This is a genomic window from Pseudomonas sp. NPDC077451 (assembly GCF_044543345.1).
GTDB lineage: Bacteria > Pseudomonadota > Gammaproteobacteria > Pseudomonadales > Pseudomonadaceae > Stutzerimonas.
In genome coordinates this window covers 227,027-281,568 of record NZ_JBITVX010000002.1, presented here as the reverse complement: position 1 = coordinate 281,568, position 54,542 = coordinate 227,027, and the positions used below count along the sequence as shown (strand labels likewise).

The 54,542-nt window shown below is 58.9% G+C and carries 61 protein-coding genes, 2 tRNA genes and 2 pseudogenes (1 of these 65 cut by a window edge); 26 read left to right on the top strand and 39 right to left on the bottom strand.

Translation table 11 applies throughout. The features are described from left to right. Positions 1 to 627 precede the first annotated feature (627 nt). Together ACIGHL_RS05095 and ACIGHL_RS05090 are read left to right on the top strand one after the other, a co-directional pair. The gene (locus ACIGHL_RS05095) at positions 628 to 1,542 is read left to right on the top strand and encodes a GGDEF domain-containing protein (protein WP_128119365.1); all 915 of its coding nucleotides are present in this window, start codon (positions 628 to 630) and stop codon (positions 1,540 to 1,542) included. Between the two features lie 4 nt (positions 1,543 to 1,546). Next, complete coding sequence (locus ACIGHL_RS05090) at positions 1,547 to 2,578, top strand: AraC family transcriptional regulator (RefSeq protein WP_128119366.1); 1,032 nt, start codon at positions 1,547 to 1,549, stop codon at positions 2,576 to 2,578. On the opposite strand, the gene ACIGHL_RS05085 is transcribed toward ACIGHL_RS05090, so the two are convergent. Further along, a complete protein-coding gene (locus tag ACIGHL_RS05085; RefSeq protein ID WP_128119367.1) occupies positions 2,564 to 2,785 on the bottom strand; it encodes a hypothetical protein in 222 nt (73 codons plus the stop codon). The genes ACIGHL_RS05090 and ACIGHL_RS05085 overlap by 15 nt on opposite strands. A 212-nt stretch (positions 2,786 to 2,997) precedes the next feature. On the opposite strand from ACIGHL_RS05085, the gene ACIGHL_RS05080 reads away from it, so the two are divergent. Beyond that, the gene (locus ACIGHL_RS05080) at positions 2,998 to 3,165 is read left to right on the top strand and encodes a hypothetical protein (protein WP_181689954.1); all 168 of its coding nucleotides are present in this window, start codon (positions 2,998 to 3,000) and stop codon (positions 3,163 to 3,165) included. Between the two features lie 49 nt (positions 3,166 to 3,214). Here ACIGHL_RS05080 and ACIGHL_RS05075 read toward each other — a convergent pair whose 3' ends face one another. The 4 genes from ACIGHL_RS05075 to ACIGHL_RS05060 form a co-directional block, all read right to left on the bottom strand. Then, positions 3,215 to 4,216: a 2-hydroxyacid dehydrogenase gene (locus tag ACIGHL_RS05075; RefSeq protein WP_128119368.1), complete on the bottom strand. Its 1,002-nt coding sequence runs from the start codon at positions 4,214 to 4,216 to the stop codon at positions 3,215 to 3,217. A 121-nt stretch (positions 4,217 to 4,337) separates the two neighbouring features. Then, positions 4,338 to 4,757, bottom strand: coding sequence for a hypothetical protein (locus ACIGHL_RS05070; RefSeq protein ID WP_128119369.1), 420 nt, complete (start codon positions 4,755 to 4,757; stop codon positions 4,338 to 4,340). Positions 4,758 to 4,766: 9 nt separating this feature from the next. Then, positions 4,767 to 6,269, bottom strand: coding sequence for a GMC oxidoreductase (locus ACIGHL_RS05065; protein WP_181689955.1), 1,503 nt, complete (start codon positions 6,267 to 6,269; stop codon positions 4,767 to 4,769). Positions 6,270 to 6,414: 145 nt separating this feature from the next. Further along, positions 6,415 to 7,062, bottom strand: coding sequence for a hypothetical protein (locus ACIGHL_RS05060; protein WP_128119370.1), 648 nt, complete (start codon positions 7,060 to 7,062; stop codon positions 6,415 to 6,417). A 170-nt stretch (positions 7,063 to 7,232) separates the two neighbouring features. Here ACIGHL_RS05060 and ACIGHL_RS05055 point away from each other — a divergent pair, with 170 nt between their 5' ends. Continuing rightward, a complete protein-coding gene (locus tag ACIGHL_RS05055; protein WP_128119371.1) occupies positions 7,233 to 7,493 on the top strand; it encodes a hypothetical protein in 261 nt (86 codons plus the stop codon). A 227-nt stretch (positions 7,494 to 7,720) separates the two neighbouring features. On the opposite strand, the gene ACIGHL_RS05050 is transcribed toward ACIGHL_RS05055, so the two are convergent. The 6 genes from ACIGHL_RS05050 to dapA form a co-directional block, all read right to left on the bottom strand. Then, positions 7,721 to 8,266 (bottom strand): Tll0287-like domain-containing protein, encoded by a 546-nt coding sequence (locus tag ACIGHL_RS05050; RefSeq protein ID WP_181689956.1) that lies wholly within the window; start codon positions 8,264 to 8,266, stop codon positions 7,721 to 7,723. Between the two features lie 241 nt (positions 8,267 to 8,507). Beyond that, positions 8,508 to 8,912 carry an OsmC family protein gene (locus tag ACIGHL_RS05045; RefSeq protein ID WP_216707282.1) on the bottom strand — a complete coding sequence of 135 codons (405 nt, stop codon included), beginning with the start codon at positions 8,910 to 8,912 and terminating at the stop codon, positions 8,508 to 8,510. Between the two features lie 421 nt (positions 8,913 to 9,333). Beyond that, positions 9,334 to 9,423, bottom strand: a tRNA-Ser gene (locus tag ACIGHL_RS05040). A gap of 122 nt (positions 9,424 to 9,545) precedes the next feature. Continuing rightward, positions 9,546 to 10,415, bottom strand: a complete 870-nt coding sequence (locus ACIGHL_RS05035; RefSeq protein ID WP_128119372.1) for a phosphoribosylaminoimidazolesuccinocarboxamide synthase — start codon at positions 10,413 to 10,415, stop codon at positions 9,546 to 9,548. Between the two features lie 135 nt (positions 10,416 to 10,550). After that, the gene (gene bamC / locus ACIGHL_RS05030) at positions 10,551 to 11,651 is read right to left on the bottom strand and encodes an NlpB/DapX family lipoprotein (protein ID WP_128119373.1); all 1,101 of its coding nucleotides are present in this window, start codon (positions 11,649 to 11,651) and stop codon (positions 10,551 to 10,553) included. A gap of 39 nt (positions 11,652 to 11,690) precedes the next feature. Next, a complete protein-coding gene (gene dapA / locus ACIGHL_RS05025) occupies positions 11,691 to 12,569 on the bottom strand; it encodes a 4-hydroxy-tetrahydrodipicolinate synthase (RefSeq protein ID WP_127838853.1) in 879 nt (292 codons plus the stop codon). A 217-nt stretch (positions 12,570 to 12,786) separates the two neighbouring features. Between dapA and ACIGHL_RS05020 the strand changes: the two genes are divergently transcribed. Together ACIGHL_RS05020 and ACIGHL_RS05015 are read left to right on the top strand one after the other, a co-directional pair. Further along, positions 12,787 to 13,347, top strand: coding sequence for a glycine cleavage system transcriptional repressor (locus tag ACIGHL_RS05020; RefSeq protein WP_045428702.1), 561 nt, complete (start codon positions 12,787 to 12,789; stop codon positions 13,345 to 13,347). 16 nt (positions 13,348 to 13,363) lie between these two features. Next, a complete protein-coding gene (locus ACIGHL_RS05015) occupies positions 13,364 to 13,837 on the top strand; it encodes a peroxiredoxin (RefSeq protein WP_128119374.1) in 474 nt (157 codons plus the stop codon). A gap of 125 nt (positions 13,838 to 13,962) precedes the next feature. On the opposite strand, the gene ACIGHL_RS05010 is transcribed toward ACIGHL_RS05015, so the two are convergent. Beyond that, positions 13,963 to 15,042 (bottom strand): AI-2E family transporter, encoded by a 1,080-nt coding sequence (locus tag ACIGHL_RS05010; RefSeq protein WP_064481970.1) that lies wholly within the window; start codon positions 15,040 to 15,042, stop codon positions 13,963 to 13,965. Positions 15,043 to 15,061: 19 nt separating this feature from the next. Continuing rightward, on the bottom strand, positions 15,062 to 15,313 hold the full coding sequence (locus ACIGHL_RS05005) for a sulfurtransferase TusA family protein (protein ID WP_128119375.1): 252 nt from the start codon (positions 15,311 to 15,313) through the stop codon (positions 15,062 to 15,064). Positions 15,314 to 15,419: 106 nt separating this feature from the next. On the opposite strand from ACIGHL_RS05005, the gene ACIGHL_RS05000 reads away from it, so the two are divergent. Then, the gene (locus ACIGHL_RS05000) at positions 15,420 to 16,850 is read left to right on the top strand and encodes a M48 family metalloprotease (protein ID WP_128119376.1); all 1,431 of its coding nucleotides are present in this window, start codon (positions 15,420 to 15,422) and stop codon (positions 16,848 to 16,850) included. A gap of 61 nt (positions 16,851 to 16,911) precedes the next feature. Here the strand turns inward: ACIGHL_RS05000 and nadA are convergent, their stop codons facing one another. The 17 genes from nadA to aspS form a co-directional block, all read right to left on the bottom strand. Then, on the bottom strand, positions 16,912 to 17,970 hold the full coding sequence (gene nadA / locus ACIGHL_RS04995; RefSeq protein WP_128119377.1) for a quinolinate synthase NadA: 1,059 nt from the start codon (positions 17,968 to 17,970) through the stop codon (positions 16,912 to 16,914). A 239-nt stretch (positions 17,971 to 18,209) separates the two neighbouring features. Next, complete coding sequence (gene scpC, locus ACIGHL_RS04990; RefSeq protein ID WP_128119378.1) at positions 18,210 to 19,706, bottom strand: succinyl-CoA:acetate CoA-transferase ScpC; 1,497 nt, start codon at positions 19,704 to 19,706, stop codon at positions 18,210 to 18,212. 195 nt (positions 19,707 to 19,901) lie between these two features. Further along, positions 19,902 to 19,977 (bottom strand) — tRNA-Lys (locus ACIGHL_RS04985). Positions 19,978 to 20,029: 52 nt separating this feature from the next. After that, complete coding sequence (gene queC / locus ACIGHL_RS04980) at positions 20,030 to 20,704, bottom strand: 7-cyano-7-deazaguanine synthase QueC (protein ID WP_128119379.1); 675 nt, start codon at positions 20,702 to 20,704, stop codon at positions 20,030 to 20,032. Between the two features lie 32 nt (positions 20,705 to 20,736). Beyond that, the gene (gene queE / locus ACIGHL_RS04975) at positions 20,737 to 21,384 is read right to left on the bottom strand and encodes a 7-carboxy-7-deazaguanine synthase QueE (protein WP_128119380.1); all 648 of its coding nucleotides are present in this window, start codon (positions 21,382 to 21,384) and stop codon (positions 20,737 to 20,739) included. Positions 21,385 to 21,499: 115 nt separating this feature from the next. Continuing rightward, a complete protein-coding gene (gene ybgF / locus ACIGHL_RS04970) occupies positions 21,500 to 22,327 on the bottom strand; it encodes a tol-pal system protein YbgF (RefSeq protein WP_128119381.1) in 828 nt (275 codons plus the stop codon). A gap of 6 nt (positions 22,328 to 22,333) precedes the next feature. Next, a complete protein-coding gene (gene pal, locus ACIGHL_RS04965) occupies positions 22,334 to 22,837 on the bottom strand; it encodes a peptidoglycan-associated lipoprotein Pal (protein ID WP_045428720.1) in 504 nt (167 codons plus the stop codon). Between the two features lie 49 nt (positions 22,838 to 22,886). Next, positions 22,887 to 24,164 (bottom strand): Tol-Pal system beta propeller repeat protein TolB, encoded by a 1,278-nt coding sequence (gene tolB / locus ACIGHL_RS04960; protein ID WP_241509044.1) that lies wholly within the window; start codon positions 24,162 to 24,164, stop codon positions 22,887 to 22,889. A gap of 20 nt (positions 24,165 to 24,184) precedes the next feature. Then, a complete protein-coding gene (gene tolA / locus ACIGHL_RS04955; RefSeq protein WP_128119383.1) occupies positions 24,185 to 25,189 on the bottom strand; it encodes a cell envelope integrity protein TolA in 1,005 nt (334 codons plus the stop codon). Beyond that, positions 25,189 to 25,641 (bottom strand): protein TolR, encoded by a 453-nt coding sequence (tolR, locus tag ACIGHL_RS04950; RefSeq protein ID WP_045428725.1) that lies wholly within the window; start codon positions 25,639 to 25,641, stop codon positions 25,189 to 25,191. Before tolR ends, tolA begins: the two co-directional genes overlap by 1 nt. 12 nt (positions 25,642 to 25,653) lie before the next feature. Then, positions 25,654 to 26,346 (bottom strand): protein TolQ, encoded by a 693-nt coding sequence (gene tolQ / locus ACIGHL_RS04945; RefSeq protein WP_045428727.1) that lies wholly within the window; start codon positions 26,344 to 26,346, stop codon positions 25,654 to 25,656. A 2-nt stretch (positions 26,347 to 26,348) separates the two neighbouring features. Further along, a complete protein-coding gene (ybgC, locus tag ACIGHL_RS04940) occupies positions 26,349 to 26,792 on the bottom strand; it encodes a tol-pal system-associated acyl-CoA thioesterase (RefSeq protein ID WP_045428729.1) in 444 nt (147 codons plus the stop codon). Between the two features lie 51 nt (positions 26,793 to 26,843). Continuing rightward, positions 26,844 to 27,896, bottom strand: a complete 1,053-nt coding sequence (gene ruvB / locus ACIGHL_RS04935; RefSeq protein WP_128119384.1) for a Holliday junction branch migration DNA helicase RuvB — start codon at positions 27,894 to 27,896, stop codon at positions 26,844 to 26,846. A 156-nt stretch (positions 27,897 to 28,052) separates the two neighbouring features. Beyond that, positions 28,053 to 28,658: a Holliday junction branch migration protein RuvA gene (ruvA, locus tag ACIGHL_RS04930; protein ID WP_046161930.1), complete on the bottom strand. Its 606-nt coding sequence runs from the start codon at positions 28,656 to 28,658 to the stop codon at positions 28,053 to 28,055. Between the two features lie 78 nt (positions 28,659 to 28,736). After that, entirely contained in the window at positions 28,737 to 29,261 is a 525-nt protein-coding gene (gene ruvC, locus ACIGHL_RS04925; protein WP_216706879.1) for a crossover junction endodeoxyribonuclease RuvC, read from the bottom strand. A 148-nt stretch (positions 29,262 to 29,409) separates the two neighbouring features. Further along, positions 29,410 to 30,156, bottom strand: a complete 747-nt coding sequence (locus tag ACIGHL_RS04920; protein ID WP_128119385.1) for a YebC/PmpR family DNA-binding transcriptional regulator — start codon at positions 30,154 to 30,156, stop codon at positions 29,410 to 29,412. 75 nt (positions 30,157 to 30,231) lie between these two features. Continuing rightward, a complete protein-coding gene (gene aspS, locus ACIGHL_RS04915; protein ID WP_128119386.1) occupies positions 30,232 to 32,007 on the bottom strand; it encodes an aspartate--tRNA ligase in 1,776 nt (591 codons plus the stop codon). A gap of 371 nt (positions 32,008 to 32,378) precedes the next feature. On the opposite strand from aspS, the gene ACIGHL_RS04910 reads away from it, so the two are divergent. From ACIGHL_RS04910 to ACIGHL_RS04900, 3 genes and pseudogenes are all read left to right on the top strand, one after another. Next, positions 32,379 to 32,849 carry a Dps family protein gene (locus ACIGHL_RS04910; protein ID WP_019342527.1) on the top strand — a complete coding sequence of 157 codons (471 nt, stop codon included), beginning with the start codon at positions 32,379 to 32,381 and terminating at the stop codon, positions 32,847 to 32,849. Positions 32,850 to 33,134: 285 nt separating this feature from the next. Further along, positions 33,135 to 33,410, top strand: a pseudogene (locus ACIGHL_RS04905) (cold shock domain-containing protein membrane protein); the annotation flags it as partial. A 150-nt stretch (positions 33,411 to 33,560) separates the two neighbouring features. Next, positions 33,561 to 33,779, top strand: a pseudogene (locus tag ACIGHL_RS04900) (cold-shock protein); the annotation flags it as partial. Between the two features lie 52 nt (positions 33,780 to 33,831). Here ACIGHL_RS04900 and ACIGHL_RS04895 read toward each other — a convergent pair. Together ACIGHL_RS04895 and ACIGHL_RS04890 are read right to left on the bottom strand one after the other, a co-directional pair. After that, positions 33,832 to 34,038, bottom strand: a complete 207-nt coding sequence (locus ACIGHL_RS04895; RefSeq protein WP_128119388.1) for a SlyX family protein — start codon at positions 34,036 to 34,038, stop codon at positions 33,832 to 33,834. Then, a complete protein-coding gene (locus ACIGHL_RS04890) occupies positions 34,038 to 34,466 on the bottom strand; it encodes an HIT family protein (RefSeq protein WP_128119389.1) in 429 nt (142 codons plus the stop codon). The genes ACIGHL_RS04895 and ACIGHL_RS04890 overlap by 1 nt, the downstream gene beginning before the upstream one ends. Before the next feature lie 458 nt (positions 34,467 to 34,924). On the opposite strand from ACIGHL_RS04890, the gene ACIGHL_RS04885 reads away from it, so the two are divergent. The 4 genes from ACIGHL_RS04885 to ACIGHL_RS04870 all read left to right on the top strand — a co-directional run bounded on the left by ACIGHL_RS04885 (position 34,925) and on the right by ACIGHL_RS04870 (position 39,621). Further along, a complete protein-coding gene (locus tag ACIGHL_RS04885) occupies positions 34,925 to 36,205 on the top strand; it encodes an OprD family porin (RefSeq protein ID WP_128119569.1) in 1,281 nt (426 codons plus the stop codon). A 163-nt stretch (positions 36,206 to 36,368) separates the two neighbouring features. Then, positions 36,369 to 38,084 (top strand): proline--tRNA ligase, encoded by a 1,716-nt coding sequence (locus tag ACIGHL_RS04880; RefSeq protein ID WP_128119390.1) that lies wholly within the window; start codon positions 36,369 to 36,371, stop codon positions 38,082 to 38,084. A gap of 8 nt (positions 38,085 to 38,092) precedes the next feature. Further along, entirely contained in the window at positions 38,093 to 39,040 is a 948-nt protein-coding gene (locus ACIGHL_RS04875) for a hypothetical protein (protein ID WP_128119391.1), read from the top strand. A gap of 8 nt (positions 39,041 to 39,048) precedes the next feature. Continuing rightward, on the top strand, positions 39,049 to 39,621 hold the full coding sequence (locus tag ACIGHL_RS04870; RefSeq protein WP_128119392.1) for a lytic transglycosylase domain-containing protein: 573 nt from the start codon (positions 39,049 to 39,051) through the stop codon (positions 39,619 to 39,621). Between the two features lie 27 nt (positions 39,622 to 39,648). Here ACIGHL_RS04870 and ACIGHL_RS04865 read toward each other — a convergent pair whose 3' ends face one another. Continuing rightward, positions 39,649 to 40,110, bottom strand: a complete 462-nt coding sequence (locus ACIGHL_RS04865) for a TlpA family protein disulfide reductase (protein ID WP_128119393.1) — start codon at positions 40,108 to 40,110, stop codon at positions 39,649 to 39,651. Positions 40,111 to 40,145: 35 nt separating this feature from the next. After that, positions 40,146 to 41,366 (bottom strand): virulence factor BrkB family protein, encoded by a 1,221-nt coding sequence (locus ACIGHL_RS04860; RefSeq protein ID WP_128119394.1) that lies wholly within the window; start codon positions 41,364 to 41,366, stop codon positions 40,146 to 40,148. A 161-nt stretch (positions 41,367 to 41,527) separates the two neighbouring features. On the opposite strand from ACIGHL_RS04860, the gene arsC reads away from it, so the two are divergent. From arsC to ACIGHL_RS04845, 3 genes are read left to right on the top strand one after another with little or no spacing between them, the layout of a single operon-like run. Beyond that, positions 41,528 to 41,881 (top strand): arsenate reductase (glutaredoxin), encoded by a 354-nt coding sequence (gene arsC / locus ACIGHL_RS04855; RefSeq protein WP_128119395.1) that lies wholly within the window; start codon positions 41,528 to 41,530, stop codon positions 41,879 to 41,881. Then, positions 41,878 to 42,483: an NAD(P)H:quinone oxidoreductase gene (gene wrbA, locus ACIGHL_RS04850; RefSeq protein WP_064481954.1), complete on the top strand. Its 606-nt coding sequence runs from the start codon at positions 41,878 to 41,880 to the stop codon at positions 42,481 to 42,483. The genes arsC and wrbA overlap by 4 nt, the downstream gene beginning before the upstream one ends. Continuing rightward, positions 42,476 to 42,886, top strand: a complete 411-nt coding sequence (locus ACIGHL_RS04845) for a DUF2069 domain-containing protein (RefSeq protein WP_128119396.1) — start codon at positions 42,476 to 42,478, stop codon at positions 42,884 to 42,886. Before wrbA ends, ACIGHL_RS04845 begins: the two co-directional genes overlap by 8 nt. A 192-nt stretch (positions 42,887 to 43,078) precedes the next feature. On the opposite strand, the gene hda is transcribed toward ACIGHL_RS04845, so the two are convergent. From hda to ACIGHL_RS04830, 3 genes are all read right to left on the bottom strand, one after another. Beyond that, a complete protein-coding gene (gene hda / locus ACIGHL_RS04840) occupies positions 43,079 to 43,783 on the bottom strand; it encodes a DnaA regulatory inactivator Hda (protein WP_045428765.1) in 705 nt (234 codons plus the stop codon). Then, positions 43,780 to 44,868: an AI-2E family transporter gene (locus ACIGHL_RS04835; RefSeq protein ID WP_128119397.1), complete on the bottom strand. Its 1,089-nt coding sequence runs from the start codon at positions 44,866 to 44,868 to the stop codon at positions 43,780 to 43,782. Before ACIGHL_RS04835 ends, hda begins: the two co-directional genes overlap by 4 nt. A 124-nt stretch (positions 44,869 to 44,992) precedes the next feature. Beyond that, complete coding sequence (locus tag ACIGHL_RS04830) at positions 44,993 to 46,129, bottom strand: DUF2066 domain-containing protein (RefSeq protein ID WP_128119398.1); 1,137 nt, start codon at positions 46,127 to 46,129, stop codon at positions 44,993 to 44,995. A gap of 328 nt (positions 46,130 to 46,457) precedes the next feature. Between ACIGHL_RS04830 and purM the strand changes: the two genes are divergently transcribed. From purM to dapC, 5 genes are read left to right on the top strand one after another with little or no spacing between them, the layout of a single operon-like run. Next, the gene (gene purM / locus ACIGHL_RS04825) at positions 46,458 to 47,516 is read left to right on the top strand and encodes a phosphoribosylformylglycinamidine cyclo-ligase (protein WP_064481950.1); all 1,059 of its coding nucleotides are present in this window, start codon (positions 46,458 to 46,460) and stop codon (positions 47,514 to 47,516) included. Then, complete coding sequence (gene purN, locus ACIGHL_RS04820) at positions 47,516 to 48,166, top strand: phosphoribosylglycinamide formyltransferase (RefSeq protein WP_128119399.1); 651 nt, start codon at positions 47,516 to 47,518, stop codon at positions 48,164 to 48,166. Before purM ends, purN begins: the two co-directional genes overlap by 1 nt. 8 nt (positions 48,167 to 48,174) lie before the next feature. Then, on the top strand, positions 48,175 to 48,885 hold the full coding sequence (locus ACIGHL_RS04815; RefSeq protein ID WP_127838830.1) for a DUF3108 domain-containing protein: 711 nt from the start codon (positions 48,175 to 48,177) through the stop codon (positions 48,883 to 48,885). A gap of 57 nt (positions 48,886 to 48,942) precedes the next feature. After that, positions 48,943 to 49,608, top strand: a complete 666-nt coding sequence (locus ACIGHL_RS04810; protein WP_128119400.1) for a COG3650 family protein — start codon at positions 48,943 to 48,945, stop codon at positions 49,606 to 49,608. A 49-nt stretch (positions 49,609 to 49,657) separates the two neighbouring features. Next, the gene (dapC, locus tag ACIGHL_RS04805; protein WP_128119401.1) at positions 49,658 to 50,854 is read left to right on the top strand and encodes a succinyldiaminopimelate transaminase; all 1,197 of its coding nucleotides are present in this window, start codon (positions 49,658 to 49,660) and stop codon (positions 50,852 to 50,854) included. A 37-nt stretch (positions 50,855 to 50,891) separates the two neighbouring features. On the opposite strand, the gene ACIGHL_RS04800 is transcribed toward dapC, so the two are convergent. Then, a complete protein-coding gene (locus ACIGHL_RS04800) occupies positions 50,892 to 51,038 on the bottom strand; it encodes a hypothetical protein (RefSeq protein ID WP_164863199.1) in 147 nt (48 codons plus the stop codon). Between the two features lie 12 nt (positions 51,039 to 51,050). Continuing rightward, entirely contained in the window at positions 51,051 to 51,296 is a 246-nt protein-coding gene (locus ACIGHL_RS04795) for a hypothetical protein (protein ID WP_128119402.1), read from the bottom strand. A 186-nt stretch (positions 51,297 to 51,482) separates the two neighbouring features. On the opposite strand from ACIGHL_RS04795, the gene ACIGHL_RS04790 reads away from it, so the two are divergent. From ACIGHL_RS04790 to ACIGHL_RS04775, 4 genes are all read left to right on the top strand, one after another. Continuing rightward, on the top strand, positions 51,483 to 51,854 hold the full coding sequence (locus ACIGHL_RS04790) for an ArsC family reductase (protein WP_046161947.1): 372 nt from the start codon (positions 51,483 to 51,485) through the stop codon (positions 51,852 to 51,854). Positions 51,855 to 51,897: 43 nt separating this feature from the next. Further along, positions 51,898 to 52,932, top strand: coding sequence for a 2,3,4,5-tetrahydropyridine-2,6-dicarboxylate N-succinyltransferase (gene dapD / locus ACIGHL_RS04785; protein ID WP_128119403.1), 1,035 nt, complete (start codon positions 51,898 to 51,900; stop codon positions 52,930 to 52,932). A gap of 95 nt (positions 52,933 to 53,027) precedes the next feature. Then, entirely contained in the window at positions 53,028 to 54,233 is a 1,206-nt protein-coding gene (locus tag ACIGHL_RS04780; protein ID WP_128119404.1) for an aminotransferase class V-fold PLP-dependent enzyme, read from the top strand. After that, positions 54,230 to 54,542: the 5' portion of a SufE family protein gene (locus tag ACIGHL_RS04775; protein ID WP_128119405.1), read on the top strand. 101 nt of this gene lie beyond the right edge of the window; only the first 313 of its 414 coding nucleotides appear in the window; it begins with the start codon at positions 54,230 to 54,232; its stop codon lies beyond the right edge, outside the window. The genes ACIGHL_RS04780 and ACIGHL_RS04775 overlap by 4 nt, the downstream gene beginning before the upstream one ends.

The window sequence follows — 54,542 nt, the reverse complement described above, 5'->3', positions numbered from 1 at the left end:
GGTCTCGCTTCGCGAGACTTCCCTCATTCCATCGCTGCTCCGAGGGTTGCCGCGCAAGGGCCATCCATGGCCCTTCACGGCTCTCGCGGCATCCATGCCGCTCGCCCCTCTAAGCAGCGATTCCATTCAGCCTACTGGAAGGGGCGTTCGGTGGCGTCTGGTAGCTCGTTCTTCAGAAAACAAGCCAAGCGTGTTTGTTTGGCTGTTAAAACTTTCAGGCAACTCGGACCGACTCCCCTTCAGGAGGCCGAGCGTAGGCGCTGCGCAGGGGGACGCGAGGCATGGATGCCGAGCGAGGAGCGATGGGACATGGATGTCCCTTCGCGACGACCCCCGGAGCAGCGCCTAAGCGAGGGAAGTTTTGCGAAGCAAAACCCGGATGCAGGGGTGGCCTTCTTTTTGGTTACTTTTTCTTGGCCACACAAGAAAAAGTGACTCGCCTGGCAGGGCGAAACCAAGCTATCAACCAACTCGCCAATAAGCCTAACGCTGAACCTACGCAGCACCGCTTTTAAACCTATCCCTAAAAACCCCTGAGCCAATTCAACCCCCACCCCATTCATCCAACCGTCACATCCATCTGTTTCCGTGCCCTCACGCACTGGCGCGGCTCGCCACGGAGACCCGATGAAATCCCTGCTCAAGCTCCACACCCTCACCCTGCTCGGCCTCGCTTTCGTCGCCAATCTTGGTCTGCAGGTCTACCTGGCGACCGGCCAGATCAAAACCTGGGCGGAGATCAACTGGACGGACGTCGCTGGCGAAGGCGGCTCGGCCGTGCTGGCGCTCGCCTGGCTGATCATGCTGCTGCACAGCCGTCCAGCCGGTCGTGTGACACGGCTGCTCGCCCTGGGCCTGGCCTGCGTGTTCTTTTCCTGGTGGATGGACACGCTGGACGAGTTCATCCAGTTGCCGGAGCTGGCCGTCTGGGACAACTGGCTGGAGACCGCACCGATGCCCATCGGCTTGCTGCTGTTGACACTGGGCATCTATCACCTCAACCAGGAACAGCGTGCCATCAGCCAGCAGATGAGCAAGCGTGAGAAAGGATTCCGCGAGCACCGTCTGTTCGACAAGCTGACCCCATTGGGCGCCGCGGAATACTTGCGCCAGCAGGTGCAGCTGGCGCTCGGTCACGCCCAGGCGGAACAGCAGCCACTCTCGCTGGTGGTCGTGGACCTGGACGATTTCAACACAATCAATCAGCGCTACGGCCAGGCAGAGGGGGATGCGGTTTTGCAGGCCATGGCGCAGCTACTGCTGCTCAATCTGCGCCGTCAGGATCTACTCTGCCGCTTGGCCGGGGATCGCTTCGTGGCGGTGTTGCCAAACACGGGCGAGACCCAGGCCCGAATGATCGCAGAAGAACTGCAACAGGCCGTGGCCAGCCTGGCGCACAAAACAGCACAGCACGGCGAACGGGTGCACCTCCGTGCAAGCACAGGGACAGTGATGGCGTTCGACGAGGATGCTGAACAGCTGCTCAAACGCCTGAACTTGAACCTGGCCAAAACCAAGCAGCAGCTGCCGCGCTGCGCCTGAGGAAATGGCCATGCCCACTGGTTACGATTGCGATACGCGTTTCATCGCCGCTCATCACCAGCCGGCCGTGCTGATCGATCTGGCGCTGTCACGCGGGATCGACAACCACCAGCTACTGCGCGGTAGTGGGCTGTTCTATGAAGACGTCATCGGTGGCCAGGCGCGGATCAGCCCCCGGCAGTTCCTGACCCTGATCGGAAACGCGCAGCGCTTGCTTGAGGCTGACGACAGCAGCTTTCTGTTCGGCCAGCGCCTGTTACCGGGCCACTACGGCGAGGTCAGCCACGCGTTGACCCATGCCTGCACCTTGCAACAGGCGCTGGAACAGCTGCAGCAATTCCGCGCCCTGCTCAGTCCGCTACTGACGCCCCGGCTGCTCCTCGACGAGCGGAGGGCATACCTGTACTGGACCGACAACTGTGGTATCGGTAACCAGCAGCGGTTCCTCACCGAGGCCAGCCTGACCGCCGTGGTGGCGATGAGCAGACGGCTTTCCGGCGAGCGCCTGCCTTGGCGCTTCCACCTCGCCTACCCGCAGCCGCGGCATGTCGAGCAGTACTGGGTGCATTTGAGCGAGCAGCTGACCTTCGCCAGTCAGATGACCATGATGAGCCTGCCGCTGGAATATCTGCACAAGCCTTGGCCAGGCGCCTCGGCGACCGCCGGACAGGTCGCTCAGCAGGCGAGTTGCGCGCAGCTGGAGAGCCTTGGCTGGCCTGGCAGCTTTATCGATCAACTGTACGACCATCTCTACGCGAACATCCGAGAGCCGCTGAATCTGGAGCGTGTCGCCCAGTCCTTCGAGATGAGTCCCGCCTCGCTCAAGCGCAAACTGCACAAGCACGGCACCGGCTTTCAGGAGCAGCTGGATCAGGTACGCAAGCATGTAGCGCTGTACCTGTACCAAATGAAGGGCTACAGCAATGATGAAGTAGCGAGCTACCTGCGTTTCAACGACACCACCAATTTCCGCCGTTCGTTCAAACGCTGGACCGGGCTAGCGCCCAGTAGCCTGCGCCAGCTATTCCAGAGCTGACCCGGTCGGGCGTATCGCCGCGCCGTGCCCGTCGATGGGACTATCGGTCGGCTCGGAGTTGGGATGAGTAACTTTCGCTTGGGTTGGTTGTGCTTCCTTCGCATTGCGCTGAAGACTCGAAAGGGTCAACGCTCGACGCAGCAACAGCGCGGCGATACCGGCAACGGCGAGAAATGTGATTAGCACCGGTATGGCTTGTTCGTTCATGCGTCCTAGCTCACCCTAAGTAAAGCGTCGCGGCAGTAATAGCTTTTTGATACTACCGGCGTTAATGGGCGAATACCATCGCTGCATTAAGCGGTCGCAGCCAGGCTTTGCCCGCGCACGCTCCGACGAACGGTGGGACAAATCGGCTTCTCGCGAGTCGTAACTGGGTCGCTACGCCTAATAACTCAAGATGGCTGAGGGGGCTGACTTAGATGCATCGGGAATACACCAGGCAATACCATCAATTGCGTACCCACATCGAACGGATGCTCGACAGCGGCGCGGTGATTGCTGAACGAGCGCCACTGACGATCAGACGTGGAAATCAGGTTTATCAGGTGGCATGCGGGATGCTGATCAGCGAGCAGAGCCCACGCTGATCCGGCCAGGGTTCCGTCTGGCAATCCAGGCGCCAGCGAACCGTGATGGCTACACCAGCTTGTCGACGGTCACGCGATGCAGGGCACCGCTGCCCTGCTCGAAGGCGCTGATATTCGCCAGCGTGGTCTCGGCGATATTGGTCAGCGCTTCCGCAGTGAAGAATGCCTGATGCCCAGTTATCAACACGTTGGGAAAGGTCGTCAGACGCATGAACAAATCGTCGCTGATGACCTGCTGTGAAAGGTCTTGGAAGAAAAGGTTTTCTTCCTCCTCGTAAACATCCAGCCCCAGCCGACCGATCCTTCCGCTCTTGAGACCCTCGATGACTGCGCGCGTATCGACTACACGGCCTCGGCCGGTGTTGACCAACATTACGCCCTGTTTCATCTGAGCAATCGCGTCGGCATCGATCAGGTGGTTGGTTTCCGGGGTCAGCGGGCAGTGCAGCGAAATGATGTCCGCTTCGCCGAACAGTTTTTCTAACGGCACATAGCTGACGAATTCCTTCGCATCGGCGCTGGGAAAGGGATCGCTGGCCAGCACCCTACAACCGAAGCCATGCATGATGTCGGCGAAGATAAGGCCGATCTTACCGGTCCCAATCACGCCCACCGTCTTACCGTACAGGTCGAAACCGAGCAGGCCATCGAGGGAGAAATTTCCTTCACGCACGCGGTTATAGGCGCGATGGGTCATCCTGTTGAGCCCGAGCACCAGTGCCACCGCATGCTCTGCGACCGCGTGGGGCGAATACGCCGGCACTCGCGCCACCGTTATGCCCAGCCGCTCCGCCTCGGCGAGGTCGACGTTATTGAAACCGGCCGACCGCAGGGCAATGAGCTCCGTACCGCTGGAATGCAAGCGCTGCAGCACTTCGCGGTCGAGCTTGTCGTTAACGAAAGCACATATGCCGGCGAAACCCGCCGCTAACGGCGCGGTTTCCGCGGTCAGCCGGGCGTCCAGATAGACCAGTTGGTGCTGGTGCGCCTGGTTGGCCTGGTCAAGAAAGGTGCGATCGTAGGGCTTGGTACTGAAGACGGCGATGCGCATGAACAGGCCTCCGGATAAGACGGATTGAGGGGGCCACCCAGCCTGTCACTTGATCCATCGAATGACATTGCAAAGGCCATTGGCCGACGGGTTCAACGAGGCAGGCGGATACCGTATGACCTCACGCCAGCCCGTCGAACCGAGCGTAAGGGTTGCTGCAGGGCAACCGATAGCCAAGAAAGCTAATCTTGGGATTGGTCTTGTTCTGCTGCCGCAAAAAATCAGTCGAAACCATGAAATCCGTTAACAAACGGCGCTCGAAGTTGTCGACCCGAAGATCAGTGTAGGCTGTTCCCACACCGGTTTGCTGGCGGATCTTGTAGAGCCCCATCAATGCGGTCAGCTTCTCCGAGCCGTAGTGGTCAGCCATCGCATCGACGAATTTGCGCTGGTCGTCAGGATTCATCTGGAAGTTTCCCACCAGCCGTTGCAGCAGCTGCGGAATGAAGACCTGACGGTCCTCGTAGATCCAGGCGCCGGACCCGATTGCCACCAGACCCAGTGTGGCGGCGGACGAAACCAACAACGTACGACGTTTCATGGGCAATCCTTAGCTATAAAGCAGGTCGGCAGCACGGATGGACAAGGCGGCAGCCGTCAGGCTGGGATTCGCCGGCGAGCAGCTCGGGTAAGTCGCAGTACCGACGACAACAAGATTGCGCATTTTGTGATGCACCATGTGCCCATCGACGACCGAACCGTCATCTACCTGCCCCATGCGCAACGTGCCCTGCACGTGCGATTCCGTCAGACGCCATTCCCTGAAATTGATCGATTCCACCGGCAGCGGCGCGAGCAATTTTTCCAAGCTGTCGAGGCCGTACTGAACCCCCTTCATGCCGTAGTCGGACTCGCCGCGGTAGTCGATGATCGCCTGCCCGGTCTGCGGGTCGATGACGACCCGGTTCTCGACGTTGGGCAGGTCTTCGCTCACCAGCATCAACGGCAGCGTCTGGTTCCAGCGCCCGATTTCTGGACGTAGCCCGTAGGGCCAGCGATTTTCAAAGTAGACCAGGCACGCCGAGTGCTCCTTACGGAAGTCACCGTCGTATAGCGAATAGTTAAGGCCGGTGGTGATCGTGCTGCCATCGAAGTTGCCCAGCCCATCTAGATATACCTCGACGTTGGCCCCCACTTGCTCGTGCAGGCCCATACCGGTTTCGCCGAAGTTGATATCCGAACGCAGCAGGATCGCCGGGCTCTGAATGGCATTCGCGCCCAGCACGAACAGATCACCGAATACTTTGAACTCCTGCCCATCGGAGCGGATCGTGACGCCCTTAATGATGTTGCCTTGGTATTCGAGTGTGCGCACTTCGGTCTTCAGGCACACATCCACCTTGGGATGGCTGTACAGCTCGGCCAAGCCATTCTGCGCGGTGAACTTGGCGTTCATCGGGCAGAGGTTACAGGTGGCATTGGCACAGCAGACGCCTCGGGTGCCGGTCGCGACCCGAGCACGCCCGGTCGGCATGATGAAATGATGGTCGGGCATGGCCTCCTTCATCAACATGTCGATGGAGGAGCCTTTATGCGGAGGCTGGGGGAAGGGTTGGCTGCGAGGCAACACTCGGGTCATATCCGGGTCGCCTGCGATCGACATGATCTGCTCGGCCTGGCAATAGTAGGGTTCGAGCTCGGCATAGCTCAGCGGCCAATCGTTGCCGACACCGTAACGCGTCCGAATGGCGAAATCACTGGGGTGCAAACGAGGCGTCTGTGAATACCAGCAATTCATTCCACCGCCCAAGGCGATGGTGGTATTCCAAGGTTTCTCGCCGCGGTTGTCGTAGGTGGAGTCCGGCTTGATGGCAGAACTGCTTTGGGTCTGGATCTGCCAATCCCAGGGATGGAAATCACCCCACTCTAGGATCAATGCGCGTCCGGTGAGGTGTTTCAAGGCTTCGGTCAAAAAGAAGCTCGAACCAAAACCAGACCCGACTACAACCAACTCATAGTGTTCTTCGTTGATGTCCTTTGCGCTTACCCGGTTGATCTCCACGACCGATTCCCTTACTGCTGCAGCCTCGCCGAAACCAAGCTGTCCAATCATTTACACGTCAGCAATGTCCTGCTGCGCAGCGCATGTCACGGCTTGAACCCGGCGTATCGCTACGACACGCGCTGAGAAGCCAGTTCTACGTGACCTTTGAAACGAAGCGGAGTTCCACCCTGCTTAAGCCCATGCGTGCGAAGGGCTAGTCATTCAGCCCTTCCGATAGCCAGCTCCGTACGCGGCGACGGTCACGCCAGGAGGTCAGCTGGTGGGTGAACGGGCTCTCCGGCACCAGACGGCATTCCGGATCGGTGAGGTCGCCCAGTTTGAAGCGCCGCAACACACCTAGCGGGTGGCGCTCTGGCCCGTAAAACGCCACCGCGCGGATTTCCATGCAGTGGAACTGCCAGTCACCCACTGGCTGATGGCCTTGAAGCTCGATGCCATTAAGCTCGGCAACTCGCCGCAACATACCCTGAAAGGTGCCGACGTGAATGAAATCACCACTGCTCAGTGGCCCCTGGTGGGTGGTCTGGTGGATGGCGAGATCGGGTGGCACGTCATCTTCCATGCTCTGGCGAATGTCGGTGATATCCACTTCCAAGGGTCCCCGTGACGTCATCACCGAGACCACGAGCTGATTGATGAACATCGGCTCGGCACTCATGTTGGAGATGATGCAAAGCGAGCCGAGTCCTTTGCCTGCGCCTCGATTGATAAGCAGGCTCGGCTGACGCTGCCGTCTGAAGTTTCGCAGGAGCAAATGCGCATAGAACATCCACACCAGAAGCGTGCTCAAGGAGATCAGCAACGAAACGAGCTGCTGGTTCTTCATTAACCAATCGATCATGTAGCGTCTCGGTAAGTGATTCCCAGCTGAGACAGTCCAAACCCGGCTGGGTGCCCCACCCCTGTCGGCAGGCGCCGCTCCACACGCGGCCCGTCCAGCAGCAGACACGAACGAACGCCAGCCGCTGCAGGTCCGAAACATGGAGCCCGCAAACAGTCGAGGGATATCAAATGAAGAGCTTAAGCATCGCTTCATCAGTGTTACTAGCCCTGCTAGCAACGACCGCGTCGGCCAATCAGGAACCGACCGAGCATGAGCCGGCCGACACAAACAGCCAGGCCCAGCAGGACCTCAACAACGAGGCAAGCGCACACGGCTACCAGAACCCTACCGGCGAAGACCCGCAGCCACGTTTAACCGAGGACACGATCGAAAACGCTCACGGAGACGACGAGCGCGTAGATGACGAAGAGGATTCGCAGAAACGCTGATTAGCTGACCATCGCGCTAGCGACGACCTGAGTTGCCGTCTGCGACTGTGGACGGCATCAGCCTTGTTACACCCGGCGTCTGGACTGGCCAGCGTGGCAGGACGCATCGGCGCATGAGCAAAGCGGCGGGACGCTATAGCTTGTATGTGCAGGCGCTGTCGAAATACACGACTACATTCTCCGTGCGCCGCAGCCGGGCGGCCACGGGCAGGTCAGTAAAGCAGACGCTAGTCGACAGCACGCCTCAGCGTGAAAGCGCCCCGCAGCTCCCCAAGCTTGAAGCCCCGAGCTTCGTCCTCGGGGTAATACTGGTCAATCAGCGCCGCCAGCTCGGGTTTGATCGAACCACCATGACAGGCCAGACACGCCTCACCAGTGGGGATGGCCTTCATCATTCGAAACTCACCGTCCACCATTTCGGCATGCGACATGTTTTGCAGTGGCTCACCCTCCGCAGCGCGCTGCTGAAACTGCTCCAGCACGGCGCGCTCCCAGGGATCGGGCGCATTGTCTTGGTTACGCAGCTTCAGTGCCGTGCGACCCACCCGCCAAGGCGCCTCGCTATGCTCGGCAGTGATCTGCGGCGCCATTTGCTGGCAGGCCTGCACCGCCTGTTGCGGTCCGCTACTTTCCACAGCGGACTTCACCGTGGCCATCAGCTGCTGCTGAAACGGAGGAATGAGTGCCATCCCCTCACTGATCAACGGATCCAGTGGCTCCGCTTGGGCAGACAAGCTCAACGCCAAACAGCTCAAGGGCAACAGATAGCGCATAAAAACTCCTTGGTGGCCTACTGGCCGAAGAGATGTATTGAATCGAAAACCAATTGGACCCGCGCCCCTGCGACCAGGCATCTGCGCAGCTGTCGCAGACTCGCTGTGTGTTGCACACGTTACTTTCGCCAGTGCCGAAGAAAGCATGCGCATTTAATCGTCCAGCGTCCCCCTCGCCGAAAGTTTCAGTGCCCTCGGCGCCCACTTGTCCTTTGCTTTGGCGCTAGTGCAGCTTCAGCGCTCAGCCTGCCAACTCGCTGTGCACACGCGTGCCATGCAGCAGGTTGTCTGCCAGCGGACAACGGCGCTCTACCTCGGCGAGGAATTCCTGTTTTTGCTCCAGCGTCATGTCAGCATCGATATCCACCCGAAGACGCACTTCCTCGAAGCCCGGCCGCACGCTGGTGTCACGCCCGAGCAACCCGGCCGGATCGTAGTCCGCCTCGATTTCGAAGCGCATGCCGCGCAGCTCCACCTTGCGCTGATGAGCGAGGAAACGACCAATGGTTCCGAAGCAACCCGCAAGCGCCGCCAAGACCAGCTCCAATGGGCTCGGCCCGGTATCAGTACCGAACGCGGCGCGTGGCTGATCAATGAGTACTCGGTGATTGCCGCAGGCTACTTCGATTGCGAAGCCGTTACCCATGCTGCCTTGAACACTGATGGTCTTCACGTGTGGTTATGTCCCTGAGAAAAGAGCTTTGAGCGCCTGGCGTTCGGTTGATGATGAACCGCGAACCCACCGAACGCCTGCCTGACAACGCTATTCGTATCCCACTGATAATGTGCGCGAACTATATTATATATATTTATATTTTGTATATAAAGAAATGGCTCTGCCGCCAGAACTACTCTGGCAAGCCAATCTGAACAGACTGGGACATCTCGGAAGAAAGGCGCGCGTAGCTCTGGTCCGACTCAAGCACCGGCCACGGGGAAGGATGAGGCGACGCCGGGTGAAGCGGCAGTGGCAGTGGCAGTCGCGGAGCGATGGCTCCACCAGACCAAACCAAATCGCAGAAACGAAAAAGCCCCGTAATCATGCGATTACGGGGCTTCTAGAAGAATGGCGGAGAGATAGGGATTTGAACCCTAGGAACTGTTGCCAGTTCAACGGATTTCGAATCCGTCCCGTTCGGCCACTCCGGCATCTCTCCAGCGGCGCGCATCATAGCAGCTCGGTTTGTTTTGTCTAACCCCAACTGCTCAGATTTTTAACGGCGCCATATCGTGACAGCCAGGCTGGCTGCAGTGATCAGCCCCGCCCGGCCGCCTCCAATTAGCTGGTCAGGCGCGTCAGCGCTTCACGGTATTTGTCGGCAGTCTTCTGGGCCACATCAGCTGGAACAGGCGGGGCTGGCGGCTCCTTGTTCCAGCCGGTGGATTCCAGCCAGTCGCGGACAAACTGTTTGTCGAAGCTCGGCGGGTTGCTGCCTTCAGCGTAACTGTCTGCAGGCCAGAAGCGGCTGGAGTCAGGTGTAAGCACTTCATCCATCAGTGTCAGCTCGCCGTTTTCGTCAAGGCCGAACTCGAATTTGGTATCGGCGATGATGATGCCCCGCGTTGCTGCGTACGCGACGGCTGCGCTGTACAGCGCGATCGAGGTATCGCGCACCTTCGCCGCGAGCTCTTTACCTATGATGGCTTCGCACTGCTCGAAGGAGATGTTCTCGTCGTGATCGCCCACGGCCGCCTTGGTCGACGGCGTAAAGATCGGCTGCGGCAGCTTGGCCGCCTCTTTCAGGCCGGCTGGCAGCTTGATGCCGCAGACAGTGCCGTTCTGCTGGTATTCCTTCCAGCCCGAGCCGACGATATAACCCCGCACGATGGCCTCGACTGCTACGGGCTTCAGACGCTTAGCCACTACCGCCCGCCCCTCGACCAGAGGCAGCTCCGCGGCAGATACAACGTCCTCGGCCTTGTCGCCGGTGAAATGGTTGGGGACCAGCTGCGCAAGCTTGTCGAACCAGAAGTTGGAAATGGCGGTCAGGATCTTGCCTTTCTCCGGGATAGGTTCGGCTAGGATCACATCAAACGCCGAAAGCCGGTCGGTGGCGACCATCAGCATGCGCTTGTCGTCGATCTCGTACAGATCACGCACCTTGCCAGAATAGATTTTCTTCAGGCTGAGGGAATTGGGAGTGGTCATGGCGATTCTCGCGGTTGCCGAACCTACGCCGGCTTGCGCAACAGCGCAGCCGCAACGATTGGATCAGTCATCAAACGAAACAGGCGAAACCGAGAGGTTTCGCCTGACTTGATCGAAGCGGACTGTTTTGCAGAATCAGTCCAGGTTGTCCTTGAGCATATTCAGCACGCGTCGCGAGGTTTCAGCCGGAGCAACGGTGTCGAGATCCTTGTCGAGGGTGACCTGTACCTTGTCCCCCACAGCGGTCACGCGTACCTGATAACGTTCGGCGCGGGCTTCGATTTCTTCGCGGTCAGGGGCTCCACCGAACAAGCGCGAGAAGAAACCTGGCTTCTCGTCTGGATTAGCCGCGCCTTCCGCCAGATTGACGTAGTAAACGCCAAGGCTTCTATCCAAATCCTCGACGAGGATATCGCTCGCAGCTAGAGCACGACCGACGCTCGACCAACCACGGTTGAAATCGGTGTCAAGCTGCAACACTGGCTCGCCGCTGCCGGCTTCATTGAGTGTGACACGGCTTGGCGCGTCGAACTCGCGCTCAGCCAGCAGCGAGGCGGATCCACCTTGTGCGGTGCTGCTGTTCAGCCCTGCCTGCAGCTCATCGAGCAGTACACGATCACGCTCCGCATTCGCCGGGGTGTCCGGCCAGGCAACATCGGTACTACTGCCTGCGGGGCGCTCAACGCTGACCAAGAAGATCTCACTGGTATCACGCTGCACGCCGGGCTCGACGCGAACCCTTACACGGGTTTCGCCTTCGCCCAGGCCAAGGTTGCGTACTAATGCTGGCGAGAGCTGGTCACGGGTCTGCCAGGCGGTGACGAACTCACCGGTCTGAGGCCGCTCTTCGGCAATCTGGAAGCCGTTATCGGTGAAGAACTGACGGGCCGCCGCCCACACTTGCGAAGGAGCACGCATAGCAACAAGCCAGCGCGCATCTTCAGATGTCTGCAGCGTGTAGTCGCTCGCCTCTTCGGCGGCGACAAGACGCTGTGGACGGGGCACTTCGTACTCGCCTGTCGCACGGCTGTCGGCTACTTGCTGGGGGATTGGCAGCAGCGGTTCGATCGGGCGCAGCTCGACATCGCCAGGCACATGCATCGGCGGCACCTGCTGTGCCTGCAGGTAGTCGCTGCCACGGTCGCGGAAGTATCCGTCTTCACCCCACAACCAGCCACAACCGCTGGTTCCAGAGATGATCAAGGCTAGGGTCGAGAGGCCGGCCAATCGCTTCATGCATGTTCCTTCATTATTAAACCAGTACGCCTGAGACTATCAGGCCAGCACACCGGACTGACGCATCGCGTCGCGAAGCGGCTCGTGGCAACGCTGGCTAAGCCAGGTGAGCGGCAGGCGAATGCCGTCCGGTATAAGACCCATCTCGTGCAGAGCCCATTTCACCGGAATCGGATTGGCCTCAAGGAACAGTGTCTGGTGCAGCGGCATCAACAGCGCATTGATGGCACGCGCCTTGTCGGCATCGCCAGCGATAGCAGCGGTACACAGCTCGCTCATCGCGCGCGGCGCAACGTTCGCGGTAACGGAGATGTTGCCCTTGCCCCCCATCAGCATCAGTTCTACGGCAGTGGCGTCATCGCCGGAATAGACGAGGAAGTCCTTGGCGACGCGATCAAGCACCTCCTGCCCGCGCTTGAGATCACCGGTTGCTTCTTTAACGCCGATGATATTCGACACCTTGGCCAAGCGTTCGATGGTTTCTGGCAGCATGTCGCAGGCAGTACGCCCGGGGACGTTGTAAAGAATCTGGGGAATCGCTACAGCTTCGGCGATGTGGCGGAAGTGAAGATACATACCTTCCTGCGTCGGCTTGTTGTAGTACGGCGTAACCAGTAGACAGGCGTCAGCGCCGGCCTGCTTGGCGTTTTCAGTCAGCTCGACGGCTTCACGCGTTGAGTTGGCCCCGGTACCGGCGATCACTGGGATTCGACCGTTGACCTGATCAACTACTCGACGGATCACCTCGATATGCTCAGCCACTTCGAGAGTAGACGCTTCGCCAGTAGTACCGACCGCAACGATTGCATGGGTGCCTTCCTGGAGATGGAAGTCGACCAGCTTGCTCAGGCTATCCCAATCAAGACCACCCTGCGCGTCCATGGGAGTGACCAACGCCACCATACTGCCCGCAATCATGCAACCCACTCCTGCCGGAAAAAGAGAGGCGTAATGGTACAAGGCTCCCGAGCGCTTTGCGAGTACGCTGGAGGCATCAACCGCCGGAACGACTGAGCACCGGCGCGACAGTCAACTGGCTTACTCGGCCGACGCATTCCCTCTGACGACGCTTTTCGCTACCCTTAGCCATTTTCGGCTTGGCTGGCCGACCGATTCATCACCGCCAGGAATCTGCATGTCCACCCCCCCAGTACCCCGAGAACAATTTCTCGTCATCAGCGCCATGGGCCGGAGCCCGATGGCGCTCACCAATGTGCTTTGCCGAGCCAGCAACGAGAATCGCTGCGCCGTGGTCAGTACGCGCCTGACCCGACACGGCGAATGCTGTGCCCTGGTTCTGGAGATCACCGGAAGCTGGGACGCGCTTGCTCGAATGGAGACGGCCCTGCCCGGCCTGGCCAAGAAGCACGAGTTCACCACTAATGTGGTGCGCAGCGAAGCACTGGAGACTCGACCACAGGCGCTGCCCTATGTGGCGTATGTCAGCTCGGCCTATCGTCCAGACATCCTCAACGAGTTGTGCCAGTTCTTTATCGACCATCGTGTCGAGCTCGAAGCCCTTACCTGCGATACCTATGAGGCACCGCAAACTGGCGGCACCATGCTCAACGCGACGATGACCGTCACATTGCCGGCTGGCACGCAGATCAGCTGGCTACGGGACCAATTCCTCGATTTCGCCGATGCACTAAACCTGGATGCGTTGATCGAACCCTGGCGCCCTCAGAACCCTTAATTTAGGAAAGACCACCATGTCCGTAGCCGTTGACCAACCCGTGCCGGCCTTCCAGGCACAGGCGACCAGCAACACGCAGGTCAGCCTCGATGTGTTGAAGGGCAAGCAGGTGGTCCTGTACTTCTACCCGAAGGACAACACTCCGGGCTGCACGACGCAAGGCCAGGGCTTTCGCGATCAGCACAACGCATTCGCTGCGGCCAACACGGTCGTTTTCGGCGTGTCGCGGGACAGCCTGAAAACCCATGAGAATTTCAAGACCAAGCAGGGCTTTCCCTTCGAGCTGATCTGCGACAAAGACGAGCAGCTTTGCCAGCTATTCGACGTGATCAAGCTGAAAAAGCTGTACGGCAAGGAGTATCTGGGCATAGACCGAAGCACCTTCCTCATCGACGCTGACGGCGTGCTGCGGCAGGAATGGCGCGGGGTGAAGGTGCCAGGGCATGTAGACGCCGTGCTGCAGGCCGCACAAGCATTGCACCAGGGCTGATCCGAGCGACCTACCAAGCTCCATCGCAGCAAACCAAGAATGCTGAGGCTACGGCTTGCAGCTTGCCGTGGCCTCGCCTGCTGCGCTCCCCACCGGGCCGCCCTTCCGACGTGCCGCCTTTAAAATTATCCGACGTGCTCCACCACCGGTAGCGTGGCCGGCCGGCGCGGCCAAGCGTAAAGCACGGCCTTGAACAGGGTCGCCAAGGGAATCGCGAAGAACACGCCCCAGAAGCCCCACAAGCCACCGAACAGCAGCACGGCGCAGATAATCGCAACAGGGTGCAGATTCACCGCCTCGGAAAACAACAGCGGCACTAAAACGTTGCCATCCAACGCCTGGATAATGGCGTAGGCCACCATCAAGTAGATGAACTGGTCGCCCAGCCCCCACTGAAAGAGCCCGATCAATGCGATCGGAATGGTAACGACAGTGGCCCCGATATAGGGCACCACCACCGAAATCCCGACGAGCATGGCCAGTAACGCCGCATAGTTCAGCTCAAGGGCGGCGAACACTGCATACGAGACCACACCACAGATCAGAATCTCGATCGCCTTGCCGCGTATGTAGTTGGCGATCTGCACATTCATTTCTTGCGCGACCTGGGTGATCAGCCCTCGCTCGTGCGGCAGGTAACCACTGAGCCAATCGTTAATCTGTTGGCGATCTTTGAGAAAAAAGAACACCAGGATCGGCACCAGGATCAGATAGATCATCAGGCTCAGCAGCAGCGGCAGGCTCGACAACGAAGACGTGAGCATGATTTGGCCATAACGACCGACCTCGCCGCGGATGAAATCGATACCCCGCAGCACCTGCACCTCAGTGAGCAATTGGGGGTAGCGCTCGGGCAGAAGAAGCAGCAGCGACTGCCATTCCACTAGCATCCGCGGGAGCTCGTTGAACAGCGTCAGCACCTGCTGCCACATCAACGGCGCCAAGAACAGCATGCAGACCGTCAGCAGACCGATGAACATCAAAAACACCAGCCAAACCGCTATCAGATGCGGCAGCTTGATTCGCTCCAGCGCACCGACTAACCCCTGCATCAGATACGCCAGCACCAAGCCGGCGATGACGGGGGCCAGCATGTGACCGAGGGTCAACACTGTCGCAAAGGCGACCACCAGCAGAACCCCAAGGACCACCGCCTCCTCATCCGAAAAATAGCGATGTATCCAACTCCGTAACACGTTGAGCATATGCCTTCCTTAACAGCCGTCAGGCCTTGCGCAGCCAGTAACGGTAAAGCCCTTCGTCCGCTTCTTCGTGCAGCAGCGTATGGCCGGCCAGATTGGCGAAACTGCGAAAGTCGCGTTGCGATCCCGGGTCGGTCGCGGTGACCATTAATACTTGCCCGCTGGCCAGTCGATTGAGTTCCAGCTTGGCCTTTAGCAGCGGCATCGGACAGGCCAGCCCGACCGCATCCAGCTCGGCGTCACAGGCCATGCCGGGGGCACCCTGTTGAATCATGTTCATCTCCTCGAAAGGGCTGCAGGATACCGAGCTGCGCCCGGCTCTGGCCAGCGACCCGAGCACAAGGCTACAGTAGCGGTCCCGCCTTTAAGAGCCAGTCTGGATGAAATTGCTGCGCCCTACCCTGCTGACACTTGCCTGCCTGATCGGCCAGCCGGTACTAGCCAACGACCTTCCCTCGCTCGGCGACTCCAGCTCCGGCATCGTCTCGCCAGAGCAGGAGCATCAGCTGGGCAGAGCCTGGCTCAGCCTGTTGCGTGGCCAGGTCCCTCAGCTGTCCGACCCGCTGCTGAAGGACTACTTGGAGCGCAGCGTGTATCGCCTGGCCGAAACCAGCCAGCTACAGGATCGCCGCCTGGAATTCGTGCTGCTCGACAGCCCACAGCTGAACGCCTTTGCCGCGCCCGGCGGCATCATTGGGGTCAATGGCGGATTGTTCCTTCATGCACAGACTGAAGCCGAGTACGCCTCGGTACTCGCGCACGAACTGGCCCACCTGTCGCAACGCCATTTCGCGCGCGGGCTGGAAGCGCAAAAACGTATGCAGCTACCACTGATGGCGGCCATGCTCGCCGGTGTTGTCGCCGCTGCGGCTGGTGCAGGCGATGCCGGCATCGCAGCCATTATTTCGACCCAGGCGGCGGCAATTCAATCTCAGCGTCGTTTCTCCAGACAGAACGAGCAAGAAGCCGACCGAATTGGCATCATCAACCTCGAACGAGCCGGCTACGACCCGCGCGCCATGCCTGAGATGTTCGGCCGCCTGATGCGCCAATATCGTTATGACCAGAAGCCACCAGAATTCCTTCTCACCCACCCGGTCACCGAATCACGCATTGCCGACACCAAGAACCGCGCCGAGCAATACCCCGATACAGGCGTCGAAGACAGTCTGAAGTATCAGTTGCTACGTGCTCGCATGGACCTGAAGTTCGAAAGCACGCCAGGGGTCAGCGCCAAGCGCTTCCGCGCGATGCTAGCGGACGATCCGAACCTCGACGCGGCTCGCTACGGGCTGGCGCTGGCGCAGATGAAAAGCGGCCAGCTGAAGGAAGCCACGTTGAACCTTGAGCCATTGCTGGCAAAGGAACCGGACGATGCCACCTACAACCTAGCCCAGATCGAGCTGGACATCACGGCTAACCGCCTTGCCGCCGCGCGCGCGCGGTTGCAGGGCTTGCTTATCCTTTACCCAGGAAATTATCCGGTACGCCAGGCGAATATTGATCTGCTGATCAAGGAAAACAAACTGCAGGATGCCGAGCAGGAGCTTGACGCTCTGGTGGAAGCCCGGCCACAGGACCCGGACATCTGGTATCAGGTTGCAGAAATCCGTGGCCTCACCGGCAACATCATCGGCCTGCATCAGGCCCGCGCGGAATATTTCGCACTCGTTGGGGATTATGATCAGGCAATCGAGCAGTTGGACTTCGCCAAACGTCGCTCGAACAACTTCCAGAGCGCGGCACGAATTGATGCCCGACAGAAACAGCTGATCGAAGAAAAACGTATGGTTGAGGACATGTTGCGTTGAATCCTGCAGCAGCCTCAGGCTGCCACAGGATTCAGGCCCACAACCCGCCCAAGCTCTTGCATCAGGCGTTGCCAGCCTGCCTGATGCGAGCGGCCTGAGTGAATTCAAGCATGCGCTTGAGCGGCTTGACTGCTCGCGGAATCAAAGCCGGATCGACCCGTATCTCATTGCTGCCAGTGCGCAGGCACTCAAGCGTGCGCTCGAGTGTATTCATCGCCATCCACGGGCAATGAGCGCAACTCCGACAGGTGGCGCCACTGCCGGCCGTCGGCGCCTCAATGAACTGCTTGTCCGGGCAAAGCTGCTGCATTTTATAAAAAATCCCGCGATCAGTCGCGACGATGAACGTCGGGTTCGTCAGGGTCTGCGCCGCCTTGATCAGCTGACTGGTCGACCCGACCGCGTCGGCAAGGGCGATCACCGATTCAGGCGACTCTGGATGGACTAGCACTGCTGCGTCCGGATACAGCGCTTTCATGTCCTCCAATTGCTTCGACTTGAACTCTTCATGGACGATGCATGCGCCATCCCAAAGCAACATGTCGGCGCCAGTTTCACGCTGCACGTAATTTCCGAGGTGCTTATCGGGGGCCCAGATGATCTTCTCGCCGTTATCCATCAGGCTTTCGACGATTTCCAGCGCACAACTGGAGGTGACGACCCAATCGGCACGTGCCTTTACCGCGGCGGACGTGTTGGCATAAACCACAACGGTACGCTCTGGATGCTGGTCGCAAAATGCCGAGAACTCTTCGACCGGGCACCCAAGGTCCAAAGAACAGGTCGCCTCCAATGTCGGCATCAGGACCCGCTTCTCGGGATTGAGGATCTTCGCCGTTTCACCCATGAACTTGACGCCTGCCACGACCACCGTCTGCGCGCAGTGCTCGTTGCCGAATCTTGCCATCTCCAGCGAATCCGAAACGCAGCCGCCAGTTTCCTCGGCCAATGCCTGGATCACCGGGTCGGTGTAATAGTGCGCAACCAGCACCGCGTTTTGCCGCTTCAGTTCGGCGGCGATATCACTGCGCAACTGCGCCTCCTGCTCAGGCGTCAGCGGCTTGGGCTGCTTGGCCGCCAGGTGAGCCTGCACCAGAATACGTTCGGGGATATGCGTCATGTTCGCTGGTTCCTGCAAGCACGGCGGTGTACGAGCCGCCGATTATAGCCATCGAGGCCGAGAATACGGACGTAGCGAAGGAAGAGATGAAGCGAGGACGGGCCGAGCCTTTCACCCCTGCCGTTACCAAGGGGGCGGAATACTAGCCGAAGCTTTCAGAAAAGTGAAAGCGGATGGGGAAACAACAAAAGATCAGCCTGAACTGAAAAGCCCGCCGACTTTCGTCGGCGGGCTCTGCATCACTTGCCCTTGAGCATGTGTCCACGCTCTTCGAGGTTGGTATGCCAATCCATCGCTTCGTGCAGCAGGTGTGGCGTCTGCCCACCCTTCTTACAAGCCGCATCGAAGTAAGCATTCAACGCATCGCGGTAGGACGGATGCACACAGTTGTCGATGATCGCACGAGCACGCTCACGAGGCGCCAAGCCTCGCAGGTCAGCCAGGCCCTGCTCGGTTACCAGAATGCTGACATCGTGCTCGGTGTGGTCGACGTGCGCGACCATCGGAACCACGCTGGAGATATTGCCGCCCTTGGCGATCGACTTGGTGACGAAGATGGCCATATGCGCATTACGGGCGAAGTCACCCGAACCGCCGATGCCGTTCATCATCTTGGTGCCGCCAACGTGGGTCGAGTTGACGTTGCCGTAGATGTCGAATTCGAGTGCGGTGTTGATGCCGATGATGCCGATACGACGCACCAGCTCCGGATGGTTGGAAATCTCCTGGGGACGCAGAACTAGCTTGTCCTTGTATTTTTCCAGATTGCCGAACACGCGGCTGTTGCAGCGCTCGGACAGGGTGATGGAACAACCGGAAGCAAAGACCATCTTGCCCGCGTCGATCAGATCAAAGGTGGAGTCCTGCAGCACCTCGGAGTACATCACCAGATTTTCGAACGGCGAATCGATCAGGCCGCACATCACGGCATTGGCGATGTTGCCGATACCGGCCTGCAGCGGGCCGAGACTGTTGCTTAGACGACCTGCATCGACTTCCTTCTTGAAGAAGTGGATCAGGTGATTTGCGATGGCCTGAGTCTCGTCGTCCGGCGGCGTGACAGTGGAATAGGAATCAGGCTGATCCGTGACAACGATAGCGGCGATCTTCGCCGGGTCGATCGGGATGGCGCCGGTGCCGATACGATCATCAACTTTCAGCAGCGGGATCGGCTGGCGATTCGGGCGCTCACCCGGGATGTAGATGTCGTGCAGACCTTCCAGATTCGGGTTGTGTGCCATGTTCAGCTCGATGATCACCTTGTCGGCAAACAGAGCCAGGTTGGCAGAGTTGCCCACCGACGTGGTCGGCACGATGTGACCATCTTCTGTGATCGCAACGGCCTCGATAATTGCGAGGTCGGGCTTCTTGATCTGGTGGTTACGCATTTGCTCAACGGTGTGCGACAGATGCTGGTCGATGAACATGACCTCGCCCGCGTTGATCGCCTTGCGCAACGCTGCGTCCGCCTGGAACGGCATACGACGGGCCAGCAGGCCAGCCTCAGCCATCAGCCCGTCCAGATCGTTGCCAAGGCTGGCACCGGTGATCAGGCTGATTTTCAGCGGATTTTCCTTGGCACGCTTGATCAGCGCCATGGGAACGGCCTTGGCTTCACCGGCACGGGTAAAACCGCTCATGCCGACAGTCATACCGTCGAGCACATGAGTAGCGGCCTCGTCGGCGCTCATGACCTTGCTATGCAGGGAGGACAAGCGGATGCGATCAGAATACATTTGAGCCTCGAACCACTGAGAAATCGGAAGATGGCAGTCTAGTACGTTTAAAGACGCTCGGGTCACATACCAAGGTCGTAGAGGAACTGACCTTAATAACCGTGTCGCACGCTTGGTCTTATAGCTTTATAAACTGCGGATATAAAAAAGCCGGATGACCTTTCGGCCTCCGGCTTTTTCGTTCCCTAGGGAATTTGGTGGGTCGTGTGGGATTCGAACCTACGACCAATTGGTTAAAAGCCAACTGCTCTACCAACTGAGCTAACGACCCGATGCGGAGCGCATGATACTGATTTGATTGAGTAAATCAAGTTTTTTTTGAATCACTTGTAGCGTGTAGGGTCAGGGACACCAGCTTCGCTGAAGCCGGCTGCACGTAATCGGCAGCTGTCGCACTTGCCACACGCGCGCCCATCTTCGTCTGCCTGATAGCAGGAAACGGTCATGCTGTAGTCGACACCTAATCGCTCGCCAGCTTGGATGATCTCCCCTTTGCTTAGGTCCTGCAGCGGGGCATGAATGGAAAACCCGCGCCCTTCTACACCCGCCTTGGTGGCGAGATTGGCCAGCCGCTCAAAAGCCTCGACAAACTCCGGACGACAATCTGGATAGCCTGAGTAGTCGACTGCATTCACACCAATGAAAATATCCCGGGCGCCCAGCACCTCAGCCCAACCCAATGCCAGCGAAAGAAACAGGGTGTTGCGTGCCGGCACGTAGGTGACAGGTATTCCTTCTCCTAGCTCTTCAGGCACGGCGATACTGCTATCTGTCAAAGCCGATCCGCCAATCCCGTTAAGATTCATACCAATCACTTTGTGCTCAACTACGCCCAAGTGCTGAGCCACCCGCTCCGCAGCCTGCAGCTCTGCGCGATGACGCTGGCCATAATCGAAACTCATGCTGTAGCAGGCATAACCGTCAGCTTTGGCCATCGCGACCACGGTCGCCGAATCGAGCCCGCCGGACAAAAGGATTACAGCTTTCTTGGAAGTCATAGTTAAAGCCCGTCGAAAACCTTTGCGACCAGTCAATGCCCAGCCGCATCGTTCCAGAGAATTTTGTGCAGCTGCAACTGCAGACGCACCGGAAGGTTGTCGGCGACAATCCAGTCGGCCAGCGCCCGCGCCTCTACCTGCCCATGGCTGGGTGAAAAAAGCACTTCACCCGCCCGCGTTTCTAGTCTGTACTCGATCAGCTTGGTCACTGCCCAATCGTAGTCTTCACGCGAGCAGATCACGAACTTGACTTGGTCGTTGCGCGTTAGATGACCGATGTTCTCGTAGCGGTTGCGTGCCACTTCTGCTGAGCCTGGCGTTTTCAGGTCTACCACCCGACTTACCCGCACGTCAGTCGCCGAGATATCCAAAGCGCCACTGGTTTCCAGAGAAACTTCGTAGCCGGCGTCACATAAATGCCTAAGCAATGGTATGCAGCTCGGCTGGGCCAGTGGTTCACCACCCGTGACGCAAACGTATCGCGGCCGATACGCGGCGACGCGTGCCAAAATGGCATCGAGCGGTATGACCTCGCCGCCGCCGAAGGCATAGGCAGTATCGCAGTACTGACAGCGCAGCGGGCAGCCGGTCAGGCGGACGAACACAGTGGGCAGGCCAGTGGTGCGCGTCTCGCCCTGCAGCGAATGGAAAATCTCGGTGATTCGCAAGGTATGGTCCATATCAGCCACGGGCGTAACGGCTAACAGGCCATCCGCCTCCGTTGCGGGAAGGGGCCGCGATTCTAACGAAAAAACCCGCCGGAGGGGCGGGTTTGAAGCAGAAGCAAGGGATGGCCTATCGATTCAGTTGACGCTGAGCCAACTGCGCAGCTGAGCTGTTCGGATAATCGGCAATGACCTGCCGAAGAATCCCGTTGGCCTTGTCACGGTTACCCATACGCAACTCGACATCCGCAAGTTTGTACAGCGAATCGGGCACCTTGTTGTGCTGAGGATACGCCTGGCTGACCTTGGCGAATGCCTGTCCGGCACCTTGCAGATCACCTTTGGCGAGATTCACTTCACCCAACCAATATTGAGCATTACCTGCATAGGGACTACCGGGGTACTTGCGTAGGAAAGCGGCAAATGCCTGACTGGCTTTGTCGAAATCCTTTGCTTTGATCAGATCGAATGCGGCGTCGTAATAAAGCTTTTCCTTTTCAGGATCAGCTGACTGACTGCTCGCCGTTTGCGCTGTTGAGGTGCCTGTGGGCGCCTGCGCGGTACCGCTAGCGTCAATTGCGCCAGCGGTCGAAGAATTCTGGCTGGTCGATCCACCCGAAGAGGCGGCCGACAAGCGACGGTCTAAATCTTGATATCGCTCCAGCCCTTCCTGTTTCAGGCGCTGGATGTCGTTCTGTTGCACTTCGAGCATGCCGCGCAATTGCGCAATCTCTTCCTGCATTTGCTGCAACTGCACGAAGAGCATGCCCTGCGCCGAAGACGGAGCTGACGCTCCGCCCCCGGCATAGGCACCGCCAGTATCCGCCCCGGTTGAATAGCCCGACCCAGCCGCACCACTTTGGTTTTGCGAGTCGTAGTCCACTACCGGAACCTGGGCCGCCGCAAACAGCGGCAGTCCAAGTGCAAAAAGCGTCAGAGCATAACGGTGCTTGAGCATGGCTTATTACTTACGCAGTTCAACGCGACGGTTCTGAGCCCAGGACTGCTCGTCGTTGCCCATAGCAACCGGACGCTCCTCACCGTAGGAAACCAGTTCCAGCTGTGCAGGCGATACGCCCTGCAGAACCAGATAACGCTGAACAGCCTTGGAACGACGCTCGCCCAGAGCCATGTTGTACTCACGAGTACCACGCTCGTCAGTGTGGCCTTCCAGAACAACGCGGTTGCCAGCGGACTTCAGATCCTTGGCATGAACGTCCAGCGCGCGCATGGCTTCCGGCTTCAGGTCCGAGCTGTCGTATTCGAAATAGAAAGTAGTGATAGCGCGCAGAGCAGCTTCTTCGCTCATGCTGCCGTCAACGGCACCACTGTCGGCACCATAACCAGCGTTCGGATCAATGGCAGAGGAACCTTCGCCAGAATCGTCGCCGCCCTTGGACGAACAACCAACAGCTACGGCCATAGCCAGAGCCAGCGCAGCGAACTTACCGAATTTCAGCATTTCCATGTGTAACAACCCCAGGTGTGTTTTGGTTAGATAAAGCGTTGATACCGCATCAGTTCAGGTAAGGGGACCACGATGGCTCACGGACTTCGCCTTGAGCAGTAGGAAGCGGGAGCCTAACTCGACCATTGATTGATACGAGCATCAAGACTCCCCGGCCCTGCTGGCGGGTCGCGTAGATTAGCATGGTGCCATTAGGCGCAACAGTGGGCGACTCATCTAAACTTGTCTCGGAGAGGATGCGCAGATTCCCACGCTGCAGGTCTTGCGCCGCCACCTTGAAGTTCGTGTAACCCTCCTGACGATGGATCATGACCAGCGTCTTCTCATCGGCCGACAACTTAGGGTTAGCGTTGTAGTTGCCCACAAAGGTAACGCGCTCGGCGTTATTGGTGCCAAGACGCTGCTTGTAGATCTGCGGCTTGCCGGCGCGGTCTGAGGTGAAATAGATGGTTTGGCCATCAGCACCCCAGAATGGCTCCGTGTCGATCGCATAATGGTCAGTGAGACGCTGCAACTGACGCGAGCCGAGGTCCATCACATAGATCTCGGGATTGCCGTCCTTCGACAACACGAATGCCAGGCGATTGCCATCCGGCGAAAATGCTGGCGCACCGTTAAGCCCCTCGAAATTGGTGATCTGTTCGCGACGACCGGTATCGATGTGCTGCATGAAGATGCGCGGACGCTTCTGCTCAAATGAAACGTAGGCGATACGGCGTCCGTCCGGCGAATAACGTGGGGAAAGGATGGGCTCTCGGGATTGCAGCAAGGTCACCGCCCGAGCACCGTCGTAGTCGGAGCGTTGCAGGGTATAGCGAGTATTGGCGCCACCAAGACGCTCGACTGTGACATACAGCAGACGGGTCGAGAATGCGCCTTTGATGCCCGTGAGCTTTTCGAAAGCCTGATCGGACGCGTAGTGCGCCATGTCCCGCAGCTGGTCTTGAGAACCACCGACAGTGCCAGTCAGGATCTGCTGTTCGGTGGCTACGTTGTACACCTCGTAGCGGATCTGCAGCTTGCCGGCAGCCGGAGTGATACTACCAACCATGACGTACTGCGCGCCGAGCGCCTTCCAGTCCCGAAAGATGATCTCAGTGCCACGAGTGGGCAGACTGATCATGTTCTGCTTGGGAATCGGCTGGAAGATTCCGGAATTGCGCATGTCATTGCCGATTATCTCGGCCATGTCTTCAGGCAGGACAGTCCCACCCTGCCAGCCGAACGGCACCACTGCGATCGGGATCGCCCGGTCCGCGCCGCTGGTAACAACGATGTTCTTCTCCTGGGCTGTGGCATTACCCAGCACAAACAAGAGAAGAACGATGAAACCTCGAAGGTAATTGATCACAACGCAAGATCCTCAGGCGTAAACGTCATCGTGAACGAACGATACGGCTGAAAGTCCTGAGCAGAGAGCCCCTGCATCTCGGTCAGCCGACCGATATTCTTTACTGCCGCTACTGCGGAGCTGTCGAACGGTGCATCGCCACTGGAACGTGAAACAGTCGCAGCGGTAATGGTGCCGTCCGGCAGCATGTTGACTCGTAGCGTTACCGACATGTTATTTCGCGCCGACGGTGGCCGAGTCCAGTTTTCAGCAGCCCGCATGCGAATCAGATCATCAAAATTCCCCGCGGTCTGGTCGCCCTGTGTATCGGCCATCGCCTGCTGTCGTTCCGTATCATCCGAAAGTAGCTCGGCCAATGCTTGTGCCTTTTTGTCTTCAGCAGCCTTTCGGGCAGCCTCGGCTGCGGCTTTTTTCTTAGCCTCCTCGGCGGCCTTCTTCTTTGCTGCCTCAGCAGCCGCTTTTTTCTTCGCCTCTTCTGCGGCTTTCTTTTTCGCCGCTTCGGCAGCGGCCTTCTTTTTCGCTTCCTCGGCGGCTTTTTTCTTCTGCACTTCTTCGGCCGCTTTTTTCTTGGCTATCTCCGCCTGCTTCAGCTGCTCGGCTTTTTTTGCTTCATCTGCTTTCTTGGCTTCGGCGGCTTTCTCTACTGCATCAGCCTTGGCTACCTCGGCCTTTCGAGCCTCATCCGCCTTTTTTTGTTCCGCAGCTTTTGCGGCCGCCTGCTTTTGCTGTTCGACCTTACGCTGCTCCAACTGCTCGGCTTCATACTGCTTAGCAGCGGTCTTCTGCGCTTCGCCCGCAATTTTCTGGTTCGTTTGTACTTTGGCCTGGCTCTGGGATTTGAGCTGATACAGGGTGGCCTGGACGATAGGCTTGGACGGCGGAAGCTCCGGCGTCATGGCGAAGCTAACGAAGAGCATCCCAAAAATAATGACATGCAGGCCCACCGCCAAAATGGTGGGCCAGTAGAGACTCTCAGAGCGCGAACGATCCAGCTGTTGCATCAAGGCGCCTCGGTAATCAGGCCGACGTTACCCACGCCCGCTTCCTGCAGCCCGCCCATCGCTGCCATTACCGAACCGTAATCCACGGCTTTATCGCCTCGCACGAAGACCTGGATCTGCTTACCCTGACTGCGGTTCTGGTTCATGATCGCGGTGACCGCCTTGGTCATTTCCTCGAGCGTCAACGCCTTGTCCTGAACGGTATCGGTGTCGACCTCGCTGCCAATGTTCCAGTAATAGGTCTTGTCGGCTTTGATCGAGATTGTCAGCACCTGCGCATCGTTATCCTGAGGCAGCACTTCGCTGCTGACCTTTGGTAGGTCCACCTTCACACCCTGGTTGAGCATTGGGGCGGTCACCATGAAGATCACTAGCAGTACCAACATCACGTCGATGTACGGCACCACGTTCATCTCGGCGACGGGTTTGCGTCTGTTGCGAATTCTTGCCATGGCCAGCGGGCCTCAATCTTCGGAGGTATGAACTTTGCGATGGAGGATCGCCTGGAACTCGTCGGCAAAGGTGTAATAACGACCGATGAGCATCTCGCCACGCGCCGCGAAGCGGTTGTAAGCGATGACCGCTGGAATTGCCGCAAAAAGCCCGATTGCCGTGGCAATCAGTGCTTCGGCGATACCAGGCGCAACGGTGGCTAGAGTGGCTTGCTGAACCTGCGCCAGCCCGCGGAAGGAGTTCATGATGCCCCACACGGTACCGAACAGGCCGATATAAGGGCTAGTCGAACCAACGGTTGCCAGGAACGGCAGGCCCTGCTCGAGCTTTTCTTCTTCGCGGGAGATGGCCACTCGCATCGCACGATTCACACCATCCATAACCGCGTCCGGATCGACGCCCTGCTGCTGACGCAGGCGGGAAAACTCTTTGAAACCTGCCCGAAAAATCTGTTCGACGCCCGAGTCCGGGTCCGGATTGCTTCCGGCCTGCCGGTAAAGCTTGGACAGGTCGATACCCGACCAGAAACGCTCCTCAAAAGCGTCCAGCGCCCGCTTGGCGGCTCGGATCATATTGCCGCGCTGAAAAATCAAGATCCATGAAGTCACCGAGGCGCCTACCAGGATCAGCATGACCAGCTGAACCACAAAGCTGGCGTTGCTGATCAGGCTCCACATGGACATATGATCGACGTTGGATTCCACGCTTACTCTCCTGCTGGGGGTAGACCCGACCCGACGAAAGCGACACGAAGCAGCTCGGGAATGGGACGGGGTTTCAAACTCTCGGTGCGCACACAGGCCACCACGAACTGCCCTTCACAGAGCAGCACATCATCGTCAGCTCGCCGCACCTGCTGCTTGAAACGCAGGCTTGCACGCTTCACCTCGACCACTTCGGCTGTTACCAGCAACTCATCGTCCAGACGCGCCGGGGCGTGGTAACGCGCTTCACTCGAATGCACGACGAAAAGCAGGTCTTCACCAACCAGCTGCGACTGGGCAAAACCCAGGCTACGCAACCGCTCGGTACGGGCCCGCTCCATGAACTTTAGGTAATTGACGTAGTAAACGATGCCACCCGCATCGGTATCTTCGTAATACACGCGACAGCGATGGGAGAACAATTGAGCTTGTGATTCCGCGCGCATACTAGTGCCAGGCCCTGCAATTGCCAATCGGGTAAAACAAAGAAATTTTCGTCACTCTGTGTCGCCACCGAAAAGGTCGGGAGTCGGCGTATCTCCCAAACGTTTTGGCAGATTCAAACCAAAATGCAGATAGGCGTGACGCGTGACGACGCGCCCCCTCGGGGTGCGCATGATGTAACCCTGCTGGATCAGATAGGGCTCAAGCACATCCTCGATGGTGTGACGTTCTTCGCTGATAGCAGCTGCGAGGCTGTCGATGCCAACCGGACCGCCATCGAACTTCTCGATCAGCGTTAGCAGCAAACGGCGATCCTGGTGATCCAGACCGCGCTCATCGACATCGAGCATGTTCAGCGCGAGGTCTGCGGTATTGCGGCTGATTTCGCCATTACCACGCACTTCGGCGAAGTCACGCACCCGACGGAGCAGGCGATTGGCAATACGCGGCGTACCACGGGCGCGACGGGCGATTTCGACCGCCCCTTCCGCCTCGATAGGTAGACCGAGGATTCCGGCTGATCGAGTTACGATCGTTGCCAGGTCAGCCGTCGAGTAGAATTCGAGACGCTGGACGATACCGAAACGGTCGCGCAGCGGATTGGTGAGCATGCCGGCCCGCGTCGTCGCGCCAACCAGCGTAAACGGTGGTAAGTCGAGTTTAATCGAGCGTGCCGCGGGGCCCTCACCAATCATGATGTCGAGCTGAAAATCCTCCATCGCGGGATAAAGCACTTCCTCCACGATTGGCGACAGTCGATGGATCTCGTCGACGAACAGGACATCACCCTCTTCCAGGTTCGTCAGCAACGCCGCAAGATCACCCGGCCGTTCCAGCACGGGGCCTGAGGTGCTTTTGATCGAGACACCCATTTCCTGGGCGATGATGTTGGCCAGCGTGGTCTTACCCAGCCCTGGCGGACCAAAGATAAGCGTGTGATCCAGCGGTTCTTTGCGCCCACGCGCCGCACGGATGAAGAGATCCATCTGCTCGCGCACCACCGGCTGACCAATATATTCAGCAAGACTCAGCGGGCGGATGGCGCGGTCGAACTGCTCCTCGCGGTCCCGACCGGTGGCAGTTATCAGACGATCAGCTTCGATCATAACCGCTCACCCTTGCTGAGCTCCGAATCAGGCAGAGCGCAGATGGATTGCGAGATCAGACACCACACGGACAACTCGCCGCGGTCGCAGGGAAGCGAATAACGCTGCCCCACCAACGTGACGAGCAACTCAGCAAAAAAAGCTCGAGCAACCACGTCAGACCATTCCCTTCAGTGCACGGCGGATTAGGTCTTCACTGCTCAAATCGTCTTCCTGTACGGCGGCTACGGCACGGCTCGCCTCTTGCGGCTTGAAGCCAAGGGAGATCAGCGCGCTGACGGCATCACTCTCGGCGCTTGAGACTGCCACAGCCCCCCGAGGTTCCGCCACCAAGGTAGCGATGGACGGCATGGTCTCCCAGGCCTTGAAGCGATCCTTCAGCTCGACCAACAGTCGCTCTGCGGTCTTCTTGCCGACTCCGGGGATTTTGACCAGCACCGAAGTGTCCTGCGCCTGGACACAACGTACCAGTTCATCCACCTCAAGGCCGGACATAAGGGCCAAGGCAAGCTTAGGCCCGACACCATTCAGCCGAATCAGCTCCCGAAACAGTTCGCGATCGCGCTTTTCGGCAAAACCGTAGAGCAGATGCGCATCTTCACGCACCACCAGATGGGTGTGAAGCGTGACTGGCTCACCCACCGAAGGCAGGCGATACAGTGTAGTCATGGGTACTTCGAGCTCGTAGCCGATGCCGTTGACATCGAGAATCAGATGAGGCGGTTGCTTTTCCGCCAAGGTACCGCGCAAGCGTCCAATCACGTTGATACATCCTCGTTCAATCGATCTTTAGTCGATCGGATTGCTCATACAACCTTCAAACAACACCGGTGAACTCAGCTACAGCCGCAGGCGCCCGCCTCTTCGCTTAGCACCGGCAAGACCGTGTGGAATCAGGCTCTGACGATGATGTGCATGACACAGGGCAATGGCCAGAGCGTCAGATGCGTCGATTTGCGGTTTTTGCGTCAATTTCAGCAGATGCATCACCATCATCTGCACCTGCTGCTTATCCGCCCCGCCAGTTCCTGCAATCGCTTGTTTAACTTGCGTGGCGGTGTACTCAGATATCTCTAACCCGTGCTCAGCGGCCGCTACGATTGCAGCCCCTCGCGCCTGCCCCAACTTCAATGCGGAGTCGGCGTTGCGCGCCATGAACACCTGCTCGATGCCCATCGTCACAGGACCATGGAGCCTAATGACTTCGCTGACGCCGCAGAATACCGCCTGCAAGCGCGCCGAAAGCTCACCGCTGCCGGTCCGAATGCAGCCCGACGCTACATATTCGCAGCTGCGACCGTTATCCCGCACTACGCCGTAGCCGGTGATCCGTGAACCGGGGTCTATCCCCAGAATAAGCGTCATTCAGTCGCCATACTGTCTATTTATCCAGCCACCAGTATAAGGACGCCCCGTCGTGGCGACCAGCGACATCACGGGACACCAAGCTCAGCGCCAATAAAAAGCCGGAAGCACACTCGGTGACTTCCGGCTTTCTACTTAACGCAACGGATCAGTCCAGCTGTTCCATGATTTCATCTGGAATCTCAGCGTTATGGTAGACGTTCTGTACGTCATCCAGATCTTCTAGCGCATCAATCAGGCGAAGCACTTTCTGCGCAGTCTCGAGCTCAGTGACCGGCGCAGCGATCGACGGGATCATGGCGATGTCCGCCTCGTCACCCTTGAACCCGGCCGCTCCCAGCGCCTCGTTGACGGCATGAAAATCTGTAAAGCTTGTAGACACCAGAGCCGAGCCGTCTTCGCCCATTTCCACATCGTCGGCGCCGGCTTCAAGCGCCGCCTCCATCAATGCGTCCTCTTCTACGCCCGTCGCAAAGCTGATCTGCCCCTTGCGATCGAACATGTAGGCCACCGACCCATCCGTGCCGAGGTTTCCGCCGTGCTTGCTGAAGGCATGACGCACCTCAGCTGCTGTACGGTTACGGTTGTCTGTCATGGCCTCGACAATGATGGCGACGCCGCTAGGCGCATAGCCTTCATAGGTCAACTCGACGACATTGTCGGCCTCGTTGTTGCCTGCGCCGCGCGCAATGGCACGGTCGATGACGTCCCGCGACATGTTCGCAACCAGTGCCTTGTCGACCGCCAAGCGCAGACGTGGATTGTCTGCGGGAATAGGCCCGCTCTTAGCGGCAACCGTCAGCTCGCGAATGAGCTTGGTGAAGATCTTGCCGCGCTTGGCGTCCTGACGCCCCTTGCGGTGCTTGATATTGGCCCATTTGGAATGACCAGCCATTAACTGCCTCCCTTTCCGATCAACTTTTCATCTTGCTGAAACCAAGAGCCCAGGTTTCCCTGGGCTCTTGTGCCGTCATTCGGCTTTCGGCTGCTCGCGCAGGCGAATGTGCAATTCACGCAACGCCTTGCCATCCACGGCACCCGGCGCTTGGGTCATGACGTCTGCGGCGCTCTGTGTTTTCGGGAAAGCAATGACTTCACGAATCGACTGCGCGCCGGTCATCAGCATCACCAGGCGATCAAGGCCGAACGCCAGACCACCATGCGGCGGCGCGCCAAATTTGAGCGCATCGAGCAGGAAGCCAAACTTTTCGTCCTGCTCTGCCTCGTCGATACCCAGAATGCGGAACACGGTCTGCTGCATTTCTTTGCGGTGAATACGGATCGAACCGCCGCCCAGCTCGGTTCCGTTAAGAACCATGTCGTACGCACGCGACAGCGCACCCGCCGGGTTGGCTTCCAGCTCCTTAGGCGTGCACTTGGGTGCGGTGAACGGATGATGCAGCGCGCTGAGCGAGCCGTCATCGTTCTCCTCGAACATCGGGAAGTCGACGACCCACATCGGCGCCCACTCGCAGGTCAACAGCTTCAAGTCATGACCAAGCTTGATGCGCAGCGCACCCAGCGCCTCGGATACGATCTTGGCCTTATCCGCACCAAAGAAGACGATGTCCCCGTCAACGGCACCAACGCGATCAAGGATCACGTTTAGCTTGTCTTCCGGAATGTTCTTCACGATGGGGGACTGCAGTCCCTCGACGCCTTTAGCGCGCTCGTTAACCTTAATGTACGCCAGCCCCTTGGCACCGTAGATGCCGACGAACTTGGTGTAGTCGTCGATCTGCTTGCGCGGCATGCTTGCACCGCCCGGTACCCGCAGCGCGGCGACGCGGCACTTGGGATCGTTCGCCGGCCCGCTGAATACCTTGAAATCAACCTGCTGCAACTGATCGGCCACGTCGACCAACTCCAGCGGAATACGCAAGTCCGGCTTGTCGGAGCCATAACGACGCATGGCTTCTTCGAACGGCATGTGCGGGAACTCGCCGAACTCGACGCCCAGTACTTCCTTGAACAGTTTGCGCACCATTCCCTCGGTGATTCCGATGATGTCGGACTCATCGAGGAAGCTGGTTTCGATGTCGATCTGGGTGAATTCTGGCTGACGATCGGCGCGAAGATCCTCATCACGGAAACACTTGGCGATCTGGTAGTAACGGTCGAAACCCGCAACCATCAGCAGTTGCTTGAAGAGCTGTGGTGACTGAGGCAGCGCGAAGAAATTACCGGGATGGGTACGGCTAGGCACCAGGTAATCACGTGCACCCTCAGGGGTTGGGCGCCCGAGAATAGGCGTTTCAACGTCGAGAAAGCCATTTTCGTCTAGGTAACGACGGATGCTGGCAGTGATTCTCGAGCGCAGCTTGAGCTTCTCGGCCATTTCCGGACGACGAAGGTCGATGAAGCGATAGCGTAGGCGAGTTTCCTCACCTACGTCGCTGTATTCATTGAGGGGGAACGGCGGGGTTTCCGCCTCGTTCAGAACTTCAAGTTCGTAACCCAGTACTTCGATAGCGCCGGACGTCATGTTCGGGTTGACCGCACCGGCCGGGCGCAGGCGCACCTTGCCGGTAATCCTGATCACGTATTCGCTGCGCACCTTGTCTGCGGCAGCGAAAGTTTCGGCACGATCGGGATCGAACACGACCTGAGCCAGGCCCTCACGGTCACGTACATCGAGGAAGATAACCCCGCCGTGGTCACGGCGACGGTGAACCCAGCCGCAAAGAGTGATTTCCTGGCCGTCCAGGCTTTCGTTCAACTGGCCGCAATAGTGGCTGCGCATCATGGTGAGGTTCGCTTCTCATATCTTGGAAATTCGTTGGGTCGCTGGAATCGCGACTGTGCAGGCGGCTACCTAGTGGCGTCCCGCCCGGAATATCAATCGCCGGCAATGGAGGATCAAGCACCAGCACCGCAGCGCTTCCTCGCACGGCAAAACGAGCCGCCCGACACAAGCGCGGGATTATATCTGCATAATCATTTCAACGCAGCCGGCTGCCGATAGGGTCAAGCAATCAGGCCCATAACCATCCTTTTTGAACCGAAGCCGTCTTTGAGCCTTCGAACCCATATGCCGCCGCTGCCATCGCAGCACTTCACCAAAGACGCTCCTTTTCTGGCATAAATGTCAGCGAATTCATCAAACAGGAGAAAACCATGGAAATCGACATTGGTATTGCTGAACAGGATCGCGCCGCCATTGCGGACGGTTTGTCCCGCCTGCTGGCCGATACCTACACCTTGTATCTGAAGACCCACAACTTCCACTGGAACGTGACAGGACCGATGTTCAACACCCTGCACACGATGTTCGAGACCCAGTACACCGAACTGGCGCTAGCTGTGGATGACATTGCCGAGCGGATCCGCGCACTGGGCTTTCCGGCGCCAGGTACGTATGCGGCCTACTCTAAGCTTTCGTCTATCAAGGAGCAGGAGGGAATTCCGGCCGCTGAAGAGATGATTAAACTACTGGTCGAAGGCCAGGAAGCCGTAGTCCGTACAGCACGTGGCATTTTCCCGCTGCTGGAAAAAGTCAGCGATGAGCCCACCGCTGACCTGTTGACTCAGCGCATGCAGATCCACGAGAAGACCGCTTGGATGCTGCGCAGCCTGCTGGCTGCCTGACCGCGCTAGCGTCCTCGCTTACGAACGGGATAACTGTATTCGCGGCTATCCCGTTCCATCCGGCGCAAACTGGACCCTGACAAGCTAGACCTGACAAACCTCACCCCGACCGCCCCTCACCTAAACCGCAGCGAATTTTGCGTGGGCACGCTTTGCTGTTAAATTCGCGCGCGCCGCAGGCAGGGCACCATCAAATACGAGTGATCGCTTCACCAACACTCAGCGTCTCAATTTGCCCTACAGCCTGCCGCATTCTGTCGTGCTATTTAACTGTGAGTCATAAGAATGCTTAAGATCCTTCATGTGTTAACGGGCGTAGCCGCCTTGATATTGTCGTTCGTACCCAGCCTAACCGGCGCCGTGCCTCTGCTGGTCCAACCTGCAGCCTTATGCCTGCTGCTTCTGGGACTGCTGAACGTGCAGTTCGCCGCCTCTATCCAACTGAACACCACTGGTCACGGTCACGGTCGTCCGATTCTGTTCGGCGCATCCGCGCTGCTGATCGCTGCAGTCGCCGTCCAGGCGGCCATCGTGTTGATTCCTGTCGCCAGCTTCGCTGGCCAGCCGGCGACCCTTGCCAGTCTCATGCTCGCTTTCATTGCCGTACTGCTGCAACTGGCAACAAGCCAAACGAAAAGCACAAGCGCCGGCGCCCACCGTAGCGCCAGCAAGGCCCGTAAGGTCCAACCTAGTCACGCCGCGGTTCCAACCGCCGGACGCGAAACGGGTACGGTCAAGTGGTTCAACACCTCAAAGGGTTTCGGCTTCATTTCCCGTGACAGTGGCGACGATGTATTTGTCCACTTCCGGGCGATTCGAGGGGAAGGTCATCGGGTGCTGGTTGAAGGCCAACGCGTCGAATTTACGATCATGATGCGTGATAAAGGCCTCCAGGCCGAAGACGTAGTCGCCGACCCGATCAACCAATGATCCCAGCGCAGGGTGCTACGCCACCCTGCCGTCAATACACCCCGCCGCCTTATCAGTAATGCGGCGGGGGCGCCTCATCTCCCTCGCCTTCCATCCTGCTTTGCAGATCTTCCTGCCGTCTTGCGAGCAAACCTAGCTGTGCCTGCAGTCTGTCGACTGTGCGCTGCTGTGCGACCAGCACATCATTAAGGGTCTGGATAGTATCGTCCTGAAAAGCTAGGCGCGCTTCCAAATCGGTGATGCGTTGTTCCAAGTCCATTATCTACCCCCCTCGAACAGAAAGCCGTCGGTGAGCACCAGCTCCAACTTCTGCTTGATCACGGCTAGCTGCGCTTCGCTGTAAGGCTTGGCCGAATGAAATCCCCACACCGGGGCCGGCCAGGCAGCATCGTCCCGCCGCCGGGCAATCACATGCACATGCAACTGGCTCACGACATTGCCCAGTGTTGCCACATTCATCTTGTCCGCGCCAAAGGTGTCTTTGACTATTTCCGCCAGGGCCGTCGCCTCTCGCCACAACAGTTGCTGATCGGCCGGATCCAGCTGGAACAGCTCACTGACCTCCTCCCGACGGGGCACCAGGATGAACCATGGATAACTGGCATCATTCATTAAAAGCAACCGGCATAACGGAAAGTTGCCCAGCGTCACCGTGTCCTGCTGCAAGCGTTCATCGAGAACGAACATAAAGGTCTCCTTTGCCTAATTTGATGTCGGCGCCAGCTAAGCTTTGCCTGGTCGTTTGCGGCAGGATACTCCAGCACTCGAAAGGGGATCAGCAAAGCAACGCGCCCCAGCGAGGTGCAGAAGGTTCCCACTCAGCCCTGCTTTAGCGCGGGCGGCAACATGCATCGACTCGAATCGTCGCAAAAAATCAGTAAATGAGTTTTGTGCACGGTTATTGCTTTGGACAAAAAAGCTGCATGGACGGGGGAAGAAAATCATAAATAGCTGAGTTAAGCTTGCTCGCGCTAGTTTACCCAGCTACACAGTAATTCTCGGAAATACATTCCAGGCTTGCTGCAGGTCACGACCAGCTAGGCAAACGAAGGACTCAATTGAGCTTGTATACCGAAAATAAAGATGCCTCTTTCCGGCGCACGCAGGAAAGCAAGCACCAATTTGAAACCAAAGGAGCAATCACGATGAAAGTGATGAAGTGGAGCGTTATCGCCATGGCCGTTGCGGCCGGCACGTCGCAAATGGCGCTGGCGTCCAGCCAGTCCGAATCGGAAGGCTTTGTCGAAGGCAGCAGCCTGACGATTCTGAACCGTAACCTGTATATGAACCGTGATTTCCGTGATAACGGAGCGGGCGGCACTGCTGCGCGCGGCCAAAGCTACCGCGAAGCCTGGGGTCATGGCTTCATCGGCACTTTCGAGTCTGGCTTCACCCAAGGCACCGTCGGTGTGGGCGTCGATGCGATCGGCCTGCTGGGCGTCAAGCTGGACACAGGTCGTGGCCGCGTAGGAAATGGGCTGTTCCCGACTGACTCAGATGGCCGCGCTGAAGACGATTATTCAGAAGCGGGCGGTGCGATTAAATTCCGCGCGTCTAACACCGTTCTAAAATACGGTACTCAGTTCGTGGCTTTGCCGGTCTTTTCGACCGACGACAGCCGTCTACTGCCTGAAACAGCCGAGGGCTCCTTGATCAGCAGCAGCGAGATCGAAGGCCTGGAGCTTAATGTTGGTCGCTTCACCGGCTTGAACGGGCAAGCGGCAACAGGCCGGGACAGCGCCAACAGCGGCGCGCTTGAGAGCATCAACCTTATTGGCGGTACTTATGCCATTAGCGATGCGCTAAGCACATCCTTGTACTACTCCGATGTAGAAGTTCATGAAGCAGCGGACTATGAGAAGTTCTACGGCAATCTGAACTACAACATGGACCTCGGCTCCGATCAGTCGCTCGCATTCGATTTCAACATTTATAAGTCGGATGTCGATGCAGCAGATAGCGACAATACCATTTGGAGCTTGGCAAGCACCTACAGCGTTGGGGCTCATGGCCTGACGGTCGCCTATCAGCGCTCAAGTGGTGACGCAGGCTACGGCTACGGTGTTGATGGCGGCGGCACCGTTTGGCTTGCCAACTCGGTTCAGTATTCCGACTTTAATGGTGAAGACGAGAAGTCCTGGCAGGCTCGCTATGACCTGAACATGGCGTCTTATGGTGTGCCGGGCTTGAGCTTCATGACCCGCTATATCAGCGGTTATGACATCAGCACTCCAACCGGTACCGGTGAAGAGCGCGAATGGGACGTTGAAGCCAAGTATGTCGTTCAAGAAGGCGCGGCTAAAGACTTGTCAGTCCGTCTCCGTCATGCCAAATACTGGTCGGATTCGGATTACGCACCGGTCTATGAGAGCTCAGATCTTACTGATGTGCGCCTGATCGTCGAGTACCCGCTGAGCATCCTGTAATACAGGCCCATCAGCTGTAACTCGAGCTAAACAAGAAGCCCGGCACTCGCCGGGCTTCTTCATTCTTGCAGACGCACGCCATCGGAACGATTCTGTACGCCAGAGTATCGCCACCGTACAATGCCGAGCCAAATTCTCCGCTCTGCAAGGACACAACGGCCACATGCGCACCAGTCAGTTCCTGCTCTCGACCCTTAAAGAAACCCCTTCTGACGCCGTTGTCATCAGCCATCAGCTGATGCTGCGTGCCGGGATGATCCGCAAGCTGGCGTCCGGCCTCTACACCTGGATGCCGATGGGGCTGCGCGCGCTACGCAAGGCCGAAGCTATCGTTCGCGAAGAAATGAACAAGACCGGCGCGCTGGAAGTGTTGATGCCTGGGATACAGCCTGCCGAACTCTGGCAGGAAACCGGCCGTTGGGAGCAGTACGGCCCTGAGCTGCTGCGCCTGAAAGACCGTCATGACCGCGAATTCTGTGTTGGCCCGACTCATGAAGAGATCATCACCGACCTGGCGCGCAATGAGCTGAACAGCTACAAGCAACTGCCGATCAACTTCTACCAAATACAGACCAAGTTTCGCGATGAAATCCGCCCTCGCTTCGGCCTGATGCGCGGGCGCGAATTCATCATGAAGGACGCCTATTCGTTCCATGCTGACCAACAGTCACTGCAGGAAACGTATGACCGGATGCATGAGGCGTACTGCAAGATTTTCACGCGACTGGGATTGAATTTCCGACCTGTCCAGGCGGATACCGGCTCTATTGGCGGCACGGGCTCGCATGAGTTTCATGTACTGGCCGAGTCCGGTGAAGACGATATCGCATTCAGCGACAGCTCCGATTACGCGGCCAACATCGAGAAGGCCGAGGCGATCCCCCGCGAGACTGAGCGCGGCTCTGCGACCGAAGAGCTCCGCCTGGTAGATACCCCAAACTGCAAGACCATTGCTGCACTGGTCGAGCAGTTCCAACTGCCTATTGAAAAAACGATCAAAACCCTGCTTGTGCGGAGCATTGAGAAGGACCAACTGGTTGCACTGATCGTTCGTGGTGACCATGAACTGAACGAGATCAAGGCGGCGAACCTGCCTCAGGTCGCACAACCGCTGGTATTCGCGACCGAAGCGGAAATCCGCGCGGTTATGGGTGCCGGTCCTGGCTCGCTAGGCCCGCTGAACTTGCCGATCAGCTGCGTCATTGATCGTTCTGTGGCGCTAATGAGCGATTTCGTGGCGGGAGCCAACCAGGAGGACAAGCACTACTTCGGCGTCAATTGGGAGCGTGACCTGCCGCTACCTGAGGTGGCGGACCTGCGCAACGTAGTTGCAGGCGACCCAAGCCCAGATGGCGTCGGCACGCTGATCATCAAGCGCGGCATCGAAGTCGGGCACATCTTCCAGCTGGGTACCAAGTACAGCCAGGCGATGAATTGCAGCGTGATGGGTGAAAACGGCAAGCCTGTTATTCTGACCATGGGCTGCTACGGCATCGGCGTGTCCCGTGTCGTCGCGGCCGCCATCGAGCAGAACTACGATGAGCGCGGCATTATCTGGCCCGAGGCCCTCGCTCCGTTCCAGATCGCGCTGGTCCCGATGAAGTACGAAAACCAGGCCGTCCGCGAAGCAACCGATAAGCTCTACGAGGAACTCACCGCTGCTGGCTACGACGTTCTCCTCGACGACCGTGACAAAAAGACCAGTCCAGGCGTCAAATTTGCCGATATGGAGTTGGTAGGAATACCGCATCGCATCGTTGTAGGCGACCGCGGGCTTGCCGATGGCACTCTGGAATACAAGCATCGCCGCGATGCCGAAAGCCAGGCCATCCCTACTGCCGACATTCTCGAATTCATCAATTCCCGCGCCAGCCGCTGACGGAAATCATGCTCAACCGAAGTGCTTCAACTTGCGCCATGCTCTGCATGGCGCTTTTTGTGGGTGGCTGCGCCAATCAGCTGCCTCAACGTAGCGAACAAGAAGCCCGTACCGAACGCAAACTGCTCAACCACAGTCTGCGCATTGAGGTGGGCGCGCCATTGCTCGAGCTGCCACAGCGACGTATCCGCGTACTCGACCAGAAGACCTTCGAAGTCACCGACTTCGAGGTGACACGCCGCTATGATCGCTATACACCCTATCAACCCTGGCGCGAGCTATACGAAATTCCGCTGGGCGCTGTTGCGGTGGTCGCAGGTATTGGCGCCAATGTGCTCAATGTAGTGTTGCTCGGCAACCTACCGGAAAGCGCCACTCGCGACTGGATCAGCTACGGTTTTGCGGGCCTCAATCCGTTCGTTAATGTTGAGTCCAACGGCCGTTCGCAGCAGAACCTTGCCAGCCTCGACGAGCAGCGACGCGACGCCCGGCTCGAGTACTCCAGCCTCCCTTGGGCTGAGCGCTCGGTGCAGGTCGTTGCGGCCAACGAAACGCACGAACTGAGCACCGATCGCAACGGCGTGCTGCGCCTGAATCTACTTGATGGCCCCTTCGCCGATCAGGACATCAGCCAGGTCGGCAAGCTTCAGCTACGGGTCGAAGACCCGCAGGACGGCACCCGAGCTGACGCCACGCTTCTTGTCAGTCGCGCCTTGCGTGGCAAGCTTCTCGAAGCGCACGACCTGATCTTCGATGACCTCGAAGGTGACGATGTCAATCAATGGGTGCATCGCGTCAAGCGGCTTTCAGAGCTTGGTCTCGAGGAGGAAGCCAGCGAGCTTGAACAGAGCTTGATTGAGCTGACCCGCAATGACCCAGATTTGCAGCAGGAGTTTCTCCGGAGCCTGATGCAGGATGCCGGTCGCCAGGCACACGATCCAGGCGAAGGCGACTAGGCCGCGTCATGAAGCCGCTCCGACTCCTGTGGCTGTTAATGCTGGTGGTTGCCTGGCCAGTCGCTGCGACTGTTCGCCAGGCACCCGAGCCGGAGCTTCGCGAACTGATGCAGCGAACCGTAGCAGAAGCTGAGAGCTTTCAGGATCGCTTTGACGCAGAAGTCTGGCTGCTCGATATGTCGACCCGCCTCAAGCGCTACGTTCCCGACCCGCAGGAGCGGCTGACATTACTGCGGTTGGTTCATCAGGAGGCCAGCAAAGCAGCGCTCAAACCAGACATTGTGCTGGCTTTGATCCATGCGGAAAGTCACTTCGACCGTTTCGCCATCTCCAGCGTCGGCGCGCAAGGCATGATGCAGGTAATGCCCTTCTGGAAAGCCGAACTGGGTCGGCCGCAAGACAACCTGACCGACAACGCCACCAACCTTCGCTACGGCTGCACCATCCTCAGCTACTACCTGAAGAAGGAAAATGGTGACATCAACCGAGCGCTGGCACGCTATAACGGTAGCCTCGGCAAACATCACTACCCAGCAAAGGTCATCGGCTTCTGGCAGGATTTCTGGTACGTCAAGCCTTGACGACGGGCGCCAGCGCCCGAATAGTCACTACCCCTCGCTCCGTAGTTTATCCAGCCTGGCGAGCAGCCCTTCCGCCGTTTGCTCACCCACCAGACTCTCGCGGACTTCCCCGCCAGCATCGACAATATAGGTGACCGGCAGCACTGCACTGCGTGGCAGGCCCAACCGCTCCGCCGGATCGACGCTGAGCACCCTGAAATTGATGTTCAACTGCTTGGCCGCAGCGACCAGCTCGTCGCCTTGCAGCCCGTCGAAATTCACGCCCAGTACCGTGATGTCGTCCCGCGACTGGTCCAGTGCGTTCAGTTCGGGAATTTCGGTTCGGCAAGGGCCGCACCATTCGGCCCAGTAATTGATCAGCAGCCACTGCCCGTCGAGCTGCTGCGCAGTGACATTAGCGCCGTGCTGGTCCGCCCCCCAATCCTCACCACAGCCCACCAGCATCAAGCAGGCGAAGGCACCAAGCAATCCGCTGAGTCCTCTGTTCATGTTCGTTTTCCTTGCGATGCTGAGTATCGGCTCGTTCAGACGCGCTGCGACTGCAGCCAATCCGCGACGCTACCACCAAACAGGCTGGCCTGCTCGCGCTGAAGCAGCTCCATGGATTGACGCAGCGTTGGGTACCAGGGCTCATCCAGATGCTCCGGTAGCGCCTGCTTACCTGAGAGAGGCCAGGGGTTGGAACGCAACAGCTGATCGAAGCTGTAGCTGTTGAGATCGCGACAGAGCACCCAACCGGAAGAGCCGGTCCGACAAACAAGCTGCTCCCGCTCGAAGAACTCGAGGATTTCATCCCATTCGTCCTCCGGCAGCTTCCAGCCGCTTCGGTGGGCATCGCGTAAACGCACCTCTCGCCCGGCCTGCTGACTTTCGTAAAGCACGCGCAACAACCCGAGCATGACCAGCAGCCGCGGTACCGAGCGGCGTCGCCATTGCTGTGACGATGACAATCCGCAGACCAGTTCCGCCCCGAACAATACGATCATCCAGGACAGATAGACCCACAGCAGAAACAGCGGCACTGCGGCAAACGCCCCGTAGATCAGTTGATAGCTGGGGAAAAAGCTGACATACAAACCGAACAATTGCTTCGCCGTTTCGAAAAGCACAGCGGTAAACGTCCCACCTACCAATGCATGCCGCAGCGGCACTCGAGTGTTCGGCACAGCTGCATAGATCAATGTGAATGCCGCGACACTGAGCAACAGGGGCATCGCTTTTAAAACGGTGCGCGCGCCAATCAGCGCATGCGGGCCCGATATCAGCGACAACGAGGTGATATAGGTGCTCATGGCAAACCCCGCACCCAACAGCAACGGGCCGAGACTAAGGATCGCCCAGTACAACAGAAAGCTTGAGATCCCACGGCGCGGTTGGCGCACGCGCCAGATAACGTTGAACGCCTTTTCGATGGTCAAAAGCATCATCAGCGCGGTTGCCATCAGAAACCCCACACCGAACCAGGTCAGCTGCCTCGCCTGATCAGTGAAGGCGACCAGATAGTCCTGAATGGTAGCGCCCGTGGAAGGAATGAAGTTGCTGAAGATATATATCTGGATTTGCTCACCGATCCCCTGAAACGCAGGAATGGCGGAAAGCATGGCGAACGTCACCGTCATCATCGGCACCACCGCGAACAGGGTGGTATAGGTCAATGCGGCAGCGCTGTGTGGGCCGCGATCCGCGAGGAAGCGCTGCACCAAGAAACGACCGAACTCCACAAAATCCTTGATCCGCTGTTGCATTCAATCCCCTCGGTGTCAGTCGCGATCGCCGAAACCCGGTTACCCGCAGGCCTGTAGCAAGTAAAAGCCTACCTTGGCAGACAGCCCTCCGCGACCACCGTTTCAAGCGCCACAGCTTTGAGGGTTAGAATGGCCACCTAAATTGGCGCGAAGCAACCCAAATGACCGAATTGATCCTTTACCACAACCCACGCTGTTCGAAATCACGAAGTGCCCTGGAACTGCTCGAACAACGCGGCCTCTCCCCTTCCGTCATCCGGTATCTCGAAACGCCTCCGTCGGCTGCAGAGCTCAAGCAGATACTTGCCAAGCTGGGCATCAGCCCACGCCAGCTGCTACGCAGCGGCGAGGAAGAGTACAGAACCCTGAACCTCGCCGACCCGACGCTCACTGATGGGCAGATCATCGACGCCATGGTCGCTCACCCTAAACTTATCGAACGGCCGATACTGGTAGCCGGTGATGTGGCGGTGATCGGACGACCGCCGGAAAAGGTACTGGAGATCCTGCCATGAGTGCACCGTACGTCCTTGTGCTGTATTACAGCCGTCACGGCGCCACTGCGGAAATGGCCCGGCAAATTGCCCGAGGCGTCGAGCAGGCAGGGCTTGAGGCACGATTGCGCACCGTACCGGCCGTGTCTGCCGAATGCGAGACGGTTGCGCCTGCGATTCCCGAGCATGGCGCCATTTACGCAACGCTGGATGACCTGAAACATTGCTCCGGCCTCGCTCTTGGTAGCCCGACCCGCTTCGGCAACATGGCCGCTCCGCTGAAATACTTTCTCGACGGCACCAGCGGACTCTGGCTGACCGGCGAACTGGTCGGTAAACCTGCTGGCGTGTTTACCTCGACCTCCAGCTTGCATGGCGGTCAGGAGACCACGTTGCTGTCCATGCTGTTACCCCTACTGCACCACGGCATGTTGCTGCTCGGCCTGCCGTACAGCCAAAACGCCTTGCTTGAAACTCGTGGCGGCGGCACCCCCTACGGCCCCAGTCACCATGCCGGAGCAGATGGCAAGCGTGCATTAGATGAGCATGAAATCAGTCTTTGCCGCGCACTAGGCCAACGCCTCGCGGAAACCGCCAAGCGTCTGGAGAATAACCGTGGCTAGAAAGCCGAAACCCCTGCCGTCGCTCGAATGGCTGACGCCACGGGTAAAACTCAGCCGCGCGATCAGCCTGGCCAGTTTCATTGGGCTGGCCGTGCTATTGGTCGTCTGGAACCTGGCATTTGCCGACCTGCACGGCGCGCGCACCTGGGTGGTGGTCAGCATTCAGCTGATTCCACTCCTTCTGGTGGCCCCTGGCATGATCTCCGGAAGCCCGCGCGCCCATGCCTGGACCTGTTTTATCGTCAACATCTACTTCATTCAAGGCGTGCTTGCCGCGATCAACCCGACCCGGATGGTTTACGGCTGGCTGGAAGCAATCATCAGCCTGACGCTCTTCATAAGCGCCCTGCTCTATACCCGTTGGGCTTATCAGTACGGTCGCAAAGCGGCTGGCGAAAGCTGAGACGAGCAGGAGGCACAGCGAGGCGAGGCGCCAGGTTCTCAGGTAACGTTGGACAGCGTCGGTGGGCTGAAGCCCACCCTACTCCAGCAGTTCAACCTACTCTCGGGTGAGCCGCATGACGACGTTTCGGTTCAGCTTGGCCGTACTGACCTGCAAAGCCGGGCCGAACTCAACAGCCTGCTGCCAGCGTTCCTACCAGCCGAGCGTTTCCTTGAGAAACGGGATGGTCAGTTTACGTTGCGCCTGGAGGGAGGCCTGATCGAGCCGGTCGAGCAACTCGAACAATGCGCTCATGCTGCGGGCACCGCGAGTGAGGATGAAGCGGCCTACATCGTCCGGCAGGTTCAAACCGCGGCGCGATGCTCGAAGCTGCAAGGCGCGCAGCTTGTCCTCATCCGAGAGTTCCTGCAGTTGAAACACCAGCGATAGACTCAAACGGGACTTGAGATCTGGAAGCTGTACAGCGATCTCTCGCGGAGAGGCATCGGCGGCGAGCAACAGGCGTCGACCACTGTCGCGAAGCCGATTGAACAGATGGAACAAGGCTTCTTCCCACACCGGATCGCCCGCTATGGCATCCAGATCATCCAGACAGACCAGCTCGCTCTGTTCCAGATCATCCAGAAGCGCCGGGCCGTACTCCGCCACTTCCGCCAACGGCAGATACACAGCCAGTTCACCACGTTGTTCGACGCGCAAGCAGGCGGCCTGAAGCAAATGACTGCGCCCGACGCCAGTACCGCCCCACAGATAGATCAATTCATCGGACCAACCAGCCGCAGGCGAACAGACTCGCTCGACATAGCCAAGCGCGGCCGCATTGGCGCCCGGGTAGAAGTTGGCAAAGGTGGCATCGTCACGAAGACGAATGCCCAGGGGAAGCTGAATGGGTTTCATGGTTGGCGGGGCGGGTCGGCCGGCGGCTCTGCATAAAGATCCGAGAGTTTATAGAGATCATGCACATGGCGCAGCAGGACCATGATCACCGCCGCAACTGGCAATGCCAGGAGCACGCCGGTAAAACCAAACAGTTGCCCCCCAGCCAGCACCGCGAAGATCACCGCAACGGGGTGCAGGCCGATACGGTCACCCACCAACAGCGGGGTTAGCAGCATGCCTTCCATCATCTGCCCTACTGTGAACACCGCCGCGACGCCCAGCAGGGGATAGAGCTCCAGACCAAACTGGAACAGCACGGCAATCACTGCCGCGCCTATGCCCACCACGAACCCCATGTACGGCACGATGCTGGCTAGGCCAGCCAAGACACCGATCAACAGTCCCAATTCGACACCGACCAACATGAGACCAGCGGAATAGACGACAGCCAGCGCCAACATAACCAGCAGCTGTCCACGTAGAAAGGCGCCGATGACCTCGTGGCATTCGCGCATCAGCGACATGACAGCATCCTCGCGCCGCCGCGGTAGAAGCGTGCGCAGTTTGGCCATGATCAGGTCCCAGTCCCGCAGTAAATAGAAACACACCACTGGCACCAGCAGGAGATTCGCCAACCAGGCCAGCAAAGCGATGCTCGAAGCCGTAGCCTGACTGAGGATGATCGCTACCACGTCCTTGGTGCTGCCGAGATTGGCGGAAAACGCGCTCTTGAGCTGATCGACGCGCCAGAAATCCTCGTCGAGGCCAAACTGCGCTTGCACCCAGGGCAGCGCCGTCAGCTGCAACCAGTCCAGGCCCAGCGGTGCAAGCTCATAGAGATGCATCAGCTGCTTGCCGAGCATCGGAACCAACACCAGCAGCAGCAACAGACACAGCAGTGTGAACAGTGTGAAAACCAGAATCACACCCCAGGTTCGGGACAGCTTCCAACGCTCCAGCCGGTCTACCAGTGGGTCGCCCAGATAAGCCAGCAGGATACCGACCAGAAAAGGCGAAAGGATGGGTGATAGCTGATAGATCAACCAGCCAATCAAAAACAGCGCCACCAGCCATAGCCAGCGGTTGTTGTGGGTGATGGTCATGTTCTAAACGTCTTGTTTGGGTGATCTGAGGCCGCTGGCTACAGCAGGCGGAAGGGGAAACCGTGAATCGATGAGGGCCATGGGTGGCAAAGCCCACTCCGATTTACTGTCGGGCGGATAAACGCTACCAACGGTAGCGCAGCAACGTGCCCTGATCTGCCGGCTCGGATTGCTCGCTTGCCGGTGCGCCAGGCTCGTCGAGAGGAGATTGGGCATTGCTTGGCTGCGCTTCAGCGTCGCCGGCCGACACGTCACTGTCGCCGATGGGCTCGACGCCAGCATCGGCGCCCGCGGCGTCTATCGCTTGCATGTCAATTTCATCGGGAGCGACTTCCTGCAGTCGCGCCAAGGCTAGCTGAGCCCGCAGTTGCTCTGGACTGGCGCTGAGGCGATACACCAGCCGATCGCTTTCGACCCGCTGCAAGCGTGCACCGAAGGGTTCAAGCAAGCGATCTAGCTCGGCGAAACGCTCCACGTCAGCCCCAAGCACCTCTAGCGTGATCTCCGCTCTGTCGCCGGGCTTAACGCGGTACTGCGGCGCCAGGAATGTGCTTACAGCGAGCATGACCTCATCGGCCAGCACGGATCGGGTGTCGCCACTCGCCTTACCCTGCGTCTGTTTGTCACCAACCCAGAGGCGCCAGTTGGCTTGCCAGGTTTCGCCGGACTGTTTAGCCATGACGGTTAGCAGCCCATCTGCATCGTACCGCTCCGATACTTCGCGAAGCGCCTGTGGATCCTTCGCGGTGACGGTCTCGGGGGTGGCCACGAGCTGCTCACTCAGATCGGCCAACGGCAAACGCAACGGCAAGCCACGATGCTGGGCGGCCGCCCGCAAGTCGGAGGAGCCCTCCTGCGCATCGCCAACAAGCTGCGAGCCGTTAGCCGACTCTCCGAGCCACCAGGCCAGGATGCTCGGGCGCTCAGCCCCCCATAATGAAAGCCCGGCTGACCGCAGCGCACGCTCGGTAGTCACCGGATCGAAGTTAACGATGACTGCGTCGCCCTCATAGGCATAGCGGCTCACCAATTGCTGCGGATCGTTGCGCAACTGCACAACAGCCTCTTGATCAGAGCTGGAGTCGCCGGTCAGACGCAGCACCAGCGTATCGAATGCTTTTCGTAGCGCCTCTTCGCGCTCGGCTGGTTGTTGGCTGGCAACCGGTTCACGCACCTTGTAGAGATCGCTGACGGGTGCCGCCATGCTATGAGCGGACACAACTGCGCAGCACAGGGCGAGAAGACGGGAAGTTACGCGCATATTTTAAAAACTCGCTGGCGAGCCAGTCATGGGGGCCTGCCGGCCCCTTGCGGCGACCGGGTTCGGGATAATCATGCGTTATACCTTAAACAGGCACCTAACTCGGGGCAACCGCAGCAGTCATAGGCTGCGTATCGCACCGCGGAAAAACCTTGCCTGTCCCTGCCACACCTATTCGACATCCCCGATCGCGGGATGGTCGCTGTGCGGCAAGCCTGATAAAATCGCGCGCTTTCCGCAGACCGGTCCGGCGCCCTCGCAGCGTCGCGACAGAAACCTGATTCTGACCCGGTCGCCCCCGCACTTCCCTTCACAGGTCCGGATTCTTATGAGCAAGCAACCCTCCATCAGCTACAAGGACGCCGGTGTCGACATCGATGCAGGCGAAGCGCTGGTCGAACGCATCAAAGGCGTGGCCAAGCGCACCGCTCGTCCTGAGGTCATGGGTGGCCTGGGCGGCTTTGGCGCGCTCTGTGAAATTCCGGCTGGTTACAAGCAGCCCGTTCTGGTTTCGGGCACCGACGGCGTCGGCACCAAGCTGCGCTTGGCATTGAATCTCAACCAGCACGACAGCATTGGCCAGGATCTGGTCGCCATGTGCGTCAACGACCTGGTGGTCTGCGGTGCCGAGCCGCTGTTCTTTCTTGACTATTACGCCACCGGCAAGCTCAACGTCGACATCGCCGCAACGGTTGTAACGGGTATCGGGGCTGGCTGCGAACTGGCCGGTTGCTCGCTGGTGGGCGGCGAAACCGCCGAGATGCCAGGCATGTACGAAGGCGAAGATTACGACCTGGCCGGTTTTTGTGTAGGCGTCGTGGAAAAAAGCGAAATTATCGACGGCTCACAAGTAGCCGCCGGCGATGCTCTGATTGCCCTTCCGTCGTCCGGCCCACATTCCAACGGCTATTCGCTGATCCGCAAGATCATCGAGGTAGCCGGCACCGATATCGAAACCACGCAACTCGACGGCAAGCCGCTCACCGAATTGTTGATGGCGCCGACACGTATCTACGTGAAGCCACTACTCAAGCTGATCAAGGAAACCGGTGCGGTGAAAGCGATGGCGCACATCACCGGTGGCGGTCTGCTGGACAACATCCCACGCGTTCTGCCCGAAGGCAGCCAGGCGGTCATAGATGTCGCCAGCTGGCAGCGTCCGGCTGTTTTCAATTGGCTGCAGCAGCAAGGTAATGTCGATGAGCATGAAATGCATCGCGTGCTGAACTGTGGCGTCGGCATGGTGATCTGTGTCGCCCAGGATCAGGTCGAAGCCGTGCTCGCCAATCTACGCACCTCCGGCGAAAACCCCTGGGTCATCGGCGAAATTGGCTCAGCTGACGAAGGTGCTGAACGCGTCCTGCTGAACAACCTGAAAACCCTGTAATGCACGCACCTTGTAATGTCGTCGTGCTGATCTCTGGGTCTGGAAGCAATCTCCAGGCTCTGATCGACAGCCTCGACGAAGACAACAGCCCCGCGCGTATCCGCGCGGTGGTTTCGAACCGTGCAGAGGCCTTCGGCCTGCAGCGTGCGCAAGCGGCGAACATCGATACGCACGTTGTGCAGCACAAGGATTTTGCTGACCGCGAAGCATTCGATGCGGCTCTGATGGAAATCATCGACACATACCAGCCGCAGCTGGTGGTGCTAGCCGGCTTCATGCGCATTCTCACCGCAGGCTTCGTTCGCCATTACCAGGGTCGCCTGCTCAACATCCATCCGTCCCTGCTACCGAAATACAAGGGACTGGATACCCACCGCCGGGCACTCGACGCCGGTGACCGGGAACATGGTTGCAGCGTGCACTTCGTTACCGAAGAGCTCGACGGCGGCCCTGTGGCCATACAGGCCTGCTTAAAGATTGAACCCAACGAAAGCATCGACAAGCTGACCGATAGAGTGCATGCAGCCGAGCACATCATCTATCCGTTGGCAGTTCACTGGTTCGCCGAGGGCCGCTTGCGCCTTGCCACACAAGGCGCGATGCTGGACGACATGCTGTTGCCGGCCACCGGCCATCTATTAAGAATCTAGGAGACATTATGCGTCGTGCCTTGCTGCTCGCTCTCGCCGTGCTGGCCCTGCCGGTCCAGGCCCTTGAGCTGAAGCCTTTCTCCGCTAGCTACACCGCGGACTGGAAACAGGTACCTGTCAGTGGCACAGCCCAGCGCAGCCTGGAAAAACGCGATGACAATACCTGGGAGCTGGATTTCGAAGCCTCGATGCTGGTCGCCAGCTTCAATGAGCGCAGCGTTTTCACAGTCGAAGGCGAGACCTTCCTACCGCAGAAATACCGACTCAAACGCAGCGGACTGGGCAAGGGAAAATCCATCGAGCACGACTTTGACTGGCAAGCCAAGCAGGTAGTCGGAGAAGACCGTGGTGACCCGGTGAAGCTTCCGCTGAATCGCGGCCTGCTGGACAAGTCCACCTATCAGATCGCTCTTCAGCACGCGGTTGCAGCGGGCGAGAAGAGCATGAGCTATCAGGTCGTAGATGGCGACGAGATCGAAACCTACGACTTCCGCGTCCTCGGTGAGGAAAAAGTCAGCACGAAGGCCGGTCAGGTCGATGCGATCAAGGTCGAGCGCGTGCGCGATCCGACGCAGAGCAAGCGACAGACCATCCTCTGGTTCGCGAAGAATTGGGACTACATGCTCGTCCGCTTGCATCAGGTCGAAAAGGACGGCAAGGAGTACCAGATCATGCTCGAAGAAGGCACCGTCGACGGCCGACCCGTCAAAGGTAGCTGACCCATCTGCGCCAGCCCCACTGGCGCAGCATTGCCCCGCCTGAATTTGAGCCCGCCCATGATCGCACCTCGCGCTTTACTGCTCAGTCTCCTACCGGTTTTTGCCGGGTGCCAGTCACTGCAATGGGACGACCAGCCTCCGGCGCGACCGACCGAGCGTCTGCAGGGCACCATCACCCAGCAGGACGGCGGGTTGCAGTTCAGCAGTTGCCAGGGCCGACGCGACCTCGCGTTGCTCGATAGCGGCGCGACAGGACTGCCCGACGATGCACAGGCGCTGATGGTCGGAAGCAACCAGCCTTTATTTGCCGACATCCGTGGCAGTTTGATCACCCAAAGTGGCGATAGAGACCAGTTTCAGCTGACCCAGGTGTATCGCCTGCAGACAGAGGGGCCGGGTTGCAGCGACGACACTTTCAACCGGTTGCTCCTGCGCGCGACGGGTCACGAGCCAGGCTGGAGCGTGAAGATCACCAGCGGCGGCTTGCTCCTTGAGCGTCCCGGCCAACCGGCCTTGGCCTTGCCCTATCTGGAAGAGCAACTGCCCAGTGGGCAGACCAGCTTCAGCACCGAAGCCAACGATCAGCGCCTCGATCTGTGGGTAGCCCCGCAACGCTGCCTGGACAGCGCAACCGGCGCAGTCAGCCATCTGACTGCCGAGCTACGCCTGGACGGCCAGACCTTACGCGGCTGCGCCTACTACGGCGGCGCCCGCCAAGACTGAATCAATCGAGGCGCAGCCTGGCGCCTCTCGACGTTTCGAAGACCTGACCATGAATGACGCCTTGACCCTGTTGCAGCCCTATCCTTTCGAAAAACTGCGCGGCCTGCTTGCCGGTGCGCAGCCGCCAGCAGACAAGCGCGCAATCGCGCTGTCGATCGGAGAGCCGAAACACCGTTCGCCGGATTTCGTCGCTCAAGCACTGGCCGACAACCTTGACCAGCTCGCGGTGTACCCCACCACGCAGGGCATCCCGGCGTTGCGCGAGTCGATCGCCCGCTGGTGCGAGCGACGCTTTGGTGTGGCTCAAGGCTCAGTCGACCCGGCACGGCATGTATTGCCGGTCAACGGCACCCGTGAAGCGCTGTTCGCCTTCACCCAAGCCGTGGTCAACCGCGAACAGGGTGCGCTGGTGGTCAGCCCCAACCCCTTCTATCAGATCTACGAAGGTGCGGCACTTCTGGCCGGCGCCACGCCGCATTATTTGCCTTGCACTGCCGAAAATGGCTTCAATCCAGACTTCGACGCGGTTTCGGCAGAGGTCTGGCAGCAGACGCAGATCCTTTTCCTCTGCTCCCCGGGGAACCCGACCGGCGCACTGGTCCCGCTTGAAACGCTGAAGAAGCTGATCGCATTAGCGGACGAGTTCGATTTTGTCATCGCAGCCGACGAATGCTACAGCGAGCTGTATTTCGACGAAGACCAAGCGCCCGCTGGGCTGTTGACTGCATGCGCAGCGCTCGGACGCAACGATTTCAAGCGCTGCGTGGTTTTTCACAGCCTTTCCAAACGCTCGAACCTGCCGGGGCTGCGCTCCGGGTTTGTCGCGGGCGATGCCGACATTCTCAAAGCGTTTCTGCTGTACCGCACCTACCACGGCTGCGCCATGCCAGTGCAAACCCAACTGGCTAGCATCGCGGCTTGGAACGATGAGGTTCATGTGCAGGCCAATCGGCAGCTGTACCGGGAGAAATTCGACGCGGTGCTGGAGATCCTCTCGCCAGTGATGGACGTGCAGCGACCGGACGGCGGCTTCTATCTGTGGCCGAAGACGCCAGTGGACGACCAGCTTTTCACCCGCGAGCTGTATGCACGCGAGCATGTCACGGTGGTCCCGGGGTCCTACCTGTCACGCGAGGTAGACGGCGTCAGCCCAGGAACGGGCCGTGTGCGCATGGCGCTTGTGGCGCCGCTGGAGGATTGCGTCGAGGCTGCGGAGCGAATCCGCGCGTTCATCACGACGCTTTGACGTCATAGCCGGACGCCAAGGCGTCCGGCTTAGCGCGTCAGGCGACACCTGGCGGAATCATGTCTTTGCCATAGTCGCGCAGCTTCTCCAGATTCTCCGGCTTCATGTGTTCGGGTACGTCAGCCTTCGTGTTTTCATCCTGCTTACCCTGCTCGTCCGTGTTCGGCTTTTCCGATTCACTCATGACATCCTCCCGTCAGATCGCATTTTCTTCCCAGATCAGCTCACCTTCATCGCTGACCTCCCTGACCTTGGCCAGCGCTGCCTCCGCGGCCACGTCAGCCTCGGACGCGAGGTCGTAACGGCGCCCGTTAGCGACTTTGAAAATATGTGCATTTTCGTCCGTGCCGCGACGCTTGACGGCGATCACCGCCTCGAACCCCTCGTCTGCAGGAACGGCGGACGAAATGGCCTCGTGGTTCTCGAAATGCTTGCGTGCCATACATGACCTCATCGTTACGATTGTGATCAATGGACAACATCTTAGGGGGAAAAAGTCGAACCTCTTCACTCGCGCGGCAAACGCATGCGACAGGGAGGTCAGGCCGGCTTCGCGCCACGGACGGCAGGCTTCGTCTCATCGTGGCATAATCCGCGGCCCAGTTTGGCCGGAGAATGCGGAGCTGTTATGCCCGATAAAAGCAAAGGACGCTGCCTGTACGGCATCAAGGCGTGCGACACCATGAAAAAAGCCCGTACCTGGCTCGACCAGCAGGGGCTAAGCTATGAATTTCATGACTACAAGAGCGCTGGGATCGACCGCGCCCACCTGGAAGCCTGGTGCAATGAACATGGTTGGCAGATCGTACTCAACCGTGCCGGCACGACCTTCCGCAAGCTGGACGATGAGCAGAAAGCCGATCTTGACCAGGCAAAGGCCATCGAACTGATGCTGGCCCAGCCGTCAATGATCAAGCGCCCAATTCTGGATCTGGGCCACAAGACGCTCGTTGGCTTCAAGCCAGACACCTATGCTGCCGAGCTGGCAGCCAAGAACTGAGACCCGCTCGCCGAGACGAGCGCGACTGATAAAGGACTCCCCTATGAGCAATTCTCTCTTCAGCCTGGCGTTTGGCGTCGGCACCCAGAACCGCCAGGGCAGCTGGCTGGAAGTTTTCTATGCGCAGCCACTGCTGCACCCGAGCGGCGAGCTGGTCGCCGCCATTGCGCCGCTGCTGAATTATGAAGGTGGCAATCAGGCCGTCACCATCAACACCACCCAGGCGGCTCAACTGGCCGATGCCATCAAGCCGCTCGACACTGCTCAACATGCATTGTTGACCCGCCTTGCCGAAAGCCAGCGCCCATTGGTCGTGACCTTGCTCGCCGAGGATGCAGCACTGACCTCCACCCCTGAGGCCTATCTCAAGCTGCATTTGATTTCCCATCGCCTGGTCAAGCCACACGGCTTGAATCTCACTGGCATCTTCCCGCTACTGCCTAACGTCGCCTGGACCAATCAGGGTGCCGTCGATCTGGCCGAGCTGGCCGAGCGCCAGCTGGAAGCGCGCCTGAAGGGCTATCTGCTGGAAGTCGTCTCGGTCGACAAATTCCCGAAGATGACCGACTACGTGGTGCCGGCCGGTGTTCGTATCGCCGACAGCGCGCGTATCCGCCTCGGCGCCTACGTCGGTGAAGGCACCACGGTGATGCATGAAGGCTTCATCAACTTCAACGCTGGCACTGAAGGCCCGGGCATGATCGAAGGCCGTGTCTCCGCCGGCGTGTTCGTCGGCAAGGGCTCGGATCTGGGCGGCGGCTGCTCGACCATGGGCACCCTGTCCGGTGGCGGTAACATCGTCATTTCGGTCGGCGAAGGCTGCCTGATCGGCGCAAACGCGGGGATCGGCATTCCGTTGGGCGACCGAAACACCGTGGAATCCGGCCTCTACATCACAGCCGGCACCAAGGTGAATCTGCTCGATGAGCAAGGCGAGCTGGTCAAGGTCGTCAAGGCGCGCGAACTGGCCGGCCAGACGGATCTGCTATTTCGCCGCAATTCGCTGAGCGGTGCGGTCGAATGCAAGACGCACAAGTCTGCGATCGAGCTGAACGAGGCGCTGCACGCGCACAACTAAACGCAGCGTCAAAACGTAGACAGGCCGGCGCTAGCTCGCCAGCCTGTCTACGCAGTTCCTCCATCAGGCGTCCCGTCCTGCTTTCAGGAGTCCCCATGCCGCTGACATCGCCCTGGCGCGCCGACTTTCCAGCCTTGGCTATCCTTGAGGCCCAAGGTCAGACCTACCTGGACAGTGCTGCCACTTCGCAGAAGCCGCAGGCACTGATCGATGCCCTCACCGGCTACTACACCAGTGGCACCGCCAATGTGCATCGAGCCCAACACCAACCGGCAGAACGGGCGACCCGCGCATACGAGGATTCACGTATCAAGGTGGCGCGCTGGCTCAACGCCGCATGTCCGACCGAAATCGTTTTTACCCGCGGCGCCACCGAAGCACTGAATCTCCTGGCCTACGGGCTTGAGCATCTAATTTCAGCTGGCGATGAAATCGTCGTCAGCGCCCTTGAGCACCACGCCAACCTGCTGCCTTGGCAGCAATTGGCCAAGCGACGTGCCGCCAAGCTTGTCGTACTGCCGCTCGACGAGCGCGGCATTATCGACCTCGAGGCAGCAGCCAGTCTGATCGGACCGCGCGCCCGCCTGCTTGCCGTCAGCCAGTTATCCAACGTGTTGGGCGCGTGGCAGCCACTGCCCGAGTTGCTGCCAATGGCCAAGGCGCAGGGCGCGCTCAGCATAGTCGACGGTGCCCAAGGCGTGGCCCATGGCCGACATGACCTGCAGGCGCTGGACTGCGATTTCTATGTGCTCTCCAGTCACAAGCTGTACGGCCCGGAAGGCGTTGGCGCGCTCTACGGCCGGGGCGAGTCATTGCTCAAGCTCAAGCATTGGCAGTTCGGCGGGGAAATGGTCCGTGTCGCTGATTTCCAGCATGCCGAATTCCACGCGGCCCCATTGGGTTTCGAAGCCGGAACCCCGCCCATCGGGGGGGTGATCGGCCTGGGCGCCACGCTGGACTACCTGTCGAGACTGGATGCCGATGCTGTTGACCGGCACGAGCTCGCCCTGCATAGCGCGTTGCGCACAGGTTTGGCTGAGCGGGCAGGCCTGCGACTGCTCGGCGATCCGCAGCTGGCGCTGGCAAGCTTTACGGTTGATGGCGTCCATCACGGCGATCTGGCCCACCTGCTGACCGAACAAGGTATCGCCATACGCAGCGGCACCCATTGTGCGCAGCCCCTGTTGAAAACACTGGGTATCGAAGGTGCGATTCGCGTATCGCTCGGGCTGTACAACGACGGACTCGATCTGGAGCGATTCTTCGATGCGCTGGATCAGGCTCTGGAAATGTTGCGATGACCGCGCTTCCCGAAGCCGCCGCCGAAACGCTGCAGGCCTTTCAGTTGGCTGCGGGCTGGGAACAACGTGCGCGGCTGTTGATGCAATGGGGTGATCGCCTTGAGCCCCTGTGCGACACCGAGCGCAACGCGCTCAACCTGGTTGCCGGATGCGACAGCAAGCTCTGGCTAGTCGGCGAGCGACAGGACAACCACTGGCATTTCCGCGGCACCAGCGAGGCGCGTTTGTTGCGTGGGCTGCTTGCCGTGCTGCTGGTTCGCGTCAATGGCCTGAATGTCGGCGAGCTACAGCAGCTCGACATAGCGGAAT

Coding starts and splice junctions, on each gene's coding strand:
- ACIGHL_RS05045 (WP_216707282.1), bottom strand. CDS start 8,912: ATGGGTAACGGCTTCGCAATCGAAGTAGCCTGCGGCAATCACCGAGTA.
- ybgC (WP_045428729.1), bottom strand. CDS start 26,792: ATGCGCGCGGAATCACAAGCTCAATTGTTCTCCCATCGCTGTCGCGTG.
- dapC (WP_128119401.1), top strand. CDS start 49,658: ATGAATGACGCCTTGACCCTGTTGCAGCCCTATCCTTTCGAAAAACTG.
- queC (WP_128119379.1), bottom strand. CDS start 20,704: ATGACTTCCAAGAAAGCTGTAATCCTTTTGTCCGGCGGGCTCGATTCG.
- ACIGHL_RS04860 (WP_128119394.1), bottom strand. CDS start 41,366: ATGCAACAGCGGATCAAGGATTTTGTGGAGTTCGGTCGTTTCTTGGTG.
- ACIGHL_RS05080 (WP_181689954.1), top strand. CDS start 2,998: ATGCATCGGGAATACACCAGGCAATACCATCAATTGCGTACCCACATC.
- ACIGHL_RS04835 (WP_128119397.1), bottom strand. CDS start 44,868: ATGACCATCACCCACAACAACCGCTGGCTATGGCTGGTGGCGCTGTTT.
- ACIGHL_RS04875 (WP_128119391.1), top strand. CDS start 38,093: ATGCTCAACCGAAGTGCTTCAACTTGCGCCATGCTCTGCATGGCGCTT.
- ACIGHL_RS04815 (WP_127838830.1), top strand. CDS start 48,175: ATGCGTCGTGCCTTGCTGCTCGCTCTCGCCGTGCTGGCCCTGCCGGTC.
- nadA (WP_128119377.1), bottom strand. CDS start 17,970: ATGACGCATATCCCCGAACGTATTCTGGTGCAGGCTCACCTGGCGGCC.
- wrbA (WP_064481954.1), top strand. CDS start 41,878: ATGAGTGCACCGTACGTCCTTGTGCTGTATTACAGCCGTCACGGCGCC.
- purN (WP_128119399.1), top strand. CDS start 47,516: ATGCACGCACCTTGTAATGTCGTCGTGCTGATCTCTGGGTCTGGAAGC.
- ruvB (WP_128119384.1), bottom strand. CDS start 27,896: ATGATCGAAGCTGATCGTCTGATAACTGCCACCGGTCGGGACCGCGAG.
- ACIGHL_RS04870 (WP_128119392.1), top strand. CDS start 39,049: ATGAAGCCGCTCCGACTCCTGTGGCTGTTAATGCTGGTGGTTGCCTGG.
- ACIGHL_RS05065 (WP_181689955.1), bottom strand. CDS start 6,269: ATGATTGGACAGCTTGGTTTCGGCGAGGCTGCAGCAGTAAGGGAATCG.
- ACIGHL_RS04830 (WP_128119398.1), bottom strand. CDS start 46,129: ATGCGCGTAACTTCCCGTCTTCTCGCCCTGTGCTGCGCAGTTGTGTCC.
- ACIGHL_RS04790 (WP_046161947.1), top strand. CDS start 51,483: ATGCCCGATAAAAGCAAAGGACGCTGCCTGTACGGCATCAAGGCGTGC.
- ACIGHL_RS05090 (WP_128119366.1), top strand. CDS start 1,547: ATGGCCATGCCCACTGGTTACGATTGCGATACGCGTTTCATCGCCGCT.
- ACIGHL_RS05085 (WP_128119367.1), bottom strand. CDS start 2,785: ATGAACGAACAAGCCATACCGGTGCTAATCACATTTCTCGCCGTTGCC.
- ACIGHL_RS05050 (WP_181689956.1), bottom strand. CDS start 8,266: ATGCGCTATCTGTTGCCCTTGAGCTGTTTGGCGTTGAGCTTGTCTGCC.
- ACIGHL_RS05055 (WP_128119371.1), top strand. CDS start 7,233: ATGAAGAGCTTAAGCATCGCTTCATCAGTGTTACTAGCCCTGCTAGCA.
- ACIGHL_RS05015 (WP_128119374.1), top strand. CDS start 13,364: ATGTCCGTAGCCGTTGACCAACCCGTGCCGGCCTTCCAGGCACAGGCG.
- tolR (WP_045428725.1), bottom strand. CDS start 25,641: ATGGCAAGAATTCGCAACAGACGCAAACCCGTCGCCGAGATGAACGTG.
- ACIGHL_RS04890 (WP_128119389.1), bottom strand. CDS start 34,466: ATGTTCGTTCTCGATGAACGCTTGCAGCAGGACACGGTGACGCTGGGC.
- ACIGHL_RS04895 (WP_128119388.1), bottom strand. CDS start 34,038: ATGGACTTGGAACAACGCATCACCGATTTGGAAGCGCGCCTAGCTTTT.
- ACIGHL_RS05005 (WP_128119375.1), bottom strand. CDS start 15,313: ATGATTCAACAGGGTGCCCCCGGCATGGCCTGTGACGCCGAGCTGGAT.
- bamC (WP_128119373.1), bottom strand. CDS start 11,651: ATGAAGCGATTGGCCGGCCTCTCGACCCTAGCCTTGATCATCTCTGGA.
- ACIGHL_RS05060 (WP_128119370.1), bottom strand. CDS start 7,062: ATGATCGATTGGTTAATGAAGAACCAGCAGCTCGTTTCGTTGCTGATC.
- ruvC (WP_216706879.1), bottom strand. CDS start 29,261: ATGACGCTTATTCTGGGGATAGACCCCGGTTCACGGATCACCGGCTAC.
- purM (WP_064481950.1), top strand. CDS start 46,458: ATGAGCAAGCAACCCTCCATCAGCTACAAGGACGCCGGTGTCGACATC.
- ACIGHL_RS04910 (WP_019342527.1), top strand. CDS start 32,379: ATGGAAATCGACATTGGTATTGCTGAACAGGATCGCGCCGCCATTGCG.
- arsC (WP_128119395.1), top strand. CDS start 41,528: ATGACCGAATTGATCCTTTACCACAACCCACGCTGTTCGAAATCACGA.
- ACIGHL_RS05095 (WP_128119365.1), top strand. CDS start 628: ATGAAATCCCTGCTCAAGCTCCACACCCTCACCCTGCTCGGCCTCGCT.
- ACIGHL_RS04810 (WP_128119400.1), top strand. CDS start 48,943: ATGATCGCACCTCGCGCTTTACTGCTCAGTCTCCTACCGGTTTTTGCC.
- ACIGHL_RS05020 (WP_045428702.1), top strand. CDS start 12,787: ATGTCCACCCCCCCAGTACCCCGAGAACAATTTCTCGTCATCAGCGCC.
- ACIGHL_RS05000 (WP_128119376.1), top strand. CDS start 15,420: ATGAAATTGCTGCGCCCTACCCTGCTGACACTTGCCTGCCTGATCGGC.
- ACIGHL_RS04795 (WP_128119402.1), bottom strand. CDS start 51,296: ATGGCACGCAAGCATTTCGAGAACCACGAGGCCATTTCGTCCGCCGTT.
- ACIGHL_RS04920 (WP_128119385.1), bottom strand. CDS start 30,156: ATGGCTGGTCATTCCAAATGGGCCAATATCAAGCACCGCAAGGGGCGT.
- hda (WP_045428765.1), bottom strand. CDS start 43,783: ATGAAACCCATTCAGCTTCCCCTGGGCATTCGTCTTCGTGACGATGCC.
- ACIGHL_RS04865 (WP_128119393.1), bottom strand. CDS start 40,110: ATGAACAGAGGACTCAGCGGATTGCTTGGTGCCTTCGCCTGCTTGATG.
- dapA (WP_127838853.1), bottom strand. CDS start 12,569: ATGATTGCGGGCAGTATGGTGGCGTTGGTCACTCCCATGGACGCGCAG.
- ACIGHL_RS05075 (WP_128119368.1), bottom strand. CDS start 4,216: ATGCGCATCGCCGTCTTCAGTACCAAGCCCTACGATCGCACCTTTCTT.
- scpC (WP_128119378.1), bottom strand. CDS start 19,706: ATGTATTCTGATCGCATCCGCTTGTCCTCCCTGCATAGCAAGGTCATG.
- ACIGHL_RS05010 (WP_064481970.1), bottom strand. CDS start 15,042: ATGCTCAACGTGTTACGGAGTTGGATACATCGCTATTTTTCGGATGAG.
- pal (WP_045428720.1), bottom strand. CDS start 22,837: ATGGAAATGCTGAAATTCGGTAAGTTCGCTGCGCTGGCTCTGGCTATG.
- aspS (WP_128119386.1), bottom strand. CDS start 32,007: ATGATGCGCAGCCACTATTGCGGCCAGTTGAACGAAAGCCTGGACGGC.
- ACIGHL_RS04885 (WP_128119569.1), top strand. CDS start 34,925: ATGAAAGTGATGAAGTGGAGCGTTATCGCCATGGCCGTTGCGGCCGGC.
- dapD (WP_128119403.1), top strand. CDS start 51,898: ATGAGCAATTCTCTCTTCAGCCTGGCGTTTGGCGTCGGCACCCAGAAC.
- ACIGHL_RS05070 (WP_128119369.1), bottom strand. CDS start 4,757: ATGAAACGTCGTACGTTGTTGGTTTCGTCCGCCGCCACACTGGGTCTG.
- ACIGHL_RS05035 (WP_128119372.1), bottom strand. CDS start 10,415: ATGACCACTCCCAATTCCCTCAGCCTGAAGAAAATCTATTCTGGCAAG.
- ACIGHL_RS04800 (WP_164863199.1), bottom strand. CDS start 51,038: ATGAGTGAATCGGAAAAGCCGAACACGGACGAGCAGGGTAAGCAGGAT.
- ACIGHL_RS04880 (WP_128119390.1), top strand. CDS start 36,369: ATGCGCACCAGTCAGTTCCTGCTCTCGACCCTTAAAGAAACCCCTTCT.
- tolA (WP_128119383.1), bottom strand. CDS start 25,189: ATGCAACAGCTGGATCGTTCGCGCTCTGAGAGTCTCTACTGGCCCACC.
- ACIGHL_RS04780 (WP_128119404.1), top strand. CDS start 53,028: ATGCCGCTGACATCGCCCTGGCGCGCCGACTTTCCAGCCTTGGCTATC.
- ybgF (WP_128119381.1), bottom strand. CDS start 22,327: ATGCTCAAGCACCGTTATGCTCTGACGCTTTTTGCACTTGGACTGCCG.
- queE (WP_128119380.1), bottom strand. CDS start 21,384: ATGGACCATACCTTGCGAATCACCGAGATTTTCCATTCGCTGCAGGGC.